The organism is Streptomyces sp. NPDC005195 (assembly GCF_040608315.1).
In the GTDB taxonomy this organism is placed as follows: domain Bacteria; phylum Actinomycetota; class Actinomycetes; order Streptomycetales; family Streptomycetaceae; genus Streptomyces; species Streptomyces kaempferi.
In genome coordinates, this window is the sequence record NZ_JBEXHZ010000038.1 from 1 (window position 1) to 57,671 (window position 57,671).

At 71.0% G+C, this 57,671-nt stretch carries 46 protein-coding genes and 1 pseudogene (1 of these 47 running past the window's edge); 32 read left to right on the plus strand and 15 right to left on the minus strand.

What is annotated here, in order from left to right:
* Positions 1–125: 125 nt before the first annotated feature.
* The 4 genes from ABZV34_RS28100 to ABZV34_RS28115 form a co-directional block, all read right to left on the minus strand.
* Complete coding sequence (locus tag ABZV34_RS28100; RefSeq protein WP_356282366.1) at positions 126–2,516, minus strand: DUF3488 and transglutaminase-like domain-containing protein; 2,391 nt, start codon at positions 2,514–2,516, stop codon at positions 126–128.
* Complete coding sequence (locus ABZV34_RS28105; RefSeq protein WP_356282369.1) at positions 2,513–3,871, minus strand: DUF58 domain-containing protein; 1,359 nt, start codon at positions 3,869–3,871, stop codon at positions 2,513–2,515. The genes ABZV34_RS28100 and ABZV34_RS28105 overlap by 4 nt, the downstream gene beginning before the upstream one ends.
* Complete coding sequence (locus ABZV34_RS28110; RefSeq protein WP_356282372.1) at positions 3,871–4,914, minus strand: MoxR family ATPase; 1,044 nt, start codon at positions 4,912–4,914, stop codon at positions 3,871–3,873. The genes ABZV34_RS28105 and ABZV34_RS28110 overlap by 1 nt, the downstream gene beginning before the upstream one ends.
* Positions 4,915–5,177: 263 nt before the next feature.
* The gene (locus ABZV34_RS28115; RefSeq protein WP_356282375.1) at positions 5,178–5,741 is read right to left on the minus strand and encodes a carbonic anhydrase; all 564 of its coding nucleotides are present in this window, start codon (positions 5,739–5,741) and stop codon (positions 5,178–5,180) included.
* A 433-nt stretch (positions 5,742–6,174) separates the two neighbouring features.
* Here ABZV34_RS28115 and rsmH point away from each other — a divergent pair, with 433 nt between their 5' ends.
* From rsmH to ABZV34_RS28195, 16 genes are all read left to right on the plus strand, one after another.
* Positions 6,175–7,131, plus strand: coding sequence for a 16S rRNA (cytosine(1402)-N(4))-methyltransferase RsmH (gene rsmH, locus ABZV34_RS28120; RefSeq protein ID WP_356282378.1), 957 nt, complete (start codon positions 6,175–6,177; stop codon positions 7,129–7,131).
* A gap of 120 nt (positions 7,132–7,251) precedes the next feature.
* The gene (locus ABZV34_RS28125) at positions 7,252–7,905 is read left to right on the plus strand and encodes a hypothetical protein (RefSeq protein ID WP_356282379.1); all 654 of its coding nucleotides are present in this window, start codon (positions 7,252–7,254) and stop codon (positions 7,903–7,905) included.
* Positions 7,906–7,910: 5 nt separating this feature from the next.
* Entirely contained in the window at positions 7,911–9,863 is a 1,953-nt protein-coding gene (locus ABZV34_RS28130) for a penicillin-binding protein 2 (RefSeq protein ID WP_356282382.1), read from the plus strand.
* Between the two features lie 205 nt (positions 9,864–10,068).
* Positions 10,069–11,589, plus strand: coding sequence for a UDP-N-acetylmuramoyl-L-alanyl-D-glutamate--2,6-diaminopimelate ligase (locus ABZV34_RS28135; RefSeq protein ID WP_356282485.1), 1,521 nt, complete (start codon positions 10,069–10,071; stop codon positions 11,587–11,589).
* A 4-nt stretch (positions 11,590–11,593) separates the two neighbouring features.
* Positions 11,594–13,000, plus strand: coding sequence for a UDP-N-acetylmuramoyl-tripeptide--D-alanyl-D-alanine ligase (gene murF, locus ABZV34_RS28140; RefSeq protein WP_356282385.1), 1,407 nt, complete (start codon positions 11,594–11,596; stop codon positions 12,998–13,000).
* Entirely contained in the window at positions 12,997–14,070 is a 1,074-nt protein-coding gene (gene mraY, locus ABZV34_RS28145) for a phospho-N-acetylmuramoyl-pentapeptide-transferase (RefSeq protein WP_153291070.1), read from the plus strand. The genes murF and mraY overlap by 4 nt, the downstream gene beginning before the upstream one ends.
* Entirely contained in the window at positions 14,052–15,494 is a 1,443-nt protein-coding gene (gene murD, locus ABZV34_RS28150; protein ID WP_356282388.1) for a UDP-N-acetylmuramoyl-L-alanine--D-glutamate ligase, read from the plus strand. The genes mraY and murD overlap by 19 nt, the downstream gene beginning before the upstream one ends.
* 185 nt (positions 15,495–15,679) lie before the next feature.
* Complete coding sequence (ftsW, locus tag ABZV34_RS28155; RefSeq protein ID WP_356282390.1) at positions 15,680–17,041, plus strand: putative lipid II flippase FtsW; 1,362 nt, start codon at positions 15,680–15,682, stop codon at positions 17,039–17,041.
* Positions 17,042–17,047: 6 nt separating this feature from the next.
* Positions 17,048–18,139 carry an undecaprenyldiphospho-muramoylpentapeptide beta-N-acetylglucosaminyltransferase gene (gene murG / locus ABZV34_RS28160; RefSeq protein ID WP_168527698.1) on the plus strand — a complete coding sequence of 364 codons (1,092 nt, stop codon included), beginning with the start codon at positions 17,048–17,050 and terminating at the stop codon, positions 18,137–18,139.
* 25 nt (positions 18,140–18,164) lie between these two features.
* Complete coding sequence (locus ABZV34_RS28165; RefSeq protein WP_356282393.1) at positions 18,165–18,959, plus strand: FtsQ-type POTRA domain-containing protein; 795 nt, start codon at positions 18,165–18,167, stop codon at positions 18,957–18,959.
* 275 nt (positions 18,960–19,234) lie between these two features.
* Positions 19,235–20,428, plus strand: coding sequence for a cell division protein FtsZ (gene ftsZ / locus ABZV34_RS28170; protein WP_356282396.1), 1,194 nt, complete (start codon positions 19,235–19,237; stop codon positions 20,426–20,428).
* Entirely contained in the window at positions 20,425–21,162 is a 738-nt protein-coding gene (gene pgeF / locus ABZV34_RS28175) for a peptidoglycan editing factor PgeF (protein ID WP_356282399.1), read from the plus strand. The genes ftsZ and pgeF overlap by 4 nt, the downstream gene beginning before the upstream one ends.
* 6 nt (positions 21,163–21,168) lie before the next feature.
* Positions 21,169–21,888: a YggS family pyridoxal phosphate-dependent enzyme gene (locus tag ABZV34_RS28180; RefSeq protein ID WP_356282402.1), complete on the plus strand. Its 720-nt coding sequence runs from the start codon at positions 21,169–21,171 to the stop codon at positions 21,886–21,888.
* A 129-nt stretch (positions 21,889–22,017) separates the two neighbouring features.
* Positions 22,018–22,659, plus strand: coding sequence for a cell division protein SepF (gene sepF / locus ABZV34_RS28185; RefSeq protein ID WP_356282404.1), 642 nt, complete (start codon positions 22,018–22,020; stop codon positions 22,657–22,659).
* Between the two features lie 50 nt (positions 22,660–22,709).
* A complete protein-coding gene (locus ABZV34_RS28190) occupies positions 22,710–22,994 on the plus strand; it encodes a YggT family protein (RefSeq protein WP_028803186.1) in 285 nt (94 codons plus the stop codon).
* 46 nt (positions 22,995–23,040) lie between these two features.
* Positions 23,041–24,396: a DivIVA domain-containing protein gene (locus tag ABZV34_RS28195; RefSeq protein WP_356282406.1), complete on the plus strand. Its 1,356-nt coding sequence runs from the start codon at positions 23,041–23,043 to the stop codon at positions 24,394–24,396.
* 312 nt (positions 24,397–24,708) lie between these two features.
* Here the strand turns inward: ABZV34_RS28195 and ileS are convergent, their stop codons facing one another.
* The gene (gene ileS, locus ABZV34_RS28200) at positions 24,709–27,846 is read right to left on the minus strand and encodes an isoleucine--tRNA ligase (protein WP_356282409.1); all 3,138 of its coding nucleotides are present in this window, start codon (positions 27,844–27,846) and stop codon (positions 24,709–24,711) included.
* 630 nt (positions 27,847–28,476) lie between these two features.
* Between ileS and ABZV34_RS28205 the strand changes: the two genes are divergently transcribed.
* From ABZV34_RS28205 to ABZV34_RS28225, 5 genes are all read left to right on the plus strand, one after another.
* On the plus strand, positions 28,477–29,397 hold the full coding sequence (locus tag ABZV34_RS28205) for a TraR/DksA C4-type zinc finger protein (RefSeq protein ID WP_356282411.1): 921 nt from the start codon (positions 28,477–28,479) through the stop codon (positions 29,395–29,397).
* Between the two features lie 92 nt (positions 29,398–29,489).
* On the plus strand, positions 29,490–30,152 hold the full coding sequence (gene lspA, locus ABZV34_RS28210; protein WP_356282414.1) for a signal peptidase II: 663 nt from the start codon (positions 29,490–29,492) through the stop codon (positions 30,150–30,152).
* Positions 30,153–30,298: 146 nt separating this feature from the next.
* Complete coding sequence (locus ABZV34_RS28215; RefSeq protein WP_356282417.1) at positions 30,299–31,243, plus strand: RluA family pseudouridine synthase; 945 nt, start codon at positions 30,299–30,301, stop codon at positions 31,241–31,243.
* Positions 31,240–31,707: a GNAT family N-acetyltransferase gene (locus ABZV34_RS28220; RefSeq protein WP_356282420.1), complete on the plus strand. Its 468-nt coding sequence runs from the start codon at positions 31,240–31,242 to the stop codon at positions 31,705–31,707. The genes ABZV34_RS28215 and ABZV34_RS28220 overlap by 4 nt, the downstream gene beginning before the upstream one ends.
* A 103-nt stretch (positions 31,708–31,810) precedes the next feature.
* Complete coding sequence (locus tag ABZV34_RS28225; protein ID WP_356282423.1) at positions 31,811–33,397, plus strand: Na+/H+ antiporter; 1,587 nt, start codon at positions 31,811–31,813, stop codon at positions 33,395–33,397.
* Positions 33,398–33,484: 87 nt separating this feature from the next.
* Here ABZV34_RS28225 and ABZV34_RS28230 read toward each other — a convergent pair whose 3' ends face one another.
* Positions 33,485–34,627 (minus strand): mechanosensitive ion channel domain-containing protein, encoded by a 1,143-nt coding sequence (locus ABZV34_RS28230; RefSeq protein WP_356282426.1) that lies wholly within the window; start codon positions 34,625–34,627, stop codon positions 33,485–33,487.
* Positions 34,628–34,735: 108 nt separating this feature from the next.
* On the opposite strand from ABZV34_RS28230, the gene ABZV34_RS28235 reads away from it, so the two are divergent.
* A complete protein-coding gene (locus tag ABZV34_RS28235) occupies positions 34,736–35,311 on the plus strand; it encodes a dienelactone hydrolase family protein (protein ID WP_356282429.1) in 576 nt (191 codons plus the stop codon).
* A 52-nt stretch (positions 35,312–35,363) separates the two neighbouring features.
* Here ABZV34_RS28235 and ABZV34_RS28240 read toward each other — a convergent pair whose 3' ends face one another.
* A complete protein-coding gene (locus tag ABZV34_RS28240) occupies positions 35,364–37,031 on the minus strand; it encodes an alkaline phosphatase D family protein (RefSeq protein WP_356282432.1) in 1,668 nt (555 codons plus the stop codon).
* Between the two features lie 364 nt (positions 37,032–37,395).
* On the opposite strand from ABZV34_RS28240, the pseudogene ABZV34_RS28245 reads away from it, so the two are divergent.
* Positions 37,396–38,594 (plus strand): annotated as a pseudogene (locus ABZV34_RS28245) (IS110 family transposase).
* Positions 38,595–38,602: 8 nt separating this feature from the next.
* Here the strand turns inward: ABZV34_RS28245 and ABZV34_RS28250 are convergent.
* From ABZV34_RS28250 to ABZV34_RS28260, 3 genes are all read right to left on the minus strand, one after another.
* Complete coding sequence (locus ABZV34_RS28250; RefSeq protein WP_356282435.1) at positions 38,603–39,415, minus strand: DsbA family protein; 813 nt, start codon at positions 39,413–39,415, stop codon at positions 38,603–38,605.
* Positions 39,416–39,494: 79 nt separating this feature from the next.
* Complete coding sequence (locus ABZV34_RS28255; protein WP_356282438.1) at positions 39,495–40,172, minus strand: hypothetical protein; 678 nt, start codon at positions 40,170–40,172, stop codon at positions 39,495–39,497.
* Positions 40,173–40,257: 85 nt separating this feature from the next.
* Positions 40,258–41,586: a DUF2252 domain-containing protein gene (locus ABZV34_RS28260; RefSeq protein WP_356282441.1), complete on the minus strand. Its 1,329-nt coding sequence runs from the start codon at positions 41,584–41,586 to the stop codon at positions 40,258–40,260.
* A 280-nt stretch (positions 41,587–41,866) separates the two neighbouring features.
* Between ABZV34_RS28260 and dnaE the strand changes: the two genes are divergently transcribed.
* The gene (dnaE, locus tag ABZV34_RS28265; RefSeq protein WP_356282443.1) at positions 41,867–45,406 is read left to right on the plus strand and encodes a DNA polymerase III subunit alpha; all 3,540 of its coding nucleotides are present in this window, start codon (positions 41,867–41,869) and stop codon (positions 45,404–45,406) included.
* A gap of 93 nt (positions 45,407–45,499) precedes the next feature.
* Here the strand turns inward: dnaE and ABZV34_RS28270 are convergent, their stop codons facing one another.
* Positions 45,500–45,676 carry a hypothetical protein gene (locus tag ABZV34_RS28270; RefSeq protein WP_351718453.1) on the minus strand — a complete coding sequence of 59 codons (177 nt, stop codon included), beginning with the start codon at positions 45,674–45,676 and terminating at the stop codon, positions 45,500–45,502.
* 229 nt (positions 45,677–45,905) lie between these two features.
* Here ABZV34_RS28270 and ABZV34_RS28275 point away from each other — a divergent pair, with 229 nt between their 5' ends.
* The 4 genes from ABZV34_RS28275 (at position 45,906) to ABZV34_RS28290 (ending at position 50,045) form a co-directional block, all read left to right on the plus strand.
* The gene (locus ABZV34_RS28275) at positions 45,906–47,123 is read left to right on the plus strand and encodes an NYN domain-containing protein (RefSeq protein ID WP_356282446.1); all 1,218 of its coding nucleotides are present in this window, start codon (positions 45,906–45,908) and stop codon (positions 47,121–47,123) included.
* Positions 47,124–47,430: 307 nt separating this feature from the next.
* A complete protein-coding gene (locus ABZV34_RS28280; RefSeq protein WP_356282488.1) occupies positions 47,431–48,402 on the plus strand; it encodes an ABC transporter ATP-binding protein in 972 nt (323 codons plus the stop codon).
* A 109-nt stretch (positions 48,403–48,511) separates the two neighbouring features.
* Positions 48,512–49,348 carry an ABC transporter permease gene (locus tag ABZV34_RS28285; protein ID WP_356282449.1) on the plus strand — a complete coding sequence of 279 codons (837 nt, stop codon included), beginning with the start codon at positions 48,512–48,514 and terminating at the stop codon, positions 49,346–49,348.
* Positions 49,349–49,382: 34 nt separating this feature from the next.
* Positions 49,383–50,045: an AAA family ATPase gene (locus ABZV34_RS28290; RefSeq protein ID WP_356282452.1), complete on the plus strand. Its 663-nt coding sequence runs from the start codon at positions 49,383–49,385 to the stop codon at positions 50,043–50,045.
* 241 nt (positions 50,046–50,286) lie between these two features.
* On the opposite strand, the gene ybaK is transcribed toward ABZV34_RS28290, so the two are convergent.
* From ybaK to ABZV34_RS28310, 4 genes are all read right to left on the minus strand, one after another.
* A complete protein-coding gene (ybaK, locus tag ABZV34_RS28295) occupies positions 50,287–50,790 on the minus strand; it encodes a Cys-tRNA(Pro) deacylase (RefSeq protein WP_356282455.1) in 504 nt (167 codons plus the stop codon).
* A 26-nt stretch (positions 50,791–50,816) separates the two neighbouring features.
* Positions 50,817–51,557: an LON peptidase substrate-binding domain-containing protein gene (locus ABZV34_RS28300; protein ID WP_329526142.1), complete on the minus strand. Its 741-nt coding sequence runs from the start codon at positions 51,555–51,557 to the stop codon at positions 50,817–50,819.
* An 11-nt stretch (positions 51,558–51,568) separates the two neighbouring features.
* The gene (locus ABZV34_RS28305; RefSeq protein ID WP_356282458.1) at positions 51,569–52,588 is read right to left on the minus strand and encodes a hypothetical protein; all 1,020 of its coding nucleotides are present in this window, start codon (positions 52,586–52,588) and stop codon (positions 51,569–51,571) included.
* Between the two features lie 181 nt (positions 52,589–52,769).
* A complete protein-coding gene (locus ABZV34_RS28310; RefSeq protein WP_356282461.1) occupies positions 52,770–54,350 on the minus strand; it encodes an oxidoreductase in 1,581 nt (526 codons plus the stop codon).
* Between the two features lie 173 nt (positions 54,351–54,523).
* Between ABZV34_RS28310 and hisD the strand changes: the two genes are divergently transcribed.
* From hisD to ABZV34_RS28330, 4 genes are all read left to right on the plus strand, one after another.
* Positions 54,524–55,849, plus strand: coding sequence for a histidinol dehydrogenase (gene hisD / locus ABZV34_RS28315; protein ID WP_356282464.1), 1,326 nt, complete (start codon positions 54,524–54,526; stop codon positions 55,847–55,849).
* On the plus strand, positions 55,846–56,952 hold the full coding sequence (locus ABZV34_RS28320) for a histidinol-phosphate transaminase (protein ID WP_356282467.1): 1,107 nt from the start codon (positions 55,846–55,848) through the stop codon (positions 56,950–56,952). Before hisD ends, ABZV34_RS28320 begins: the two co-directional genes overlap by 4 nt.
* A complete protein-coding gene (hisB, locus tag ABZV34_RS28325; protein WP_266698512.1) occupies positions 56,949–57,542 on the plus strand; it encodes an imidazoleglycerol-phosphate dehydratase HisB in 594 nt (197 codons plus the stop codon). Before ABZV34_RS28320 ends, hisB begins: the two co-directional genes overlap by 4 nt.
* 88 nt (positions 57,543–57,630) lie before the next feature.
* Positions 57,631–57,671: the start of a hypothetical protein gene (locus tag ABZV34_RS28330; RefSeq protein WP_356282470.1), read on the plus strand. The gene runs 124 nt beyond the window's last position; only the first 41 of its 165 coding nucleotides appear in the window; it begins with the start codon at positions 57,631–57,633; the stop codon falls past the right edge of the window.

The window sequence follows — 57,671 nt, forward strand, 5'->3', positions numbered from 1 at the left end:
GTACCCCCCGGTTGTTGGGGGGTGGGGTTGGTCTCGTGGTGGCCCGGGGGGGTCACCCCGGTGGCCCCCGCCCCCCCCGGCCGGGAGGTGCGGGCCACACGGGGTGTCCGGCGCGGTGACCGGCGTCAGCCGTTCTGCCCTGAGGGGCGTCGCGACAGGGTCTTCCTGCGGGCCGCCATCCGAGCCGTGACGGTCGCCCGGCGGGCCGACGCCGCCCACGCCACCCGGATGGCTGAGCGGGGTGCGACAAGCGCCCGCAGCCGGGCGCTCCGGCCGGCCGGAGCGCGCAGGGCATCCGCGACCCGGCGGGCATCCTCGGCGAGCCCCGCGGTCGGCCGGGGACGCGGAGCGTAGAGAACCTGCTCCACCGCCGCCGCCACCCGGTGCACCGCCTCCGAGGCCTCACCGTCGAGAAGCCCCAGCCGCACGATCCGCGCCGCCGCGTTGCGCGGCGTCTGGGACTCGTCCGGCACGATCCCGAAGTCCCACGCCGTGTCGGTCACCTCCAGCCAGGCCGCCAGCGTGTACGCCGCCGCGTCCTCCTCACCACGGCCGTGCGCGCCGAGCCGCAGGGACCGGACCCGCAGCCGCCACAGCATCGGCAGCAACGGCAACGCCAGCACCAGGAGCCCCAACAGGGTCAGCCCCAGGATCTGGAACCACGGTGTGCCGGCGTCGTTGGAGCCCACCGCGGCCGGCGCGGACTGGCTCGCGCACGGCTCCCGCCTCTCCATCCGGGGAGAGCAATTGGTGCCGGCCGACGGCCTGGTGGACGGCGCCGCGGACGTCGAGGTAGTCGGCTTCGGCAGTGCCGGCGTGTCCAGGCCAGGGGTGGCCGTCTGGGTGTAGTCCGGCACAGAGCCCCGGCTCGGGGTCGGCTCGAAGCGGGTCCAGCCCACCCCCTCGAAGTACAGCTCGGGCCAGGCGTGCGCGTCCCGCAGTCCCACTGACATCGAACCGTCGGCCTGCGGGGTGCCGGGCGTGAAACCGACCGCGACCCGGGCCGGTATCCCCAGCGTGCGGGCCATCGAGGCCATCGCGAAGGAGAAGTGGACGCAGAAACCCTGCTTGTCCCTCAGGAAGCGCGCGATCGCGGCCGAACCACTGCCGACCTGCACCTGGGTGTCGTAGGTGAATCCGCCGTTCACCGCGAAGTAGTCCTGGAGCTTGACCGCCTGCTCGTAGTGGTTCGCCGAGCCCGCGGTGACCTCGCGCGCGGTCCGGGCCACCATCGCGGGCAGCGACTCGGGCACCTTGGTGAACTCGCGCTTCAGGGCCGCCGACGGCTCCGGCGCGTCCGCGAGCTGCGCCGCCGTCGGCTGGACGACCAGGCTGGTGACGTCGTACTGCACACCGCGCGTGTTCTGGCCGTGGTCGCCGACGAGCGTGCGGCCCACCGGTTCGTAGCGCCAACTGCCCTTGATGCTCACCCGGCTCGCGGGGTACGGCAGCGGGAGCCAGTCCTGCGCGTACCAGTCTGCCGCCGCGATGCGGGTGCGGATCTCGCTGCGCCGGACGTCCGCCCCGAGGCCGATCGGTGTCGGGAACGTGTCGGGCACGTCCTGGATGTGCCGCTGGGCCGGCTTCCACGCCGTGCCGTCGAAGTCGTCCAGGGACACGATCCGCAGATACATGTCCTGGGTGTCTTCGCTGTTGGTGCGGTAGGACATGACCTGACGGTCCTCGTCCACGTTCAGGCTGTCGCGGAGCGAAACCAGCGGGTTCACCGCGGAGATCGTGCCGCCGCCGCCGGAGCCCGGGCCGACGCCCGCACCGGCGGCGTCCAGCAGACCGCCGTCGAGTGCGGGCAGGCCGAGCGGCACCACCAGGGCGACACCCAGCGCGACCGCGCCGATGCGCCGCCCCGTGCGGACCGGTGCGGTCGCGCCCGACGAGACGTCCGGCCCCTGCGTGCGGGGAGCGCCGCCGAAGACACGCCCCCACTGCGAGAGCCGGTCACGGCCCTCCGCCAGAAGCAGCATCAGATAGCCCCCGGCCGCGAGCAGGAACCACAGCCAGGTGGCCCCGCCGCCCGACAGCCCCGCGGCGACCGAGTACAGCGCGAGCAGCGGGAGTCCGGCGGGGGCCGCGCTGCGGAACGTCACCGCGAGCGCGTCCACCGCGAGTCCGATCACCAGGACACCGCCGACCAGCATCAGCCGGATACCGTCGGACAGCGGTGCGGGTATCGCGTACCGCCCGACGTCGTCCGTGCCCGTCTGGAGCAGATCGCCGAGGTGCTGGAACGCCTCCGGTCCGGGAACGAACCCGAGGAGCGCCTGCTGCCGGGCGAAGACCAGGGTCAGCAGCATCAGCGTCACCAGCGCCTGGGCCGCCACGGTCAGCGGCCGGGCCAGCGGCGCCCGCCGGGTCAGCGCTCCCACCCCGGTCTGCAGCGCCAGCAGGAACGCCGCCTGGAAGAGCCAGGTCACCGGATCGATCAGCGGCAGCAGGGCGCACGCCGCCATCAGCGTGGCCGCCGCGGAACACAGCGTCAGTCGTGCCCGCCCGCTCATCGGACTCCGCCCCCCGCCGTACTCCCCGTGGACGCGGCGTTCGTGCGCTGTCGGTCCGCCAGCCGCCACAGGCCCGCGAGATCCGCGCCACGCGGAACCGTCACGGCGGTCCAGCCCGCCTCGCGCAGCATGCGCAGCCGATCCTCGCTTCCGCCCAACGGGCCGGGGACGTCGGCGGGTTCCCGCACCCAGGCCTCGCTGTCCAGCAGGAAGGCGACGGCCCCACCGCTGCGCTGGCGCATCTTGGCGAGCACCGTCGCCTGCTCCTCGTCCAGGTCGCCCAGAAAGGCGATCAGCAGCCCTTCGTTCCCGCTGCGCAGCACGTCGTAGGCGCGGGACAGCCCCGTGCCGTCCGAGTGGTCGATCACCGCGAGCGTGTCCATCATCAGCCCGGCGGCGTCCGCCGACTGCTGGCTCGCGCCCGCGAACCCGTCGGAGCCCTCACCGGGGACCGAACTGCCGTCGTCCGTCAGCAGCCTGACCGAGAAGCCCCGCTCCAGCATGTGCACCAGCGACGACGCCGTGCCCGAAACCGCCCACTCGAAGGCCGAGTCGGGGCCCGCACCCTGGTAGGCGATGCCCCGGGTGTCGAGCAGCACCGTGCACCGGGAGCGCTGCGGCTGTTCCTCGCGACGGACCATCAGTTCGCCGTAGCGCGCGGTCAGGCGCCAGTGCACCCGGCGCAGGTCGTCGCCGTAGCGGTAGCCGCGCGGGATGATGTCGTCCTCGCCGGCCAGTGCCAGCGAGCGCTGCCGTCCCTCGCCGTACCCCTTGGCCTCGCCGGTCAGCCGCACCGGCGGCAGCGGCTCCACGCGCGGGATGACGGTCAGGGTGTCGTACGTGGAGAAGGAGCGCGTCAGCTCGCACATGCCGAAGGGGTCCGTGAGCCGCAGTTGCAGCGGTCCCAGCGGATAGCGGCCACGCAGGTCGGAGCGCACCCGGTAGGACACCTCGCGGCGACCGCCCGCCTCCACCCGGTCCAGGACGAATCGGGGCCGCGGCCCGAGGACGTACGGCACCCGGTCCTGGAGCATCAGCAGTCCGGTGGGCAGCCGGGAGACGTTGTCCATCCGCAGATGGACCCGGGCCTCGGAGCCGGCGGGTACGCGCCCGGGGGAGAGTCTGCGGCTGCCCGCGACGCGGTACCGGGTGCGGTACAGCACGGTCGCGCAAGCCAGGGGAAGCGCGGCGAGCAGCAGGCCGACCCGGAGCAGATCGCTCTGTCCCAGGACGTACGCGCAGATCACGGCGGCGACTCCGGCGGCCAGGAAGGAGCGTCCGCGTGTGGTGAGGCCGGCGAGCGCGGTGCGCAGTCCGCCCTTCTCGTCCTCGGCGTCGCCCGGCCCCCCGGACATCACAGCCTCCGGGGCGGCTGCTGGCCGAACGCGGGCGCGCCGCGGCCCATGGTGAAGCCCGAGCCGGCCTGCTGCTGGGGTGCTGCCGGAACGGGGGTGTGCTGCAGGATCTCCTGGACGACCTGCTCGGCCGTACGACGGTTCAGCTGCGCCTGGGCGGTGGGGAGCAGACGGTGTGCCAGGACCGCCACGGCGAGTGCCTGGATGTCGTCCGGAAGCGCGTACTCCCGGCCGCTCAGGGCGGCGGACGCCTTCGCCGCGCGCAGCAGGTGCAGCGTGGCACGCGGCGAGGCGCCGAGTCTCAGATCGGGGTGGGCGCGCGTGGCGGCGACCAGATCGACCGCGTACCGCCGGACGCTGTCCGCGACGTGGACCGTGCGGACGGCGTCGATGAGCTTGACGATCTCGTGCGCGTGCGCCACCGGCTGGAGGTCGTCCAGCGGGTTCACACCGCCGTGGATGTCCAGCATCTGCAGTTCGGCCTCCGCGCTGGGGTAGCCGATGGAGACACGGGCCATGAAACGGTCGCGCTGGGCCTCCGGCAGCGGGTAGGTGCCCTCCATCTCGACGGGGTTCTGCGTGGCGACCACCATGAAGGGGCTGGGCAGTTCGTAGGTCGTCCCGTCGATGGTGACCTGGCGCTCCTCCATCGACTCCAGGAGCGCGGACTGCGTCTTGGGCGAGGCGCGGTTGATCTCGTCGCCGATCACGATCTGCGCGAAGATCGCGCCCGGCTTGAACTCGAAGTCCCGGCGCTGCTGGTCCCAGATGGACACACCGGTGATGTCCGAGGGCAGCAGGTCGGGCGTGAACTGGATACGCCGCACCGAGCAGTCGATGGACCGGGCCAGCGCCTTGGCGAGCATGGTCTTGCCGACGCCCGGGACATCCTCGATCAGAAGATGCCCCTCGGCGAGCAGCACGGTCAGCGAAAGCCGTACGACCTCTGGCTTGCCCTCGATCACTCCTTCCACCGAACTGCGGACTCGCTCCGCAGTGGCGGTCAGATCCGTGAGGCTCGCTCGATCGTCATAGGTCGTCACCCGGCCCTCCTCGGCCCTTTCTCGGGCCGACGCCCTGTGCGGACCGGCCCACCCCGAAAAACGGACACCACGCGCGAAGTTCCGCGTGACGCCACACCCGCATTCTTGTTGCCGTTACCGGTTCGTGTCACTCGCCTGTGGATAACTGGCTGCGATATGTCGGGTCTTACGGGCTTTTGGGCGCCGGAAGGTCGGGGTTATTTCGTGAAGCGAGGGTCCCACGAAGGCCCCCCGCGGTTGTACGAGGGGGCCGGTGGGAGCGTTCAGGCGGGATCGATCTCGCGCAGCAGACCCGTCGTCACGTCGAAGACGAAGCCGCGCACGTCATCCGTGTGGAGCAGGAACGGGGAGGTGCGCACTCGTTGCATCGACTGCCGTACGTCCTGGTCGACGTCCCTGAAGGCCTCGACCGCCCAGGCGGGACGCTGGCCGACCTCCATCTCCAGGTCGTGCCGGAACTCCTCGGTGAGGGACTCCAGGCCGCAGCCGGTGTGGTGGATGAGCACGACGCTACGGGTGCCGAGCGCCCGCTGGCTGATCGTGAGGGAGCGGATCGCGTCGTCGGTGACCACGCCGCCCGCGTTGCGGATGGTGTGGCAGTCGCCGAGCTCCAGCCCGAGCGCCGCGTGCAGGTCGAGCCGGGCGTCCATGCAGGCGACCACGGCCACGCGCAGCACGGGCCGGGCATCCATCCCCGGGTCGGTGAACGCGGCGGCGTACAGCCGGTTCGCATCGACGAGACGATCGGTCACGGTGCCGTCGGGGGAGGCGTCGCGAGCCGATATGGCGTCTTCGGGCTCTGTGGGTACGGATGCAGAAGTCGTCATAGGTATGACGTTACTGGTCACGTATGAAGTAGTCCTGCTGTGAGGGTGGACAAAGAACGTCATCGTCTCTTGTTGTGAGGTAACCCACATGGGCTCCCGGTATCGTCTGTATGGGTGATCTTTGCCGATTCATGGCTTCGCCCGGGGCCTGATCGAGGAGCGGTCCGCGACGCGCAGGCCGGTTGATTGACCGTGAGACGGCGTGGACTAAAGTGACGCGAAGCGGGAGCCGAGACTCCCTGCTGGACTGTTTCCCCCCGGAGACCCGGCGATTTTCCGGCGTCTTCCCCGCGTGCGCGGCGCGTACGTACGGCTCGGCCTCCTCCCGCTCCCGGTCGGCTGACGCCACTCACCCGGCGGCAGCGGGCCTCCCCTTCCCGAGCGGGCGGGGACCCGGCGGTGCGTGCGACCGTGCCGGATCTGAGAGGGCCCCTTGAGCCAGAGTCGACACGTCCCGGTGATGCTCCAGCGGTGCCTGGACATGCTGGCCCCGGCCCTCGCCGAGCCGGGAGCCGTCGTCGTCGACTGCACGCTCGGACTCGGCGGCCACAGCGAGGCGCTGCTCACCCGTTTTCCCGAGGCCCGTCTGGTGGCCCTCGACCGTGACAAGGAAGCGTTGCGCCTCTCCGCGGAGCGGCTCGCGCCCTTCGGCGAACGCGCCGCCCTCGTGCACGCCGTCTACGACGAACTGCCGGACGTACTCGCCCGCCTGGACATCCCACGCGTCCAGGGAGTCCTGTTCGACCTCGGCGTCTCCTCCATGCAACTCGACGAGGCCGACCGCGGGTTCGCGTACGCCCAGGACGCCCCGCTCGACATGCGCATGGACCAGACGACCGGTATCAGCGCGGCAGAGGTGCTCAACACCTACGCGCCGGGCGAACTGGTACGGATCCTGCGCGCCTACGGCGAGGAGAAGCAGGCCAAGCGGATCGTCTCCGCCGTGGTGCGCGAACGCGAGAAGGAGCCGTTCGGCAACAGCGCGCGGCTCGTCGAGCTGATCCGCGACTCCCTGCCGCAGGCCGCCAAGCGCACCGGCGGCAACCCGGCCAAGCGGACCTTCCAGGCACTGCGCATCGAGGTCAACGGCGAGCTGAGCGTCCTGGAGAGTGCGGTCCCCGCCGCCGTGAAGACGCTCGCCGTCGGCGGCCGGATCGCCGTGCTGTCGTACCACTCGCTGGAGGACCGGCTGGTCAAGCAGGTCTTCGCGGCGGGCGCTGCCACCACAGCGCCGCCCGGCCTGCCCGTGGTGCCCGAGCGCTATCAGCCCCGGCTCAAGCTGCTCACCCGTGGTGCCGAACTTCCCACCGAGGAAGAGGTCGCCGAGAACCGGCGAGCGGCTCCCGCGCGGCTGCGCGGGGCGCAGCGCATCCGTGAGGACGCCGAGTGAGGCGCCAGGAGGGGGAGAGCGAGTGAGTGGGAAACCCGAACGCACGGCGCGGCCGAGGGCCGGCGGCGCACCCCCGCGACGCGACCGCGGGTCGGGAAAGCGAACCCGCCGGGAGGGCCTGTGAGCAGGAGACCCGAACTCAAGGGCCGGGCCGCCCGGCTCGCCCGGCTTCTTCCCGCCGGCGCGGCCCACGCCGCCCGCACCCCCTTCGTCCTGCTCGTCGTGCTCCTGCTCGGCGGCGGACTGATCGGCCTGCTCGTGCTGAACTCCGCGCTGAGCGAGGGTTCCTTCCACCTCGACGACCTCCAGAAGGGCACCAAGACCCTCACCGACCAGGAGCAGGCGCTGCAGCGGGACGTGGACGCCTACTCGGCGCCCGACGCCCTCCAGCGCCGCGCCCGGGAGCTGGGCATGGTCCCGGGCGGCGACCCCGCCTTCCTCGACCCGGACGGCACCGTCAAGGGCGTCCCCGAAGCGGCCTCCCGGGATTCCTCCCTGCAGAACCCGGCGACGCGCCCGCCCGAGGTCCTCGCCTCCTCGCCGGCCGCGAGCCAGACCCCGCGCACCGGCAGCCCGGCCACCGGCACCCCCGCCACCACGCCCGTCACCCCGGCCGTCACCACTCCGGCCGCCACCCCCCGGGCCGCCGGTGTCCCCAGCACCCCCGCCAGCCCCGTCACTTCCCGCGCACGGTCCCTCGCCTCCGTTCCCACCCTCACCCCCACCCCCACGCTCACCCCGTCCACGCAGCGCTCCTCGACCCCCGGCAGGTGACGGAAGTGTCCGACAGGGAACCGCCGCGCCGCCGTGTGCCCGGCCCCGCCCGGCCCGCACGCCCCGGCGGCGGGCGCCGCCCGAACCCCGGCGCCCGCCCCGCACGCCGCCCCGGCGCACCCAGGCCCGGCGGCTCGAGCCCCCTGCGGCTCGGCAGTCCCCGGCCGCGGCTGCGCATGGTCAGCCTCGCCCTGACGCTGGTGATGGCGGCCTTCGTCGTCCGGCTCCTCCAGGTGCAGGCCGTGGACGCGAGCGCGTACGCCGCGAAGGCCGAACAGAACCGCTACGTCGGCCGCACGCTGGCCGCCACCCGGGGCGGGATCACGGACCGCAACGGCGTCGAGCTGGCCACGAGCGTGGACGCGTACGACATCACGGCCGATCCCACGATGTTCACGCGGGGGGCGACGAAGGTGTCGGACGCGCCCGAGCAGGCCGCCGCGCTGCTCGGGCCGATCCTCGACCAGAGCCCGGACACGGTGGCCAAGAAGCTGCGGACGAAGAACACCCGCTACACGCTGCTCGCGCACCGCAGGACCCCGCAGGTCTGGAAGCAGATCAAGGACCTGAAGACCACCCTCGCGGCCAAGGCGGAGACCGACAAGAGCGCGGTCAACTTCCTCGCCGGCGTCCTCGCGGTCCCGGCGAGCAAGCGCGTGTACCCGAACGGCGATCTCGCCGCCGGGATACTGGGCTGGGTCAACGCCGACGGCAAGGGCGGCGGCGGTGTCGAGCAGCAGCTGAACAAGGACCTCTCCGGCAAGGACGGCAAGCTCCGCTACGCGCAGTCCGGCGGCCGTCAGGTGCCGACCGTGGGCTCCACCGAGACGCCCGCCGTGGCCGGCTCCGACGTCGAACTGACCATCGACCGTGACATCCAGTGGGCCGCGCAGAACGCCATCGCCGAGCAGGTGAGGAAGTCCAAGGCGGACCGCGGGTACGTGATCGTGCAGGACACCCGCACCGGCGAGGTGCTGGCGATGGCCGACTCGCCCGGCTTCGACCCGAACGACCTCTCCCAGGCCAGTGCGGCGGCCCTGGGCAACGCGGCCCTCCAGGACGCGTACGAGCCCGGCTCCACCGCCAAGGTCATGTCGATGGCCGCCGTGCTGGAGGAGAACGTCGCCACGCCCGGGACGCACGTGGTCGTGCCGAACCGGCTGCACCGCGGCGACCGGCTCTTCCAGGACGACATCGACCACGCGACCTGGAACCTGACGCTCAACGGCGTGCTCGCCAAGTCCAGCAACATCGGCACCATCCTGGCCGCCGGCCAGCTCGGCAAGACGCAGAAGGAGGCCAACAAGGTCCTCTACTCGTATCTGCGCAAGTTCGGCATCGGCGGCTACACCGGGCTCGACTTCCCCGGCGAGACGCGGGGCATCCTCGCGCCCGCGGACAAGTGGTCGACGTCGCAGCAGTACACGATTCCTTTCGGCCAGGGTGTCTCCATCAACGCGATGCAGGCGGCGTCCGTCTACTCGACGATCGCCAACGGCGGTGTGCGCGTGGAGCCGACGCTGGTGCGCGGCACGAAGGGACCCGACGGCCGCTTCGCCCCCGTCGTCCAGCCGAAGAGGACCAGGGTCGTGAGCGCCAAGACGGCGAAGACCCTCGCCCAGATGCTGGAATCCGTAGTGGACGACGAGGAGGGCACCGGCGCCAAGGCGCGCATCCCCGGCTACCGGGTCGCGGGCAAGACGGGTACGGCCAACCGCGTGGATCCGGCCACCGGCAAGTACCACGGCTACACCTCGTCGTTCGCCGGATTCGCCCCCGCCGACAAGCCCAGGATCACCGTCTACTGCGCGATCCAGAACGCCACCACGGGCAGTTACTTCGGCGGCCAGATCTGCGGCCCCATCTACAAGCAGGTCATGGAGTTCGCGCTGAAGACCCTCCAGATCCCGCCCACCGGAGCCGGGGCCGCCAACCTCCCCGTCTCCTTCACCCCGTGATCCGCCCCGAGCCCGCCCCCGACCCCACACCCTGATCAGCCCGTACGTACAACGGACCAGGAACCACCTCGTGACAACGATCACCCCGGATCCCCGCAACCAGGGCTCCGCGCGCCCCTCGCTTCGCTCCGGCGGGGGTGAGCCCGGTACGCTCACCGCCGTGCCAGACGCTGATCAGTCCCAAACCACCCAGAAGGGCGTTCCTGTGACATATCCGGGGCCGCCGCGACCGGTCCAGAACTCCGCAACACCCCTCGCGGAGCTCGCCGATCAGCTGGGTGCCAACGCCCCGGCGTCGACCGCGGAGGTCACGGGAATCACCCACGACTCCCGCGCCGTGCGCCCCGGCGACCTCTACGCCGCGCTGCCCGGCGCCCGTCTGCACGGCGCCGACTACGTGACCCAGGCGGCCGGTCTCGGGGCGGTCGCCGTGCTGACCGACCCGACCGGTGCCGAGCGGGCCGCGGCCACCGGCCTGCCGGTCCTCGTGGTCGACGACCCGCGCGGAATCATGGGCGAGCTCGCGGCCACGATCTACGGCCATCCCGGGCGCGACCTGCTCCAGATCGGCATCACCGGAACCTCCGGCAAGACCACCACGGCGTACCTCGTCGAGGGCGGTCTGAAGACGGTCCGCAGCACCGGCCTGATCGGCACGGTGGAGACCCGCATCGGCGACGAGCGCATCAAGTCGGAGCGCACCACCCCCGAAGCGACCGATCTCCAGGCGCTGTTCGCGGTCATGCGCGAACGCGGAGTCGACGCGGTCGCGATGGAGGTTTCCAGCCACGCGCTGGTGCTCGGCCGGGTCGACGGCTGCGTCTTCGACATCGCCGTCTTCAGCAACCTCAGCCCGGAACACATGGAGTTCCACTCCGACATGGAGGACTACTTCCGGGCCAAGGCGCAGCTGTTCACTCCGGAACGCAGCAAACTCGGCGTGATCAACCTCGACGACGCCTACGGGCGCCGGCTGGCGGAGGAGACCACCGTCCCCGTCGTCACCTTCTCCGCGGAGGGCCACCCGGACGCCGACTGGCGGGCCGAGGAGGTCGAGGTCGGTCCGATGGACTCGGTCTTCGTCGCGGTCGGCCCGAAGGGCGAGCGGATCACCGCCAGGTCGCCGCTCGCGGGCCCCTTCAACGTGGCGAACACCCTCGCCGCGATCGTCGCCCTCGCCGCCGCCGGACTCGACCCGCAGACCGCGGCCGACGGCATCGCCGCCGTCCCGGGGGTCCCGGGCCGGCTGGAGCGCGTGGACGCGGGCCAGCCCTACCTCGCGGTGGTCGACTACGCCCACAAGACGGACGCCGTCGAGTCGGTGCTGCGCGCGCTGCGCAAGGTCACCGAGGGCCGGCTGCACGTCGTGCTCGGCTGCGGCGGCGACCGTGACACGACCAAGCGGATGCCGATGGGCGCCGCCGTGGCGCGGCTCGCCGACACCGCCGTACTGACATCGGACAACCCCCGCTCCGAGGACCCCCTCGCGATCCTCGCCACGATGCTCGCGGGCGCCGCCGAGGTACCGGCCCACGAGCGCGGCGAGGTCCAGGTCTTCGAGGACCGGGCCGCCGCCGTCGCCGCCGCCGTCGCCCGGGCCCGGCCCGGCGACACCGTGCTGGTCGCGGGCAAGGGCCACGAGCAGGGCCAGGACATCGCCGGGGTGGTGCGTCCCTTCGACGACCGCCAGGTGCTTCGCGAAGCTATCCAGAAGACCCAGGGATGAACTTGTGATCGCCCTCTCCCTCGCCGAGATCGCAGCAGTCGTCGGCGGGCAGACGCACGACATACCGGATCCGGCGCTACAGGTCACCGGACCGGTCGTCAGAGACTCCCGTGAAGTGGAGCCAGGCAGCCTCTTCGTCGCCTTCGCCGGCGAGCGCGTGGACGGCCACGACTTCGCCCGGGCGGTCGTCGACGCGGGCGCGGTCGCCGTACTGGCCTCCCGGCCCGTCGGCGTGCCCGCGATCGTCGTCGAGGACGTGCAGAGGGCCCTCGGCGCCCTCGCCCGCCATGTCGTCGAACGGCTCGGCACGACGCTCGTGGCCCTCACCGGCTCCGCGGGCAAGACCAGCACCAAGGACCTGATCGCCCAGGTACTGCGGAGCAAGGCGCCGACCGTCTTCACGCCCGGTTCGCTCAACAACGAGATCGGACTGCCGCTGACCGCCCTGACCGCCACCGAGGAGACGAAGTACCTCGTGCTGGAGATGGGCGCCCGCGGCATCGGCCACATCCGTTACCTCGCGGATCTCACCCCGCCGAAAATCGGTCTCGTCCTCAACGTCGGCACCGCCCACATCGGCGAGTTCGGCGGCCGCGAACAGATTGCACAGGCGAAGGGCGAGCTCGTCGAGGGCCTCCCCGAGGACGGCGCCGCGGTCCTCAACGCCGACGACCCCCTCGTTCGCGCCATGGCATCCCGGACGAAGGCGCGGGTGGTGCTTTTCGGCGAGTCCGGCGAAGCGGACGTACGCGCCGAGAACGTCCGTCTCACGGACCTTGGACAGCCGGCGTTCAGGCTTCACACACCCTCCGGGTGCAGCGATGTGACCATGCGCCTGTACGGTGAGCACCACGTGTCGAACGCGCTCGCCGCGGCCGCCGTCGCCCATGAGCTGGGCATGTCCGCAGACGAGATCGCACGTGCGCTCTCCGAGGCGGGCTCCCTCTCCCGCTGGCGGATGGAGGTCACCGAGCGCCCGGACGGCGTGACGGTCGTCAACGACGCCTACAACGCGAATCCCGAGTCCATGCGAGCCGCCCTGCGCGCGCTCGTGGCGATGGGACGGGGACGTCGTACGTGGGCGGTGCTCGGTCAGATGGCCGAGCTCGGGGACGAGGCTCTCGCCGAGCACGACGCGATCGGGCGGCTCGCCGTCCGACTCAACGTCAGCAAGCTCGTCGCGGTCGGGGGCAGGGAAGCGTCCTGGCTCCAACTGGGCGCATATAACGAGGGTTCGTGGGGTGAGGAGTCGGTGCACGTGTCCGACGCACAGGCGGCTGTCGACCTGCTGCGCAGCGAGTTGCGCCCGGGGGACGTCGTGCTCGTGAAGGCGTCCCGGTCGGTCGGTCTCGAACGGGTGGCGCAGGCGCTGCTCGCAGGCGGTGCCGAGGGTGAGGTTGCTGCCCGATGATGAAGCAGATCCTGTTCGCAGGAGTCATTGGTCTGTTCCTCACCCTGGTCGGCACGCCGTTGCTGATCAAACTGCTGGCCCGCAAGGGCTACGGGCAGTACATCCGTGACGACGGGCCGAAGGAGCACCACAGCAAGCGCGGTACGCCGACCATGGGTGGTATCGCCTTCATCCTGGCGACGATCGCCGCGTACTTCCTGTCCAAGATCATCACGGGTTACCCGCCCACCTTCTCGGGTCTGCTGGTGCTCGGCCTGATGGCGGGCATGGGCCTGGTCGGCTTCCTGGACGACTACATCAAGATCGTCAAGCGGCGTTCGCTCGGTCTGCGGGCCAAGGCGAAGATGGCCGGACAGCTGATCGTCGGCATCTCCTTCGCGGTGCTCGCGCTCCAGTTCTCCGACAACCGCGGCAACACCCCGGCCTCCACCAAGCTCTCCTTCGTCCAGGACTTCGGCTGGACCATCGGCCCGGTGCTGTTCGTGGTCTGGGCGCTGTTCATGATCCTGGCGATGTCGAACGGCGTGAACCTGACGGACGGTCTGGACGGCCTCGCCACCGGCGCCTCCGTCCTGGTCTTCGGCGCCTACACGTTCATCGGTGTCTGGCAGTTCCAGGAGTCGTGCGCCAACACGCAGACCCTGACCAACCCGGCCGCCTGTTACGAGGTACGAGATCCACTGGACCTCGCGATCGTCGCCTCCGCGCTGATGGGCGCCTGTCTCGGCTTCCTGTGGTGGAACACCTCGCCCGCCAAGATCTTCATGGGTGACACCGGTTCGCTGGCCCTGGGCGGCGCGCTGGCCGGTCTGGCGATCTGCTCCCGCACCGAGCTGCTGCTCGCCCTGCTCGGCGGCCTCTTCGTCCTGATCACCATGTCCGTGGTCATCCAGGTCGGCTCGTTCCGGCTCACCGGCAAACGTGTCTTCCGCATGGCACCGCTCCAGCACCACTTCGAACTCAAGGGCTGGTCGGAAGTCCTGGTCGTGGTCCGGTTCTGGATCATCCAGGGCATCTGCGTGATCGTCGGTCTCGGCATCTTCTACGCGGGATGGGCGGCCGAGAAGTGACCTCCCCGGAGTTCCAGGGCAAGCGCGTCACCGTCGCCGGGCTCGGGGTCTCCGGCATTCCGGCAGCGCGGGTCCTGCACGGACTCGGCGCGGTCGTCACGGTCGTCAACGACGGCGACGACGAGCGCTCCCGCGCGCAGGCCGCGGAGCTGGAGGCGCTCGGTGTCACCGTGCGCCTCGGCGACGGCGACACCCTGCCCGGGGGCACCGAGCTCATCGTCACGGCGCCCGGCTGGAAGCCGGACAAGCCGCTGTTCGCCGCGGCCGCCGAGGCGGGCGTCCCGGTCTGGGGCGACGTCGAGCTGGCCTGGCGCCTGCGGGAGCTGGACGGCAGGAAGGCCGCCCCCTGGCTCGCCGTCACGGGCACCAACGGCAAGACCACGACCGTGCAGATGCTCGCCTCGATCCTGAAGGCGGCGGGACTGCGTACGGCCGCCGTCGGCAACATCGGGGTCTCGCTGCTGGACGCGGTCCTGGGCGAGGAGACGTACGACGTCCTGGCGGTGGAGCTGTCCAGCTACCAACTGCACTGGGCGCCTTCGTTGCGCGCCGACTCCGCCGTCGTACTGAACCTGGCACCCGACCATCTCGACTGGCACGGCTCCATGGAGGCGTACGCCGCCGACAAGGGCCGTGTCTACGAGGGCAATCGGGTCGCCTGCGTCTACAACGTCGCCGACAAGGCCACCGAGGACCTGGTGCGCGAGGCGGACGTCGAGGAGGGCTGCCGTGCCGTCGGCTTCACCCTCGGCACCCCCGGGCCGTCCCAACTCGGCGTGGTGGACGGCATCCTGGTCGACCGCGCCTTCGTCGAGAACCGGCAGAAGAACGCCCAGGAGCTCGCCGAGGTCTCCGACGTGCGCCCGTCGGCCCCGCACAACATCGCCAACGCCCTTGCGGCGGCGGCCCTCGCGCGCGCCTTCGGCGTCCCCGCCGGCGCCGTACGGGACGGCCTTCGGGCCTTCACCCCGGACGCCCACCGCATCGCGCACGTCGCCGATGTGGACGGGGTCGCGTACATCGACGACTCCAAGGCGACCAACACCCACGCGGCGGAAGCCTCCTTGGCGGCCTACGAGTCGATCGTGTGGATCGCCGGCGGTCTCGCCAAGGGCGCGGCCTTCGACGAGCTGGTCGCCAAGTCGGCCCAGCGGCTTCGGGGGGTCGTGCTGATCGGCGCCGATCGCGCGCTGATCCGTGAAGCCCTCACGCGACACGCCCCGGAAGTACCCGTCGTCGACCTCGCCCGCACCGACACTGGGGCGATGCTCGCGGCGGTCCAGGAGGCCGCACGGCTCTCCGGACCAGGAGACACTGTCCTGCTGGCGCCGGCCTGTGCGTCCATGGACATGTTCGCCAACTACAACAAGCGCGGTGACGCTTTCGCGGAGGCGGTTCGCGAACTCGGCACCGCGAGCGCCTGACGGCGGGACCCAGGCGCCCCGGGATCCTTGGGAGGGACGCGTGACGCCAGTGCGGTCGGGTCTTCGCAGGCGGCTTTCGGCGGGCGGAACGGCGCTGTACCGGCCCGTCCCCGCCACCGGGCCCGCACAGGCCGGGAGAACCACCGCGGGGGCGTTCCTCCGTGCCCCGGCGGAGGGAGCCGGCGATGACCGGTAGCCGTACGGGCCGTCCCCCCGTCCAGCGCGCCCCCCGGCGCCCCGCCTCCGCACGGCCCGCGCGCGACAACCCCGTGGGCCGCCTCGTCACGCGCGCGCGCAAGGCCTGGGACCGGCCGCTGACCGCCTACTACCTGATCCTCGGCAGCAGCCTGCTGATCACCGTGCTGGGCCTCGTGATGGTCTACTCGGCGTCGATGATCACGGCGCTGCAGCTGTCGCTGCCCGGATCGTTCTTCTTCCGCAAACAGTTCCTCGCCGCCTCGATCGGTGCCGTGCTGCTCCTGGTGGCCATGCGGGTACCGGTCAAACTGCACCGGGCGCTGGCCTACCCGATCCTGGCCGGCTCGGTCTTCCTGATGGTTCTCGTGCAGGTGCCGGGGATAGGGATGTCGGTCAACGGCAACCAGAACTGGATCTCCCTGGGCGGCTCGTTCCAGATCCAGCCCAGCGAGTTCGGCAAGCTCGCCCTCGTGCTGTGGGGCGCCGACCTGCTCGCCCGCAAACAGGACAAGGCGATGCTGGCGCAGTGGAAGCACATGCTGGTGCCGCTCGTCCCGGTCGCCTTCATGCTGCTCGGGCTGATCATGCTCGGCGGCGACATGGGCACGGCGATCATCCTCACCGCCATCCTCTTCGGGCTGCTGTGGCTGGCCGGAGCGCCCACCCGGCTGTTCGCGGGCGTCCTGGCCGTCGCGCTGACGATCGGCTTCGTCCTCATCAAGACCAGCCCCAACCGCATGTCCAGGCTCGCCTGCATCGGCGCCACCGAGCCCGGCCCGAACGACACCTGCTGGCAGGCCGTGCACGGCATCTACGCCCTCGCCTCCGGCGGCCTGTTCGGATCCGGCCTCGGCGCAAGCGTGGAAAAATGGGGCCAACTGCCCGAAGCGCACACGGACTTCATCTTCGCCATCACCGGGGAGGAACTCGGCCTCGCGGGGACACTGTCGGTACTCGCCCTCTTCGCGGCTCTAGGCTATGCGGGTATCCGCGTGGCCGGACGCACGGAGGACCCCTTCGTGAGGTATGCCGCGGGAGGCGTGACCACCTGGATCACGGCCCAGGCCGTGATCAACATCGGTGCGGTGCTCGGTCTGCTGCCGATCGCCGGAGTCCCGCTCCCGCTGTTCTCCTACGGGGGTTCCGCCCTGCTGCCGACCATGTTCGCCGTCGGACTGCTGATCGCCTTCGCACGCGACGAGCCCGCCGCGCGGGCGGCGCTGGCGATGCGGCAACCCCGCTTTGGCAGAAAGCGTGCTGCGGTGAGAGGCTCCGCGGGGGCCGCGGGGCCTCGGAGATGGAACACGATGCGACGGCGCGCCGCGGCGCGTTCGTCCGGAGAGCGGTGAATTTCGGTGCATGTCGTACTCGCCGGCGGGGGGACCGCCGGCCACATCGAGCCCGCGCTCGCCCTCGCGGACGCCCTGCGGAGGCAGGACCCGACCGTGGGGATCACGGCCCTGGGCACGGAACGCGGACTCGAGACCCGGCTCGTACCGGAGCGGGGATACGAACTCGCGCTGATCCCCGCCGTTCCGCTGCCGCGCAAGCCCACCCCCGAGCTGATCACCGTCCCCGGACGGCTGCGCGGCACGATCAAGGCCGCCGAGCAGATCCTGGAGCGCACCAAGGCGGACGCGGTCGTCGGGTTCGGCGGCTACGTGGCGCTGCCCGCCTATCTCGCGGCCAAGCGCCTCGGCGTGCCGATCGTCATCCACGAGGCGAACGCCCGGCCGGGCCTCGCCAACAAGATCGGCTCGCGGTACGCGGCACAGGTCGCCGTCTCTACCCCCGACAACAAGCTGCGAGGCGCCCGCTACATCGGCATCCCGCTGCGCCGCTCCATCGCCACCCTCGACCGGGCCGCCGTACGCCCCGAGGCCCGCGCCGCGTTCGGACTCGACCCCAACCTGCCGACGCTGCTGGTCTCCGGCGGCTCGCAGGGTGCCCGGCGCCTCAACGAGGTCGTGCAGCAGGCCGCCCCGTACCTCCAGCAGGCCGGTATCCAGATCCTGCACGCGGTCGGGCCGAAGAACGAACTGCCGCAGGTGCACCAGATGCCGGGGATGCCCCCGTACATCCCGGTACCGTACGTGGACCGGATGGACCTCGCGTACGCCGCGGCCGACATGATGCTCTGCCGCGCGGGCGCGATGACCGTCGCCGAACTCTCCGCCGTCGGGCTCCCGGCCGCCTATGTCCCGTTGCCCATCGGCAACGGCGAACAGCGGCTCAACGCCCAGCCGGTGGTCAAGGCCGGCGGCGGACTGCTCGTCGACGACGCGGAGCTGACACCTCAGTGGGTGCAGCAGAACGTGCTGCCCGTGCTCGCCGACCCGCACCGGCTGTACGAGATGTCCCGCGCCGCCAGCGAGTTCGGGCGCCGGGACGCCGACGACCTGCTCGTCGGCATGGTGTACGAGGCGATCGCCTCGCGTCACCGCTAGGACCGCATGAGGGAAGGCAGGGAGCGTGGCCGGACCGACGACCGCCGAGCGCGGTGAACGGCAGAAGCTGAAGTCCGGCCCGCCCCGGCCGCCCCGTCCGGTGCGGCTTCGCCGCCTTCGTGTCCTCATCGTCCTCCTGGTCACGACGGTGTTGGCCGGTGGCGGCGTGGTCTGGCTCCTGTACGGGTCGCAGTGGCTGCGGGTCGAGAGGCTGTCCGTCTCCGGGACCCGTGTGCTGACGGCGCGGCAGGTGCGCGAAGCGGCCCAGGTGCCGGACGGAACGCCGCTGATCTCCGTCGACACCGACGCCGTGGAAGCGCGGCTGCTGCGGAGACTGCCCCGGATCGACTCGGTCGACGTCGTGCGTTCCTGGCCGCACGGAATCGGGCTGAAAGTGACCGAACGCACCCCTGTCCTGGTGGTGAAGCAACCGGGAAAGGGGGGCGAGTACGTCGAAGTGGATGCCAAGGGCGTACGTTTCGCGACGGTTTCGCGGGCTCCGAAGAACGTGGCGCTGCTCGAATTGACGCCGTCCCGCTCGGCCGTCCTGCGCCGCTTCCCCGCCGACCGGCTGGTGCGCGAGGCGGTTCGGGTCGCCGGGGACATTCCGGCCTCCGTGGCCCGTGACACCCGGACCGTCAAGGTCCGCTCGTACGACTCCATCTCGCTGGAACTGAGCGACGGCCGTGACGTCGAGTGGGGGAGCGGGGAGAAGGGCCGCGCGAAGGCGCGGACACTCACCGCACTCATGAAAGCAGCTCCGAAGGCCCGGCACTTCGACGTGAGCGTCCCCACCGCCCCCTCGTCAGCCGGTAGTTGACGCACATCCGCGCAGGCCAGCACCCTGGTTGGGCAGCGCTACGGCTGATCACATAGGGTGAAAAGAAAAACGGGAGGTTCGGCGTGTTCGTTGAACGTGCGCCACTTGTCGACTTAGTGTCCTGTTCGGAAGAGTCCAAGGAACAGACACACTGGTAACCCTAAACTTCAGCGTTAGGGTTCGGGTCGGCGTTCGGACCGTCCCATTCGGCATCAGTCGTCGGATCGCGAGCGTGCGAGGCGACGACACGTAACTCGAGGCGAGAGGCCTTCGACGTGGCAGCACCGCAGAACTACCTCGCAGTCATCAAAGTCATCGGTGTCGGCGGCGGTGGTGTCAATGCCATCAACCGGATGATCGAGGTCGGTCTCAAGGGCGTCGAGTTCATCGCCATCAACACGGACGCGCAAGCTCTGTTGATGAGCGACGCCGACGTCAAACTCGACGTCGGCCGCGAACTCACCCGCGGACTCGGCGCCGGAGCCAACCCGGCCGTCGGCCGGAAGGCGGCCGAGGATCACCGCGAGGAGATCGAGGAGGTCCTCAAGGGGGCCGACATGGTCTTCGTGACGGCCGGCGAAGGTGGCGGCACCGGCACCGGCGGCGCCCCCGTCGTGGCCAACATCGCCCGCTCGCTGGGCGCCCTGACCATCGGCGTGGTCACCCGCCCGTTCACCTTCGAGGGACGGCGCCGGGCCAACCAGGCGGAGGACGGCATCGCCGAACTCCGCGAAGAGGTCGACACCCTCATCGTCATCCCGAACGACCGGCTGCTGTCCATCTCGGACCGCCAGGTCTCGGTCCTCGACGCGTTCAAGTCGGCGGACCAGGTCCTGCTCTCCGGTGTCCAGGGCATCACCGATCTCATCACCACACCCGGTCTGATCAACCTCGACTTCGCCGACGTCAAGTCCGTGATGTCCGAGGCGGGTTCCGCGCTCATGGGCATCGGCTCGGCCCGCGGCGACGACCGCGCGGTGGCGGCCGCGGAGATGGCGATCTCCTCGCCGCTCCTGGAGGCCTCCATCGACGGCGCCCGCGGCGTCCTGCTCTCCATCTCCGGCGGCTCCGACCTCGGCCTGTTCGAGATCAACGAAGCCGCCCAGCTGGTCAGCGAGGCCGCGCACCCCGAGGCCAACATCATCTTCGGCGCGGTCATCGACGACGCGCTCGGCGACGAGGTGCGGGTCACCGTCATCGCCGCCGGCTTCGACGGCGGCCAGCCGCCGGCCAAGCGGGACAACGTCCTCGGCTCCACCGCGGCCAAGCAGCGCGAGGAGCCCGCGCCGGTGCGGGCCTCCGAGAGCCGTCCGTCCTTCGGCTCGCTCGGCAGCGTCACGCCGAGGGAGGCACCGGAGCCCGCCCCGGAGCCGGTCAGCGAGATCCAGGTGGCCCCGCCGGTCCCGCCGTCCCGTACCTACTCGGACAGCGCGGCCGAAGAGCTGGACGTGCCGGACTTCCTCAAGTGATAGGACAGCGCTCCGAGACGAGCACCGTGAGCGGCGCGCACTTCGCCTTCACCGACCGGTGGGGCGGGGTGAGCGCCGTTCCGTACGAGGAGCTCAACCTCGGCGGAGCGGTCGGCGACGACCCCGACGCCGTACGCACCAATCGTGAACTGGCCGCCGGGTCCCTCGGGCTGGACCCGGCCCGGGTCGTCTGGATGAACCAGGTGCACGGGCCGGACGTGGCGGTCGTCGACGCACCGTGGGGCTCCTCGCGGATCCCGTCCGTCGACGCGATCGTCACCGCGCGGCGTGGGCTCGCCCTCGCCGTCCTCACCGCGGACTGCACACCGGTCCTGCTCGCTGATCCCGTCGCCGGGATCGCGGCGGCCGCCCACGCGGGGCGGCCCGGCATGATCGCGGGGGTCGTCCCCGCCGCCGTACGGGCCATGGTGGAACTCGGCGCCGAGCCCGCGAGGATCGTCGCCCGCACCGGACCCGCGGTCTGCGGACGGTGCTACGAAGTGCCGGACGGGATGCGCGCCGAAGTCGCCGCCGTCGAGCCGGCGGCGTACGCCGAGACCAGCTGGGGCACTCCCGCGGTCGACGTGACCGCCGGGGTGCACGCGCAACTGGAACGGCTCGGGGTGCGCGACCGGCAGCAGTCGCCGGCATGCACGCTGGAGTCGAAGGACCACTTCTCGTACCGACGGGACCGCACCACCGGGCGGCTCGCGGGCTATGTCTGGCTGGACTGATGGGGCATGACGGACCGTAAGGATCAACTCGCCGCAAACCTGGCGAAAGTGGAAGAGCGCATCGCGGCGGCGTGCACGGCCGCCGGGCGGGGGCGCGAAGAGGTGACCCTGATCGTGGTCACCAAGACCTACCCCGCGAGCGATGTGCGGATCCTGTCTGAGCTCGGGGTGCGCCATGTCGCCGAGAACCGGGACCAGGACGCGGCCCCCAAGGCCGCCGCCTGCTCCGATCTGCCCCTCTCCTGGCACTTCGTCGGTCAGTTGCAGACCAACAAGGTGCGCTCGGTGGTCGGTTACGCCGACGTGGTGCAGTCCGTCGACCGTTCCCGGCTCGTCACGGCGCTGTCGACGGAGGCGGTGCGGGTGGAGCGCGAGGTCGGGTGTCTCATCCAGGTCGCACTGGACGCGGAGGAGAGCGGCCGGGGCGAGCGGGGCGGCGTGGGGGCGGGCGGGGTCGAGGAGTTGGCCGGCCTCGTCGAGCGGGCTCCGGGGCTCCGGCTCGACGGTCTGATGACCGTCGCGCCGCTCACCGGGCCGTACGCGGGGCGACCGGGGGACGCGTTCGCGCGACTGATGGATTTGTCGACTGCTATGCGCCGCACGCATCCGGCTGCGAACATGGTGTCCGCAGGGATGAGTGCGGACCTCGAGCAAGCCGTGACGGCCGGAGCGACACATGTGCGCGTCGGTACGGCGGTACTCGGAGTCCGACCCGGGCTCGGGTAACGTCGCCAAGAAATCGGACCACAGCAGAAAATATGGTCATTACCGCCACAGGCGGGCATAACGACCTCGTGGATCGCGGGCACTTGGCTATTCGTCAGCCGATCCACCACAGAGCGGAGGACTCAGAGCATGGCCGGCGCGATGCGCAAGATGGCGGTCTACCTCGGCCTCGTGGAGGACGATGGGTACGACGGCAGGGGATTCGACCCCGACGACGAGTTCGAGCCCGAGCTCGATCCGGAGCCCGAGCGGGACCGCCGGCGGCATGAGCCGCCGCACCAGTCACATCAGGCGCACCAGTCCCAACGGGACGAATCGGTACGAGTGGTGCAGCCTCCCGCGCAGCGCGACCCGTTGCCGCATTCCGCTTCGCTCTCTGCGGAATCAGGCCGTCCGGCGCGCATCGCGCCCGTGGCATCCATCACACAAGAACGCGCGAGCCTGGAGAAGAACGCACCGGTGATCATGCCCAAGGTCGTGTCGGAACGAGAGCCGTACCGGATCACCACCCTCCACCCGCGGACGTACAACGAGGCCCGTACCATCGGGGAACACTTCCGTGAAGGCACCCCGGTGATCATGAATCTGACCGAGATGGATGACACGGACGCGAAGCGACTTGTCGACTTTGCGGCCGGTTTGGTGTTCGGTCTCCACGGCAGCATCGAGCGGGTGACGCAGAAGGTGTTCCTGTTGTCGCCTGCTAACGTCGATGTCACGGCGGAGGACAAGGCCCGCATCGCAGAGGGCGGGTTCTTCAACCAGAGCTGAGACGCTGGGCCGGACAACGCAGGGAAACAGGGGAGAGGGAAGCACGGATCATGAGCGTGGTTGGGCAGGTTCTCTACATCGCGCTGATGTGTTTCCTCATCGTGCTGATCTTCCGGTTGGTCATGGACTACGTCTTCCAGTTCGCCCGCTCATGGCAGCCCGGCAAGGCGATGGTGGTCGTTCTCGAGGCCACTTACACTGTCACCGATCCACCGCTCAAGCTTCTGCGGCGGTTCATTCCGCCGCTGCGTCTCGGGGGCGTGGCGCTTGACCTGTCCTTCTTCGTACTGATGATCATCGTCTACATCCTGATCTCCGTCGTGAGCCGGCTGTGAACGATACGGTCTTGCCGAATGCCGACGACTACGTTGAGGTGAAGAGATGCCGTTGACCCCCGAGGACGTGCGGAACAAGCAGTTCACGACCGTCCGCCTCCGAGAAGGCTATGACGAGGACGAGGTCGATGCCTTCCTCGACGAGGTCGAAGCCGAACTGACGCGACTGCTCCGCGAGAACGAGGACTTGCGCGCCAAGCTGGCCGCTGCCACGCGCGCGGCCGCGCAGAACCAGCAGCAGCAGGGCATGCGCAAGCCGCCCGAGCAGCAGGACCAGCAGCAGGGGCCGCCGCAGGGCATGCGTGGTCCGGGTGGTCCCGTACCCGCCGGCATATCGGGTCCGCCGCAGCAGCAGATGGGTGGCCCCATGGGCGGTCCCATGGGCGGTCCGCCCCAGCTGCCGAGCGGTGCGCCGCAGCTGCCCGCGGGCCCCAGCGCCCAGGGCGGCCAGCAGGGCCAGGGCCCCATGGGTCAGGGTCCGATGGGTCAGGGCCAGATGGGCCAGGGTCCGATGGGTCAGGGCCAGATGGGCCAGGGTCAGATGGGCCAGGGCCCCATGGGTCAGGGTCCGATGGGTCAGGGCCAGATGGGCCAGGGTCCGATGGGTCAGGGCCAGATGGGCCAGGGCCAGATGGGCCAGGGCCCCATGGGTCAGGGTCCGATGGGTCAGGGCCCCGGTCAGCAGATGCAGCAGCAGATGCCCGGCCAGATGCAGCAGCAGATGGGCGGCCCGATGGGCGGACCCATGGGTGGCCCCATGGGCGGTCACGGCCCGCAGATGGGACAGCCCGGTCAGGGTCCCGGTGGCGACAGCGCCGCCCGGGTGCTCTCGCTGGCCCAGCAGACCGCCGACCAGGCGATCGCCGAGGCCCGTTCCGAGGCCAACAAGATCGTCGGCGAGGCCCGCAGCCGCGCCGAGGGTCTGGAGCGCGACGCCCGTGCCAAGGCCGACGCGCTGGAGCGGGACGCGCAGGAGAAGCACCGCGTCGCGATGGGCTCCCTGGAGTCCGCCCGCGCCACGCTGGAGCGCAAGGTCGAGGACCTGCGCGGCTTCGAGCGCGAGTACCGCACGCGTCTGAAGTCCTACCTGGAGTCGCAGCTGCGCCAGCTGGAGACGCAGGCGGACGACTCGCTCGCCCCGCCGCGTTCCCCGGCCGCTCCCTCCCTGCCTTCGCCCTCGGCGCCCTCGATGGCTCCGGCCGGCGCGAGCGCGCCGTCGTACGGTGGCGGCCAGGGCATGGGCGGTGCTCCGGCACCGGTGGCGCCCTCCTACGGCGGGCAGCAGCAGATGTCCCCGGCGATGACCCAGCCGATGGCTCCGGTGCGGCCTCAGGGCCCGTCGCCGATGCAGCAGGCGCCCTCGCCGATGCGCGGGTTCCTGATCGACGAGGACGACAACTGACGGCCTCCTGTACGCCTTAGGCGTCGGCCGGCGTTCAGGGCGGGGCCCCCGGATCTTCCGGGGGCCCCGCCCTTTTGCCGTGCTGTTTCGGGAGGGCGTGCGGTTTCCCCGGAGCATCTGTACGGAGTACGCAACGCCGAAAGCCGGTGCCCGCCAAGATCTTTGGCGGGCACCGGCCGGGTCGTTCTCGGTTGCGGGGTGGCGGGTCCGGTCGCGCGGTTCCGCGCGCACCTGGGGGCGCTGTGCTCGTCCTGCGGCCCGTCAGGCGTTCGGGGGCGGGGCCGTTCAGGTCGACGGCCCCGCCGCCCGGTGTTACGCCTTGTGCAGGCGGAAGGTCAGCGACAGGGACTCGTCGGTGAACGGGGCGCCGTAGGTGTCCTCGGCCTGGCCCTGGGCGAAGTCCGTGGCGAGGACCTCGTCGGCGATGAGGTCGGAGTGCTCGGACAGGGCCGCGATGACGGCCGGGTCGGTGGACGTCCAGCGCAGCGCGATCCGGTCGGCCACATCGAGGCCGCTGTTCTTGCGGGCCTCCTGGATGAGGCGGATCGCGTCACGGGCGAGGCCCGCCTGGCGCAGTTCCTCGGTGATCTCCAGGTCGAGGGCGACCGTGGCGCCGGAGTCGGACGCCACCGACCAGCCCTCGCGCGGGGTTTCCGTGATGATCACCTCGTCCGGAGCCAGGGTGACCGTCTCGCTGTCGACCAGCACCGCGGCCGTGCCCTCGCGCAGGGCGAGGGAGAGGGCCGCCGCGTCCGTCTCGGCGATCGCCTTCGCGACGGCCTGGACGCCCTTGCCGAAGCGCTTGCCGAGCGCGCGGAAGTTGGCCTTGGCCGTGGTGTCGACCAGCGAGCCGCCCACCTCGGAGAGCGAGGCGAGACCGCTGACGTTCAGTTCCTCCGTGATCTGCGCGTGCAGTTCGGGGTCGAGCGAGTCGAAGCCGGTCGCCGCGATCAGCGCGCGGGACAGCGGCTGGCGGGTCTTGACGCCCGACTCCGCGCGGGTGGCACGGCCGAGCTCGACGAGACGGCGGACCAGCACCATCTGCCGCGACAGCGCGGGATCGATGGCGGACAGGTCCGGCTCCGGCCACGACGACAGGTGCACGGACTCGGGGGCGTCCGGCGTGACCGGCGCGATCAGGTCCTGCCAGACCCGCTCGGTGATGAACGGGGTCAGTGGGGCCATCAGGCGCGTCACGGTCTCGACGACCTCGTGCAGGGTGCGCAGCGCGGCCTTGTCGCCCTGCCAGAAGCGGCGGCGCGAGCGGCGCACGTACCAGTTGGAGAGGTCGTCGACGAACGCCGAGAGGAGCTTTCCGGCGCGCTGGGTGTCGTAGGTCTCCAGTGCCTGGGTCACCTGGTCGGTGAGGGCGTGCAGCTCGGAGAGGAGCCAGCGGTCGAGGACCGGGCGGTCGGCCGGCGCCGGGTCCGCCTCGCTGGGCGCCCAGCCGGAGGTGCGGGCGTACAGGGCCTGGAAGGCGACCGTGTTCCAGTAGGTCAGGAGGGTCTTGCGGACGACCTCCTGGATGGTGCCGTGGCCGACGCGGCGGGCTGCCCAGGGGGAGCCGCCGGCGGCCATGAACCAGCGCACCGCGTCCGCGCCGTGCTGGTCCATGAGCGGGATCGGCTGCAGGATGTTGCCCAGGTGCTTGGACATCTTGCGGCCGTCCTCGGCGAGGATGTGGCCCAGGCACACCACGTTCTCGTAGGACGACTGGTCGAAGACGAGGGTGCCGACCGCCATCATCGTGTAGAACCAGCCGCGCGTCTGGTCGATGGCCTCCGAGATGAACTGCGCCGGGTAGCGGCTCTCGAAGATCTCCTTGTTCTTGTACGGATAGCCCCACTGCGCGAACGGCATCGAGCCCGAGTCGTACCAGGCGTCGATGACCTCGGGGACGCGGGTCGCCGTCGCCTCGCACTGCGGGCAGGCGAAGGTGACGGCGTCGATGTACGGGCGGTGCGGGTCCAGGTCCGACTGGTCGGTGCCGGTCAGCCCGGTCAGCTCCGCGCGGGAGCCGACGCAGGTGAGGTGGTCGTTCTCGCAGCGCCACAGCGGGAGCGGGGTGCCCCAGTAGCGGCTGCGGGACAGCGCCCAGTCGATGTTGTTGTTCAGCCAGTCGCCGAAGCGGCCGTGCTTGACCGACTCCGGGAACCAGTTGGTCTTCTCGTTCTCCTCGAGGAGACGGTCCTTCACGGCGGTGGTGCGGATGTACCAGGACGGCTGCGCGTAGTAGAGGAGCGCGGTGTGGCAGCGCCAGCAGTGCGGGTAGCTGTGCTCGTACGGGACGTGCTTGAAGAGCAGCCCGCGGGCCTGGAGGTCCTCCGTGAGCTTTTCGTCCGCCTTCTTGAAGAAGACGCCGCCGACGAGCGGGACGTCCTCCTCGAAGGTGCCGTTCGGGCGGACGGGGTTCACCACCGGCAGTCCGTACGCGCGGCAGACCTTGAGGTCGTCCTCGCCGAAGGCGGGGGACTGGTGGACCAGGCCCGTACCGTCCTCGGTCGTCACGTACTCCGCGTTCACCATGTAGTGGGCGGGCTCGGTGAACTCCACCAGCTCGAACGGCCGCTGATACGTCCAGCGTTCCATCTCGGCACCGGTGAAGGTCTCGCCGGTGGTCTCCCAGCCCTCACCGAGCGCCTTCCCGACGAGCGGCTCGGCGACGACGAGTTTCTCCTCGCCGTTCGTGGCGACCACGTAGGTGACGGTGGGGTGCGCGGCGACCGCGGTGTTGGAGACCAGCGTCCACGGGGTCGTCGTCCACACCAGGAGCGCGGCCTCGCCGGCCAGCGGACCGGAGGTGAGCGGGAAACGGACGTACACGGACGGGTCGACGATCGTCTCGTAGCCCTGCGCCAGCTCGTGGTCCGACAGGCCGGTCTCGTCGCGGGGGCACCACGGGGCGACGCGGTAGTCCTGGACCAGCAGGCCCTTGTTGAAGATCTCCTTCAGCGACCACCACACGGACTCCACGTACTCGGGGTCCATCGTGCGGTACGCGTCGTCCAGGTCGACCCAGTAGCCCATGCGGTTCGTGAGCTCGGTGAAGGCGTCGGTGTGACGGGTCACGGACTCGCGGCACCTGGCGTTGAACTCGGCGATGCCGTACGCCTCGATGTCCTGCTTGCCCGTGAAACCGAGCTCCTTCTCCACGGCGAGCTCCACCGGCAGGCCGTGGCAGTCCCAGCCGGCCTTGCGGGCCACGTGGTACCCGCGCATGGTGCGGAAGCGCGGGAAGACGTCCTTGAAGACGCGCGCCTCGATGTGGTGCGCTCCCGGCATGCCGTTCGCGGTGGGCGGGCCTTCGTAGAACACCCATTCAGGGCGTCCCTCGGACCGCTCGAGGCTCTTGGCGAAGATCTTCTGCTCGCGCCAGAAATCGAGCACGGCGTGCTCGAGGGCGGGCAGGTCGACCTGGGCGGGCACCTGGCGGTACGTCGGCGTTGTCATCAGCGAGCTTCCTCCGGCGGACTTTCTGCCTTCCGTCCGGAGGGACGAGAGCCCGTGCCGCTGCCCAGTAGCTGCTGCGGACGCCGTGTGCGGCGTGCTCCCGCGGTACCACCCTCCTTGGCTCCCCGGCACGTGCTGTGCGCCGGTGAACCCCCTCATTGGGGTCGCGATGCCGGGTCTACCGACCGCCGCCTGTCGGCTGCGGCTTTCTTCCGGCGGCTCCGGGGTGATCTTCGCGTCGCGCTCGCCCCCGGGCTTCCACCGTCCCCGGGTCGCTCCTGGCCGCGTACGCCGCTACTCGTCCCCATCCACGCTTCTCGCTGCGCCCAGTGTACGGCGCCGCGCGCACGGTGGCCGACCGGTTTTCCCGACGCCTCGGCCGGTGCGGGCCGGGGTGCCCCGGCGGCGGGCGGGCTGACCCGAATGGGCAGGCGCCGTGGTCCGTGTTCCGGGACGCGGGGCCTGGCGGATTACCGGGCGGGGAGCTGGGCACAACGCATGCAGGCTCGTCAGGCGGGACCTGCGGGGCGGCCGGAAGGTGGGCGTGCCCCGTTGCCGCGGGCCGGAAGTCGATTTATCGTCCCAGAGCGATTTGCGCGCGAGATCACCATATGTGAAGGGGCCGCGGCCATGGTGGCGAAAAAGACCGCCGTACAGCAGTCGGCGTCCGGAAGATCCACGGGTCCGGCGGCCAAGGACGTGGGTGGCAAGAAGAGCGCACAGGGGTCCCCGGCGGAGCCCGGGAGCGGTACCGCGCCGGTGGGCACGGCCGCCGGAAAAACGGGTACCAAGAAGACCGTCGCCGAGAAGACGGCCACCAAGAGGGCGGTGGCCGAGAAGTCCGTTCCGGAGGAACCGGGACCGGCGGGCGCCACCGCCAAGGGCGGCGCCGCGAAGCGGACCGCCCGGAGCGCGGCCGGGAAGAGCACCGGGACGGCCAAGAAGGCCACCGGCACGGCGAAGAAGAGCACCGGCACGGCGAGGAAGAACGCGAGCAGGACGAAGAAGACGGCCGCTTCCGCGGCCGGGGACGCGGCCCGGGCCGCGAAGACGACGGGAGCTCCGACGGTGGTTGCGAAGAAGACCCCTGGCACGGCCACGGCGGCCGGGAAGTCCACCGCGCTCCCCAAGGCGCGGATCTCCGCGGTGGAGCCCGGCGAGCTCGCGGTGCGCCCGGGTGAGGACCCCTGGACCCCCGCGGAGGTCGCGGACGCGCGCGCGGAGCTGCAGTCCGAGGCGCTGCGGCTGAGCACGGAGATCACGACGTCGGAGGAGTCGCTCGCGGGCCTGATGCGCGACTCCGGGGACGGCGCGGGTGACGACCAGGCGGACACCGGCACGAAGAACATCACCCGCGAGTCGGAGATGGCCCTGGCCGCCAACGCGCGCGAGATGCTCGTCCAGACCGAGCGCGCTCTGGAGAAACTCGACGCAGGCACGTACGGGCTCTGCGAGAACTGCGGGGACCCCATCGGCAAGGCCCGGATGCAGGCCTTCCCGCGCGCCACTCTGTGCGTCGAATGCAAGCAGAAGCAGGAACGCCGGTACTGAACGGCGTGGGAGGGCTCCTGCGCACGTGAATGCCGGGGGGCGTGACGTACCCTCGTCCTCAGTCAGGCACCTAGGTCGAGGGACTCACTCACGTGACAGAGGCGGAGCGCATCATCGGTACGCCGGATTCCGCAGGAACGGCGGGATCCGAGCCGGAGCAGTCCGACGGGAACACGACGCCGGGCGACCGCTCCGGCCCCGGCGAGTCGTCCCCGGCCGAGCGGTCCGGGACGGACGAGGGCGCGGCGGCCCCGGCCCAGCCGCCGAAGGGCAAGCGCAGGATCGCCGTCCTGTTCACGGTCGCCGTGCTGGCGTACGCCCTCGACCTCGGCAGCAAGCTGCTCGTGGTCGCCAGGCTGGAGCACCACGCGCCGATCGAGATCGTCGGGGACTGGCTGAAGTTCGAGGCCATCCGCAACGCGGGCGCCGCCTTCGGCTTCGGTGAGGCGTTCACGATCATCTTCACGATGATCGCCGCGGCGGTGATCATCGTGATCGCCCGGCTCGCGCGCAAGCTCTACAGCCTGCCCTGGGCGATCGCGCTCGGTCTGCTGCTGGGCGGCGCGCTGGGCAATCTCACCGACCGGATCTTCCGCTCGCCCGGCATCTTCGAGGGCGCGGTCGTCGACTTCATCGCGCCCAAGCACTTCGCCGTCTTCAACCTGGCCGACTCGGCGATCGTGTGCGGCGGCATCCTCATCGTGCTGCTGTCCTTCCGCGGGCTGGACCCCGACGGGACCGTGCACAAGGACTGACGCGTCCCTACGAGGACTGGCGAGGACCGACCAGGCCGGCGAGCACCGTGAGAACCGGGTGCGTACCGGCCGTCGGGACCCCCTCGGGGGCACTGGCGTTCGGCCTCTGGTCGGGGGGTGTCCGACCGGTCCGGCATACTCGACGGGTGAGCACCGTTCCCGAGATCCGTACCCTGCCCGTGCCCGACGGCCTGGAGGGCGAGCGCGTCGACGCCGTCATCTCCCGGATGTTCGGCTTCTCCCGCACGAAGGCCGCCGAGCTCGCCGCGGCGGGGAAGGTCACGGTCGACGGTTCGGTGGTCGGCAAGTCCGAGCGGCTGCACGGCGGCGCCTGGCTGGAAGTCGAGATGCCGCAGGCTCCCGCCCCCGTGCAGATCGTCGCCGAGCCCGTCGAGGGCATGGAGATCGTGCACGACGACGATGACGTGGTCGTGATCGTCAAGCCGGTCGGCGTCGCCGCGCACCCCAGCCCCGGCTGGTCGGGACCGACCGTGATCGGCGGTCTCGCGGCCGCCGGCTACCGCATCTCCACCTCGGGCGCCTCCGAGCGCCAGGGCATCGTGCACCGCCTCGACGTGGGCACGTCCGGCCTGATGGTCGTCGCCAAGTCCGAGTACGCGTACACGTCGCTCAAGCGCCAGTTCAAGGAGCGCACGGTCGACAAGCGCTACCACGCGCTCGTGCAGGGCCACCCGGACCCGACGAGCGGCACCATCGACGCCCCCATCGGCCGGCATCCGAACCACGACTACAAGTGGGCCGTCACGGCCGAGGGCAAGCCGTCGGTCACGCACTACGACCTGGTGGAGGCGTTCCGCGCGGCCTCCCTGCTCGACATCAAGCTGGAGACCGGGCGCACGCACCAGATCCGCGTCCACATGTCGGCCCACCGCCACCCCTGTGTCGGTGACCTGACCTACGGCGCCGACCCCACGCTCGCGAAGCGCCTCGGCCTCACCCGGCAGTGGCTGCAAGCGGTCCGGCTCGGTTTCGAGCACCCGGGGGACGGCCGGTGGGTCGAGTTCGCGTGCGACTACCCCGAGGACCTGCAGAAGGCCCTCGACAGGGTGCGCGAGGAGAGCAACGCATGACCGTCCCGTACACGCTGCGGGTGGCCGAGGACCCCGCCGACCGTGAGGCGTGCTTCGCGGTGCGCAAGGAGGTCTTCGTCGGCGAGCAGGGCGTCAGCGAGGACATCGAGTACGACGCCTACGACGCCGGGGCGCTGCACGTGCTGGCCGTCCGTGACGACGGGACGCCGCTGGGCACCGGGCGGCTCCTGTCCGGCGAGGACGCGGCCGCGAAGACCGGCGGCGACCCGCGCGTCGGTTCGCTGGGACGGCTCGCCGTGACCAGGGAGGCGCGCGGACTCGGCGTGGGGATCGCCCTCGTCGGCGCCATCGAGGACGCGGCACGCGCGCGCGGACTCACGTCGGTGGATCTGCACGCGCAGACGCATGCGCTGGGCTTCTACGAGCGGCTCGGCTACGTGGCGTACGGCGAGGAGTTCCTCGACGCGGGGATCGACCACCGGGCGATGCGCAAGGCCCTGTGAGAGGTGCGCGGGCGGGGCTGCCGGGAGGGCATTGTCGTAGCGGCGTGGCAGGCTTGGGGTCCGGCCCCTTCTTGATCGCCTAGACCTCGCGGGAGCGCTGACCGTGGATCAGTTGGCTCTGTTGTTCATGCTGTTGCTCGGGGCCGTGGTGAGCGTCCCGGTGGGGGACCGCCTCGGGCTGCCGGCGCCGGTGCTGATGACGCTCCTCGGGATCGCGCTGGCCGTGCTGGACTTTGTGCCCAACGTGGACATCCGGCCGGACCTGATCCTGCCCCTGCTGTTGCCGCCGCTGCTGTACGCCTCGGTGCGGCGGACCTCGTGGAGACAGTTCACCGCCAACAAACGGCCGATCTTCCTGCTGGCCGTGGCGCTGGTGTTCCTCACCACCGGGGCCGTGGCGGTCGTCGCCAACACGATCGTGCCGGGGCTGCCGCTCGCCGCCGCCGTGGCCCTGGGCGCGCTCGTGGCGCCGCCCGACCCGGTCGCCGCGACCGCCGTCGCGGGACAGCTCGGGCTGCCCCGCAGGCTGGTGTCGATCCTGGAGGGCGAGGGGCTCTTCAACGACGTGACGGCCATCGTGCTCTACCACGTCGCGATCGCGGCCGCCGTGAGCGGGTCCTTCTCGCCGTGGCGGGCCGGGTTCGACCTGGTGCTGTCCGCGGTCGTCGCGGTCGCCGCCGGGGTGGGCCTCGGGTGGGCGGCGAACAAGCTGATGGATCTGCTCGGCGACGCCACGCTGCAGGTCGGGCTGACGCTGCTGGTGCCCTACGCCGCGTACGTACTGGCGGAGGAACTGCACGGCTCCGGGGTGCTCGCCGTGCTCACCACCGCGCTGTTCCTGGCGGAGTACGCCACCGACGCCGACGACGTCCTGACACGGCTGGCCGGGCACACGTTCTGGGACGTGGTGGACACGCTCGTCACCGGCGTCGCCTTCGGACTGATCGGGCTCGAGCTGCACAACGCGATCCGGACGGCGGCCGGACGGTGGGGCGAGATGCTCGGGTGGGCGGCCGCGATCGTCGCCGTCGTCGTGCTCGTACGGCTGGCATGGCTGCTCCCGGCGACCTGGCTGACGAAACGGCTGCACGCGAAACGGGACTACGACGAGGAGATCCCCACGTCGTGGCGGGAGACCGTGGTGATGTGGTGGTCGGGGATGCGCGGGGTCGCCTCCGTGGCCCTCGCGCTGGCGATTCCGCTGAAGATGGACGACGGGTCGCCGTTCCCCGACCGGGACGAGATCGTGTTCATCGCCTTCGGTGTGATCATGGCGACGCTCGTGCTGCAGGGGCTCACGCTGCCGTGGCTCGTCAGACGGCTCGGGGTGCGGGCGGACGAGGATGTCGAGAAGGCCTTCGAGAAGGAACTGGCGGTCCGGGCGGCCAGGGCCGCGAAGCGGAGGCTGAAGGAGATCGAGGAGGTCGAGGAGCTGTCGGAGGAGGTGTCCGAGCAGTTGCTGCGGCGGGCCTTCGACATCGGGACGCGGATCAGCCCGGACCTGGGGGACGAGGAACGGCGCGAGGCGTACGAGCAGCGGGCGCGGCGGATCAAGCGGATCCGGCGCATCCAGGGGGAGATGATGAGCGCGGCCCGGCACGAGGTGCTGTCCGCGCGCAGTGAGCCGGGGGCGGATCCGGAGATCGTGGACCGGGTGCTGCGGCATCTGGACGTGCGCAGCCTGCGCTGACGGTGCGCCGGCCCGGGGGGTGTGTTCCCCCGCCGGCGCCCGCGGGATTCGTGGTGGGGGTGAGTGGTGGGGGTCGGTCGGTGGGGGTCAGCCGCGGCCCGGTCCCGTGCGGGGCGGGCCGGAGGCGTGGGCGTGGTTGTGGCGGGTGGTCGCCGCGCCGTCGGGCTCGGCGCGGGTCGGGCCGGGGAGCTGCCCCGGCGGCGGCACCGCCTCCGCCGTGTTGACGCGGGGGAGGGCGTGGGGATGCTTCTCGGTCAGCCAGCGGATCATCTGCTCGCGCACCGTGACCCGTACCGTCCAGATGTCGTCCGCGTCCTTGGCCGTGACCAGGGCGCGCACCTGGATGGTGTTGGGCGTCGAGTCGGTGACCGCCATACCGTAGTCACGGCCGTCCCAGGCCGGGCACTCGCGCAGGATGTCCCGCAGCTGCTCCCGCATGGCCTCCACCGGCGCGCTGTGGTCGAGGTGGAAGAAGACGATGCCGGTCATCTGCGGGGTGCCGCGCGACCAGTTCTCGAAGGGCTTCGAGGTGAAGTACGAGACCGGCATGGTGATCCGGCGCTCGTCCCAGGTGCGGACGGTCAGGAACGTCAGAGTGATCTCCTCGACCGTGCCCCACTCGCCGTCCACCACGACCGTGTCACCGAGACGCACCATGTCGCCGAAGGCGATCTGCAGTCCGGCGAAGAGGTTCGCCAGCGTGGACTGGGCGGCGACACCGGCGACGATGCCGAGGATGCCGGCCGAGGCGAGCAGCGAGGCGCCGGCCGCGCGCATCGCCGGGAAGGTGAGCAGCATCGCGGCGATCGCGACGACGCCGACGACCGCGGTGACCACCCGCTGGATCAGCGCGACCTGGGTGCGGACCCGGCGCACCCGCGCCGGATCGCGGTGCGCGTTCGCGTAACGGGAGTACGAGGTCTCGACGATCGCCGTCGCGATGCTCACCACCAGCCAGGCGGCGGCACCGATCAGGATCAGGGTCAGGGTCCTGCCGATACCGATCCGGTGATCCACCAGCAGCTTCGCCTCGTCGTACGAGCCTCTGAGCAGGGCCGCGAACAGGACCAGCTGGAAGGGGATGCGGCCCCGGCGGAGCAGGCCCCACAGGGAGGTCTCGCTGTGACGGTCGTCCACCCGGCGCAACACGCGGTCCACGGACCACCCGATGAGCAGCGCGAGCACGACCGAGCCGCCGACGACGATCATCGGGCGCAGTACGTTCTCCATGACTGAGAACGTAACCGGTCACGGGCGGTCATGAACATGTGTTCTCGCGAGGGAACGGGGTACGCCCTGCTCCCGTCGCTGTCGGTGCCGGCTGGCACCATGGGACGCATGAACATCATGCTCTTCCACTCGACGTACGGTCCCCGGCCCGCGGTGCGCGCGGCGGCCGACCGGCTGCGGGCCGCGGGACACGAGGTGTGGACGCCCGACCTCTTCGAGGGGCGCACCTTCGAGACCGTGGAGGAAGGCATGGCCTTCAAGGACGAGATCGGCAAGGTCGAGCTGCTGAAGCGCGCGGTCCTGGCCGCCGCGCCCTATTCGGACCGAGGTCTGGTCTACGCCGGGTTCTCCCTCGGCGCCTCCCTCGCGCAGACCCTGGCGCTCGGCGACGAGAAGGCCCGCGGACTGCTCCTGCTGCACGGCACGTCGGACATCGCGGAGAACGCGTCGGTGGACGAACTGCCGGTCCAGCTCCATGTCGCCGAGCCCGACCAGTTCGAGACGGACGACTGGCTGGGTGCCTGGTATCTGCAGATGCGGAGAGCGGGCGCCGAGGTGGAGATCTACCGGTACGCGGGCGCTGGCCACCTCTACACCGACCCGGAACTGCCCGACTACGACGCCGAGGCGGCCGAGGCCACCTGGAGGGTGGCGCTCGGCTTCCTCGACAGTCTCCAGCCGTAGCCGTAGCCGTAGCCGGTTGCGGTGGCCGTGGTCGGGTGCCCGCGATCCGTGGCTACACCGGGTCGTAGGTCCGTTCCACCTTCTGCGATCCGTTCGGCGTGCGGTACGAACGGGTCCAGGACGAGGTGGCGTTCGGGTTCGTGCGGTCGGAGATCACGTAGTAGTCCATCTGCGCCCGGGTGGCGGTGATGTCCAGGACGCCGTATCCGTGGCGGTCGGTGTCGACCCAGTGGACGTGCCGGTTCGCCGCTCGGATGACCGGGGAGGCGATCGCCGACACGACGCCCTCGGGGACCTTGACGATGTCGTCGAGGTTGTCGGAGGTCATCGAGGTGACCACGAACTCCGTGGCGGCGGACGGGGACAGCGGGTAGGTGCCGGCGTCCACCGGCACGTCGTTGGCCCACGCCATGTGGATGTCACCGGTCAGGAAGACCGTGTTGCGGATGGCGTTGGAGCGCAGGTGCGCGAGGAGTTCGCGGCGGTCGTCGGTGTAGCCGTCCCACTGGTCGGTGTTGAGGGCGATGCCCTCCCCGGGCAGGCCGAGCAGCTTGGCGAGCGGCTTGAGCAGGTCGGCGGAGAGGGACCCCACCGCGAACGGCGAGATCATCACCGAGTTGCCGACCAGCCGCCAGGTGGTGTCCGAGGCCTTGAGCCCGGACTTCAGCCAGTCGAGCTGGACGCGGCCGGTGATCGTACGGTCCGGGTCGTCGACCGAGCCGCTGGCCGTGGACGCCTGCTGGGACCGGAAGGAGCGCAGGTCGAGCAGGGAGAGGTCGGCGAGCTTGCCGAAGCGCAGCCGGCGGTAGGTGGTGCCCTCGATCGCCGGGCGGACCGGCATCCACTCGAAGTAGGCCTGCTTCGCGGCCGCCTGACGGGCGGTCCAGGTGCCCTCGGCGCCCTCGGTGTGGTTGACCGCGCCGCCCGACCAGGCGTTGTCGGCGAACTCGTGGTCGTCCCAGATCGCCACGACCGGCGCCTTGTGGTGCAGGGCCTGGAGGTCCGGGTCGGTCTTGTAACGGCCGTGCCGGGTGCGGTAGTCGGCGAGGGTGAGGATCTCGCCCGCGGGGGAGTGCGGCCGTACGACCGTGCCGCGGGTCCCGTACTCGCCGGACTTGTACTCGTAGATGTAGTCGCCGAGGTGCAGCCAGGCGTCCAGGTCGCCGCGGGCCGCGAGGTGGCGGTAGGCCGAGAAGTAGCCGGCCTCCCAGTTGGAGCAGGAGACCACGCCGAAGCGCAGGCCGGCCACGGAGGCGTCGGCGGCCGGCGTGGTGCGGGTGTGGGCGACGGGGGAGTCGGTGCCGCCCGCGGAGAAGCGGAACCAGTAGTCGGTGGCCGGTTCCAGGCCGCGGATGTCGGCCTTGACGGTGTGGTCGGAGGCGGCCGTCGCGGTGAGGGAGCCCTTGGCGACGATCGTGGTGAACGCCTTGTCCTTGGCGACGGTCCAGCTGACCTCGGTGTCCGGGCCGATGCCGGAGCCGGGTATCGCCGCGGAGGTGGGGGTCACCCGGGTCCACAGCAGGACGCCGTCCGGGAGCGGATCCCCGGAGGCGACGCCGTGCAGGAAGGCGGGAGCCTCGGCGGCGCGGGCCGGCAGGGCCGCAGCGAGCGGGGCGGCGAGTACGGCGCCGGCGGCCGCGGCCTTTACGACCGTGCGGCGGCGCGGGGCGCGGGAGTTGACGGCGCCCGAGGGGTCGGATGAGCTCATACGACTGGTCACGAGCGGTCAGGTTACCGACCGGTACGGACAAAGGGCGGGCGAACCGAGAAAGTTCGCCCGCTCTTCGGCTGTTGGACAATTTCGGCCCGGCGCCACCACCGCGGGCGGTGCTCCGGTACGGCCCGAGGGGTCAGGCGGCTCTACCGTCTTGACCGGGTTGATCGAGCCATTCGTAGGGTTGGGTCGCCCAGGGGTGCTGGGTGTGGCTATCAGGCGGCTGCCGTCTCGTGGCTTCGCTCGCTTCGCCACCCGGCACCCCACGACGACTCGGCCGCCGATTAGGAAGTGCGAACAAGTCGCTGCGTAGAGCAATGCCGGCGAGGTCGTCCGTGGCACGAACCGCACGAACACGAACGGCAGGAGCATGATGAGCCGGATATGGACGGGGATCGACAGCGGCAAGGGGCATCACCACGGCCTCGCACTGGACGCCGACGGCAAGACCCTGCTGTCGCGGCGGGTCGCCAACGACGAGCCCGAGCTGCTGAAGCTGATCGGTGACGTCCTGGACCTGGCCGACGGCCGTCAGGCACGTGGGCCATCGACATGACCGGCGGGGAGCCCGCGCTGCTGCTGGCCCTGCTGGTCAGCCACGGTCAGGAGGTCCTCTACATCCCCGGCCGCCTGGTGAACCGGGCATCCGACGGCTATCGCGGCGAGGGCAAGACCGACGCCCGCGACGCCTACGTGATCGCCGACCAGGCCAGGATGCGCCGCGACCTGCGGCCCATCCGCCCCGGAGACGAAGCCGCCATCGAACTGCGGCTGCTGACCGGTCGCCGCGGCGACCTCGTCGAGGACCGCACCCGCTCGGTGAACCGCCTGCGCGGCACACTGCTGGGTATGTTCCCTGCCCTGGAGCGGGCCCTGGACGTGACCAACACCGGCCCGCTCAAGCTGCTGACGGGCCACCAGACCCCGGCCGCGATCCGCCGCGCCGGGGTCACGCGGCTGACCAAGTGGCTGGCCAACCGCAAGGTCCGAGGCGCCAGAGCCCTCGCCGAAGCAGCCGTCGAGGCCGCTGAGCGCCAGCACACCTGCGTCCCCGGGGAGAAGACCATCGCGAAGCTGGTCCACACCCTGGCCGAGGAGGTGATGGCCCTCAACGAGCAGATCTCCGAGATGGACAAGCTCATCGAGGGCCGGTTTCGCGAGCACGAACTCGCTGACATAGTCCAGAGCGTCCCAGGCATCGGCACCGTCCTCGGTGCGGAGTTCCTTGCCGCTGTCGGCGGCAGTCTGGACGGCTTCGACTCCCCGGACGCCCTGGCGGCCTTCGCCGGCGTCGCTCCCGCACCCCGCGACTCGGGCAAGGTCAGCGGCAACCTCCACCGGCCCGTGGTCTATCACCGAAGACTTCAGCGCGTCTTCTACACCTCCGCGCTCGTCAGCGTCCGGTACGACCCGAACTCGCGGGCGTTTTACGACCGCAAACGTGCTGAGGGCAAGAAGCACGTCCAAGCCGTGCTCGCCCTCGCCCGCCGACGCGTCAACGTTCTGTGGGCCCTGATCCGTGACCGACGGTGCTACCAAGTCGCACCTCCAGTGACTACGGCTGCTTGACAACAGCATTAGGAAGCGAGGGCCTTGCCGATCGCCGTCGTGAAGTCGGCGACGGTCATCGGCGCGTTCTTGCCGTCGGAGCCCGTCAGCGTCTTGCCGTCCATCTTCAGGGTCGGAGTGCCCTGCACGCCGCTCTTGTTGAACTTCTCGGACATGTCGAGCGCCCACTTGTCGTAGGTGCCGTCCTTCACGGCCTTCTGGAAGGCCGTGTTGCCCTTGAGGGCGGAGACCGTGTCCGCGACCTTGATCAGGTAGTCGTCGCTCTTGAACTTGTCGTCCGTCTCCTCCGGGTGGTACTTCGCCGAGTACAGCGCGGTCTTGTACTCGAGGAAGGCCTCGGGGCTCACGTTCAGCGCGGCGCCCATGGCACTGAGGGCGTTCTTCGAGCCTTCGCCGGGGCTGCCGTTGTCGATGAACGTGGCGCCGACGTACTCGAGCCTGAACTTGCCGTCGTCGTAGTCCTTCTTGACGGTGCTGCCGACGGTCTGCTCGAACTGGGCGCAGATCGGGCAGCGCGGGTCCTCGTACATCACCAGGGTCTTCTTGGCGGTGCTCTTGCCGAGCACGACGGTGGTGCCGTCGGCGCCGGTGGTGTTGGCCGGCTTGACGAGCTTGTCGTCCTTGGCGGCCTCCCAGTACCCGGGCTTGTTGTTCTGTACGACCGCGTAGCCGACGCCGCCCGCTATCGCGAGGACGGCGACGATGCCGCCGGCCACGATGGCCTGGCGCTTGATCCTGTCGCGCCTGGCCTGGCGCTCGCGCTCGATGCGCAGTTTCTCGCGCGCCGCCGACTTGGCCGTCTGGCTGTTCCGCTTGCTCATGTTGGTGATCTCCATGGGGGCGCGTACTCGTCGTACGCGGGATACGTAAGGGGGACCGCTGGTGCTCAGGTGCTGTCGCTCAGGCGAGAGCGGCCGAGCGGGGCGGGCCACGCCGTCCCAGTGAGTGCACGAACAGGCGCGTACGGGCGGGGGTGCTCCGGCGCGCGGGGCGCGGGAGCCGGCGTACCGGGGTCAGTCGTACGGTCACCGCGGCGACCGCGACCAGCAGCGGCCGGAAGGTGGACGCGGCCACGGCGTGCAGCAGCTGGTCCAGGGCCCGCTCGCCGCGGCGCAGCCAGGCGGCGGCGAGGAGCCCGACGCCGACGTGCGCGGCGAGCAGCAGCCAGGCGGCGGCCGGGTCGGTGTGCACGAGCAGGCCGGCGGCGCGGTCGCCGCCGGCCACACGGGCCAGGGGGGCGCCCACGCTGCCGCCGCACAGTACGTCGAGGCCGATGGCGCGCAGCGGGCCCGCGACCGGGCCGCCGACCCTGCCGTAACAGACGTGCTGGCCCGTGGTGAACACCGTGTCGGCGGCCAGCTCCAGCGGGATGAGCAGGGCCGCGATCCGCCCGAAGCCGCGCTCGCGGCCCGCCAGCGCGTACGAGATGACGAAGACGGCGGCGGTGATCGCGGCCACGGTGCCCAACGGCAGCGCGACCCGGGACAGCAGCACGTGCGACGCGGCGGAGAGCGTCACGACGACAGCCGTGAACAGTGCCGCGCGCACGGCTCTGAGCTGGGTCCCGGATATGTCCATAGCGGAGCCGAGTCTCCCACGCGCTCCCGTAAGAGCCCCCTAAAGGGTCCCTATGTGTTACGGGAGCGTTGTGAGTCCGGCGTGCCTACAGGCCGGGGATCCGGCCGTTGCGGAACAGGTCCACGAAGGTCTGGTGGTCGCCGCGCGCGCGGGCGCCGTAGCTGTGCGCGAAGTCGACCAGGAGGGCGGCGAAGCCTTCCTCGTCGGCCGCGATCGCCGCGTCGATGGCTCGCTCCGTGGAGAACGGCACCAGCTCCGAGTGGCCGCTCTCGTCGTCGGCCGCCGCGTGCATCGCGGCCGTGGCCCGGCCGAGGTCCGCGACGACCGAGGCGATCTCCTCCGGGTCGTCGATGTCGCTCCAGTCCAGGTCCACGGCGTACGGCGAGACCTCGGCGACGAGCTGGCCCGCGCCGTCCAGCTCGGTCCAGCCCAGCCACGGGTCGGCGTGTGCCTGCAGCGCGCGCTGGGAGATCACCGTGCGGTGGCCCTCGTGCTGGAAGTAGTCGCGGATCGAGGAGTCCGTGATGTGCCGGGAGACGGCCGGGGTCTGGGCCTGCTTGATGTAGATCACGACGTCGTTCTCCAGCGCGTCGCTGTTGCCCTCCAGCAGGATGTTGTACGAGGGCAGACCGGCCGAGCCGATGCCGATGCCGCGGCGGCCGACGACGTCCTTCACGCGGTACGAGTCCGGACGGGCGAGCGAGGACTCGGGGAGCGTCTCCAGGTAGCCGTCGAACGCGGCGAGCACCTTGTAGCGGGTGGCCGCGTCCAGCTCGATGGAGCCGCCGCCGGGGGCGAAGCGGCGCTCGAAGTCACGGATCTCGGTCATCGAGTCGAGCAGTCCGAAGCGGGTCAGCGAGCGGGCGTCGCGCAGCGCGTCCAGCAGCGGGCCCTCGGCGGTGTCCAGCGTGAAGGGCGGCACCTCGTCGCTCTTGGCGCCGGTGGCGAGGGAGTGGATGCGCTCGCGGTAGGCGGTCGCGTACACCGTGACCAGCTCGGTGATCTGGTCGTCACTGAGCGCCTTGGCGTAGCCGATGAGGGCCACGGAGGCGGCGAAGCGCTTGAGGTCCCAGGTGAAGGGGCCGACGTACGCCTCGTCGAAGTCGTTCACGTTGAAGATCAGGCGGCCCTGGGCGTCCATGTACGTGCCGAAGTTCTCCGCGTGCAGGTCGCCGTGGATCCACACCCGGGAGGTCCGCTCGTCCAGGTACGGGCCGCCCCGCCGGTCGCCCTCGAGGTCGTGGTAGAAGAGCCCCGCCGTGCCCCGGTAGAACGCGAAGGCGGAGGCCGCCATCTTGCGGAACTTCACACGGAACGCGGCCGGGTCGGCGGCCAGGAGCTCGCCGAAGGCGGTGTCGAAGACGGCGAGGATCTGCTCGCCGCGTTGCTCGGCGCTGAGCTGCGGGACCGACATCGCTGGGTGCCTCCTGGTGCAGGTGGTGCGTGACATGAGGGAAGGACGACAGGGCCGTCCACCCGGGACGGACGTCTTCGTCCTCCCAACGGACGAAGGTACGCGGGAGTGCCCGCGTTCCCCGCACGAAGGTACGGGCGATCCGGCCGCGCGTCACCCGGCCGCCACCGCCTCGCGGTGCCTCGCGTGGCAGTGTTCATCCCGGCTGTCAGTCGCGCGTCATAGACTTCGACGCTGTCCCCCAGACTGTCGCCGATCGTTCTTCTTGGAGGCCGAAACCGTGTCGAAGCCGCCGTTCACGCACCTGCACGTCCACACCCAGTACTCGCTGCTGGACGGTGCCGCGCGGCTCAAGGACATGTTCGACGCCTGCAATGAGATGGGCATGTCACACATCGCGATGAGCGACCACGGCAACCTGCACGGGGCGTACGACTTCTTCCACACGGCCAAGAAGGCGGGCGTCACGCCGATCATCGGCATCGAGGCGTACGTCGCCCCGGAGTCCCGGCGCAACAAGCGGAAGATCCAGTGGGGCCAGCCGCACCAGAAGCGCGACGACGTGTCCGGTTCGGGCGGTTACACGCACAAGACGATCTGGGCGGCGAACCGGACGGGACTGCACAACCTCTTCAAGCTCTCCTCGGACGCGTACGCCGAGGGCTGGCTCACGAAGTGGCCCCGGATGGACAAGGAGACCATCTCCCAGTGGTCCGAGGGGCTCATCGCCTCCACCGGCTGCCCCTCCGGCGAGCTCCAGACCCGGCTGCGCCTCGGCCAGTTCGACGAGGCGCTGAAGGCGGCCGCCGAGTACCAGGACATCTTCGGCAAGGGCCGCTACTTCCTGGAGCTGATGGACCACGGCATCGAGATCGAGCGCCGGGTCCGCGACGGCCTCCTGGAGATCGGCAAGAAGCTCGGCATCCCGCCCCTGGTGACGAACGACTCGCACTACACGTACGCGCACGAGGCGACCGCGCACGACGCCCTGCTCTGCATCCAGACCGGCAAGAACCTCTCCGACCCGGACCGCTTCCGCTTCGACGGCACCGGTTACTACCTGAAGTCGACGGACGAGATGTACGCGGTCGACTCCTCGGACGCCTGGCAGGAGGGCTGCGCCAACACCCTTCTGGTCGCCGAGCAGATCGACACCACCGGCATGTTCGAGGCGAAGAACCTCATGCCGAAGTTCGACATCCCCGAGGGGTTCACCGAGGTCACCTGGTTCAAGGAGGAAGTCCGGCTCGGCATGGAGCGCCGCTTCCCCGGCGGCGTCCCCGACGACCGCCAGAAGCAGGTCGAGTACGAGATGGACGTCATCATCCAGATGGGGTTCCCGGGGTACTTCCTCGTCGTCGCCGACTTCATCATGTGGGCCAAGAACCAGGGCATCGCGGTCGGCCCCGGCCGTGGTTCCGCGGCCGGCTCGATCGTCGCGTACGCCATGGGCATCACCGACCTCGACCCGATCCCGCACGGTCTGATCTTCGAGCGGTTCCTCAACCCCGAGCGCGTCTCCATGCCCGACGTCGACATCGACTTCGACGAGCGCAGGCGCGTCGAGGTGATCAGGTACGTGACCGAGAAGTACGGCGCCGACAAGGTCGCCATGATCGGCACGTACGGCAAGATCAAGGCGAAGAACGCGATCAAGGACTCCGCGCGCGTGCTGGGCTACCCGTACGCGATGGGCGACCGCCTCACCAAGGCGATGCCGGCCGACGTCCTCGGCAAGGGCATCGACCTGAACGGCATCACCGACCCCTCGCACCCCCGCTACAGCGAGGCGGGCGAGATCCGGGCGATGTACGAGAACGAGCCGGACGTGAAGAAGGTCATCGACACCGCCAAGGGCGTCGAGGGCCTGGTCCGGCAGATGGGCGTGCACGCCGCCGGCGTCATCATGTCCAGCGAGCCCATCGTCGACCACGCCCCGGTCTGGGTACGGCACACGGACGGCGTGACCATCACGCAGTGGGACTACCCGCAGTGCGAGTCGCTCGGCCTGCTGAAGATGGACTTCCTCGGCCTGCGCAACCTGACGATCATGGACGACGCCGTCAAGATGGTGAAGTCCAACAAGGGCATCGACCTCGACCTGCTGGCCCTCCCGCTCGACGATCCGACGACCTTCGAACTCCTCCAGCGCGGCGACACCCTCGGCGTCTTCCAGTTCGACGGCGGCCCCATGCGCTCCCTGCTGCGCCTGATGAAGCCCGACAACTTCGAGGACATCTCCGCCGTCTCCGCGCTCTACCGCCCCGGCCCGATGGGCATGGACTCGCACACGAACTACGCGCTCCGCAAGAACAAGCTCCAGGAGATCACCCCGATCCACAAGGAGCTGGAGGAGCCCCTCCAGGAGGTTCTGGCGGTCACCTACGGCCTGATCGTGTACCAGGAGCAGGTGCAGAAGGCCGCCCAGATCATCGCCGGGTACTCGCTCGGCGAGGCCGACATCCTGCGCCGCGTGATGGGCAAGAAGAAGCCCGACGAACTGGCGAAGAACTTCGTCCTCTACCAGAAGGGCGCCCGGGACAAGGGCTACAGCGACGAGGCGATCCAGGCCCTGTGGGACGTGCTGGTCCCCTTCGCCGGCTACGCGTTCAACAAGGCGCACTCGGCCGCGTACGGCCTGGTCTCGTACTGGACCGCCTATCTGAAGGCGAACTTCCCGGCCGAGTACATGGCCGGTCTGCTCACCTCGGTCAAGGACGACAAGGACAAGTCCGCGATCTACCTCAACGAGTGCCGGCGCATGGGCATCAAGGTGCTGCCGCCCAACGTCAACGAGTCGGAGCAGAACTTCGCCGCCCAGGGCGACGACGTGATCCTCTTCGGCCTCTCCGCCGTCCGCAACGTCGGCACGAACGTCGTCGAGTCGATCATCAGGAGCCGCAAGGCCAAGGGGAAGTACGGCTCCTTCCCCGACTACCTCGACAAGGTCGAGGCCGTCGCCTGCAACAAGCGCACCACGGAATCGCTGATCAAGGCCGGCGCGTTCGACACCATGGGGCACACCCGCAAGGGCCTCACCGCACAGTTCGAGCCGATGATCGACAACGTGGTGCAGGTCAAGCGCAAGGAGGCCGAGGGCCAGTTCGACCTCTTCGGCGGCATGGGCGAGGAGGACACCAGCGAGCCCGGCTTCGGACTCGACGTCGAGTTCACGACCGACGAGTGGGACAAGGCCTATCTCCTCGCCCAGGAGCGGGAGATGCTCGGTCTGTACGTCTCCGACCACCCGCTGTTCGGCCTGGAACACGTGCTGTCCGACAAGGCCGACGCGGGCATCTCCCAGCTCACCGGCGGTGAGCACGCGGACGGTGCCGTCGTCACCATCGGCGGCATCATCTCCGGCCTGCAGCGCAAGATGACCAAGCAGGGCAACGCCTGGGCGATCGCCACCGTGGAGGACCTCGCGGGCTCCATCGAGTGCATGTTCTTCCCCGCGACGTACCAGCTGGTGTCCACCCAACTCGTCGAGGACGCGGTCGTCTTCGTCAAGGGACGCCTCGACAAGCGCGAGGACGTGCCGCGCCTCGTCGCGATGGAACTCCAGGTCCCGGACCTGTCCAACGCGGGCACCAACGCGCCCGTGATCCTCACCATCCCGGCGCTGAAGGTCACTCCGCCGATGGTCAGCAGGCTCGGTGAGATCCTCAGCCACCACAAGGGCGAGAGCGAGGTGCGCATCAGGCTCCAGGGCCCGCGCAAGACCACCGTCCTGCGGCTCGACCGGCACCGGGTGAAGGCCGATCCGGCCCTCTTCGGCGACCTGAAGGTCCTGTTGGGCCCGGCCTGCCTGGCGGGCTGACACCGGCGGGGACAGAGGTACGCGAGGGGCGCATCCAAGACCGGATGCGCCCCTCGGTGTGTGTCTGGGCTTCAACAGCCCTTACTCGTGGCCTCAGTTGTGGCCGAAGCGCTTCTGGTGCTTGCGGGCTACGTCCGCGGGGCTGCCCTGGGCCTGTGACATCGGCGTGTGCGCCTCCGTCGAGGACCGCTGCGCCTGCTCCTGCGCGCGTTCGGCCTGCGAGGAGCGGTCCTGCTGGCTGCCCTGCTTGCGGTTCTTGTTCTTGGCCATGGTGATTGCCTCCTGTGGGGCCCGAGGGGTCAGGGCCGGATCCAGATTCACATAGCCTGACAAGCAGTGCATTTCGGAGAATTACCGTGCGTAATAAGCCCTGTCGGAGCGTTATACCCGGATACGCCACGCCGAAGATCGAGTTCGGGCCGTTAACCTCCGCGCCGTCGGGCAGACTCGAAGGAAGCCCGAAGCAAACCTCCCGGAAACCGGAAAGAGGGTGGACCCCGTGGACCGCTGCATCGTCCTGGTGGACGCCGGGTATCTGCTCGGTGCTGCCGCCAGTCTCCTGGCCGGGGAGCCCTCGAGATCCCGGATCACCGTCGACCACGGTGCCCTCATCCAGGGGCTCCGCGACCGTGCCGAATCCGACACGGAGCGGCCCCTGCTGCGTATCTACTGGTTCGACGGCGCCCCCGACCGCGTACCGCAGCCGGAGCACCGCAGGCTCAGGGTGATGCCGCGGGTGACGGTCCGCCTCGGCGCGCTGACCCGCAGCGACGGGCGGTGGGCGCAGAAGGGCGTCGACGCCGCCATGCACGCCGAGCTCACCGAACTCGCCCGCAACCGCGCCTGCTCCGACGTGGTCCTGGTGACCGGCGACGGAGATCTGCTGCCGGGCATGATGGCCGCCAAGGAGCACGGTGTCGCCGTACACCTGTGGGCCGTGCAGGCCGCCGACGGGGACTACAACCAGTCCGAGGACCTGGTCGCCGAGGCCGACGAGCGGCGGGTGCTGGACCGGACCTGGATCACCAAGGCCGTACGGGCCAGGGAGACCGGCGGGATCTGCGCCCCACCGCCCGCGCCGCGTCCCGAGATCGCCGCGATCCTCTCCGCGCCGCTGCCCGACTCCTCACTCGCCGGCTCCGCCGAGCGCCCGGCCCAGGACGGGGAGCACGGCCAGGCCGCCGCATCGCGGAACGGCGCCGAGGAGCGTGTTCCCGCCCCCAAGGGCGTCCCCACACCGAAGGACCTCGCCGCACTGCGCGCACCCGGCGTCCAGGCCGTCCAGCCCCCTACCAGCGCCACCCTGCGCTGGTCCTCCGACAAGGGGTGGGTCGAGCGCCCGGGGGGCACCACGGAGTCCGCCGAGTCCGCCGCGCTGCCCACGCTCGCCCAGCTCACCTCCGCCGAGCAGCGCTGGGCCGACCGGGAGGAGGACATCACCACGGTCGGCGGCGACCCGTACGAGGTCGGACAGGTCTTCGCGCGCCGCTGGATGGGGCGGCTGACGGACCAGAGCCATCTGCAGAAGCTGTCCGCGATGTACCCGCGCGTCCCGCACCGCGTCGACGGCGAGCTGCTGCGCTACGCCGCGCGCTTCGGTCTGCTCGCGCACAAGGACGACCAGATCGACGAACACGACCGTTATGCGATCAGGGCCGGTTTCTGGCGCGAGATCGACGTGCGTACGGCCGCGGAGCACGCCCCTGCCGGGGAGTGAACCGGGGAGCCGTCGCACCCCCGCCGAAGCCGGTCGAGCCCGCGTCCGATTCTCTTCCGCCTCCTTCGCCGCGGGTGGGCGGGAACCGGTCACCGGGCCGTCCGAGCCCGTGCGGGAGCCCGCCCGGTCCGGGTCCGTGAAGGAGCCGGCCGGTCGCACGCCGGGCTCGAGACCCGGTCCAGCGCCGCTCGGAACCGGGCTGAGGCGAGGGCCCCGGACGCATAACGGGGCATCGGACCCCGTAGGCTCGTCCTTCGTGAGTACGCGCACGGCACAGGCAGTCCGGAACGGACACGGGGGCGGTCTCGTGTGCGCGGTGCGCGCGCTGACCAAGACCTATCCGGCCGTCCGCGGACGGCGGGGCGCCCCCGGCACGCCCGAGGTGCGGGCCACCGACGGGGTGCGGCTGGACATCCGGCGCGGCGAGATCTTCGGACTGCTCGGGCCGAACGGTGCCGGCAAGTCGACCCTCGTCCGCCAGCTCACCGGACTCATGCGACCCGACAGCGGCAGTGTCGAGATCCTCGGGCACGACATCGTGCGCCACCCCGAGCGGGCGGCGCGGATCCTCGCCTACCTCGGACAGGAGTCCACCGCCCTCGACGAGCTGACCGTGTCGCTGGCGGCGGAGACGACCGGGCGACTGCGCGGACTGGAGCTCCGCGAGGCGCGGGCCGAGCGGGACGCCGTACTCGACGAGCTGGGCCTCACCGCGCTGGCCTCCCGTCCCCTGAAGAAGCTCTCGGGCGGACAGCGGCGGCTCGCGTGCGTCGCCGCCGCACTCGTCGGGGAGCGGCCGCTGCTGGTGCTCGACGAGCCGACCACCGGAATGGACCCCGTCGCCCGGCGGGCCGTCTGGGCCGCTGTCGACCGGCGCCGCGCCGAGCGCGGTACGACCGTGCTGCTGGTCACCCACAACGTCATCGAGGCCGAGACCGTCCTCGACCGGGTCGCCGTCCTCGACCGCGGCCGCGTCATCGCCTGCGACACCCCGGCCGGTCTCAAGGAGCGGGTCGCGGGCGAGGTCCGGGTCGAACTCGTCTGGCGCGAGAACGCCCCGCTGGACGTGCCCGAGGTCGCCGCGCTGCGCTCCCGGGCCGTCGAGGCGGGCCGCCGCTGGACCCTCCGGCTCGCGCCCGAGGAGGCCCGGGCGGCGGTCGCCACGGTCACCGGCGGCGCCGCCTTCGCCGCGCTCGACGACTTCACCCTGGCCACGCCGAGCCTGGAGGACGTGTATCTGGCGCTCGGCGGCGACACGCAGGGGCTGGTGAAGGCGTGAGCGGGAGGGGCCTGGAATCCGTAGGGGAGTCTGTACGGACGGGGAGGGGTGTCATGGGCGTGCGCAACAGGGTCAGGACGGCTGCCGGAGCGAAGAGGAGCAGCTCGACGTGAGTGTCGTACCCGCCGGTGTCGTCACCGCAGAGGCGCTGCCGGGCAGCGTGCTGTCCGTGGCCGAGGAGATCGGCGACGCCGTGGAACTCGGGCCGAGGGCACGGCTGTGGCCCTCCCTCGCCGCCGTGTACCGGGCGCAGCTGTCCCGGGCGCGCGTGGCGCGGATCCCGCTGCTGTTCGTGGCCACCTTCCAGTCCGTCGGGATCATGATCCTGATGCGGGGTGTGGTGGACGGCGGGGGCGAGGCGCGGGCCGTGGTGGCCGGGGCGACGGTCCTGGTGGTCGCCTTCGTCGCGCTCAACCTCCTCGCGCAGTACTTCGGGCACCTGCGGTCCAGCGGCGGCCTCGACCACTACGCGACACTGCCGGTGCCGCCGGCCGCCGTCGTGCTCGGTGCCGCGGGCGCGTACGCGTCCTTCACGGTGCCCGGGACCGTCGCCACCGCCGTCTTCGGCTGTGTGCTCTTCGGGCTGCCGATGGCTCATCTGTGGGTGCTCGTGGCGGTGATCCCGCTCGCGGGCGCGGCGCTCGCCGGGCTGGGAGCGGCGCTCGGGCTGCTCGCGCCGCGGCCCGAGCTCGCGACGCTGCTGGGGCAGCTGGGCATGTCCGCGGCGCTGCTGCTGGGGGTGCTGCCGGCCGACCGGCTGCCGACGGTCGTGCAGTACGGGCGTGATCTGCTGCCGTCGACGTACGGCGTCGAGGCCTTCGCACGGTCTTTCGGGGCGCACCCGGACTGGACCTTCGTCCTCGGCGACCTCGCCGTCTGCGCGGGCGTCGGGGTCGCCTCGCTGGCCGTGGCGACCTGGGCGTACCGCCGGGCGGCCGTCCGGTGACGCGGCCGTCGGCCGGGCCTGGCACGATGTCAGGGTGACCGCACCGCTGACTCCGCCTCCGCCGCCGCATCATCAGCCCTCGGACAACGCCCACGGGTGGCAGGCTCCGCCCGCCGGTGGCGCCGCCGGGTACGCCGGGTACGAGAAGGATGGGCCCGGGATGAGGACGGAAGTGCGGGACGCCGCCGTCATCACGGTGGCGGTGGCGTTGGCGGGGGTGCTGCTCGGCGTGCTGTGGTGGTGGCTGGCGCCGCATGTGCCGCTGGTCGCGGACGACAGCGCCGTGTATCTGAAGGACACCGAGGGGGAGCAGGCCATCGGGGTGGACGGAACGTTCACGCTGCTCGCGCTCGGGTTCGGGGTGGTCAGCGCGGCCGTCGTGTTCCTGGTGCGGCGGCGCGGGGGTGTGCCGCTGGTCGTCGGGCTCGCCGTGGGCGCTCTGCTCGGGTCGCTGCTCGCGTGGCGGCTCGGCGTCTATCTGGGGCCCACGCAGAACGTGGTCGCCCATGCCAAGGCCGTGGGCAAGGGGGTGACCTTCTCCGCGCCGTTGAAGCTGGGGGCGAGGGGGGCGCTGCTGGCCTGGTCGCTCGGTGCGTTGGTGGTGCATCTGGGGTTGACCGCGTTGTTCGGGCCGCGGGATCCGGATCCCTACGAGAGTCCCTACTCGGCGTTTCCGCCGGGGCCTCCGGCGGGCTGAGGAGTCCATCGGCCTCGGGGTGTTTCGCCCCCGCCGCCTACCCGACCCATCCGTGTGTCCTGGGGGCTCCGCCCCCCAGGCCCCCGCCAAGGGGCTTGCGCCCCCTGGACCCCCGCCTTCGCCCGAAGGGCCCGTCCTCGAACGCCGGACGGGCTGGAGATGCGGGCCCGCGCTGGATGGTTGCGGGCGGTTGCGGGAAGCGGCAGCCCCCGGGTACGGGCGGGACCCCTGTTCCCCCGGTTCAGCCCCGTGCGACAGGCGCGCGTACGGCCTCAGTGAGGGCCGCGAGGTCGTCGGGGGCGAGTTCGACCTCCAGGCCGCGCCGCCCCGCCGAGACACAGATCGTCTCGTGCAGCCGGGCGGACGCGTCCAGCACCGTACGGAGTCTCCTGCGCTGGCCCAGGGGCGAGATGCCGCCGAGGACGTAGCCCGTCGTGCGTTCGGCGGCCGCCGGGTCCGCCATCGCCGCCCGTTTGCCGCCCACCGCCGTGGCCAGGGCCTTCAGGTCGAGGGAGCCCGCGACCGGGACCACGGCGACGACGAGGGCGCCGTCCACGTCCGCGACCAGGGTCTTGAAGACCCGGTCGGGGGAGACGCCCATCGCCTCGGCCGCCTCCTCGCCGTAGGAGGGGTGCGCGGGGTCGTGCTCGTAGGCGTGCACCGTGTACGCGACGCCTGCCGCCGTCAGGGCGACGGTCGCGGGGGTGCCCCCGGACTGCTGCTGCTTCTTCGGCTTCTTCGCCATCGGCCTTCCCGGATGCGCGAGGGGTGTCAGTTCAGGCTCGTCGGGCCGCGGGTCAGGTCCGACGCGGGCAACGACGGCAGATTACGGATGATCGCGGTCTCGGCGCGCAGGAGTTTCAGCTCCTCGCGGAGGCGGGAGGCCGTGTCGGAGGCTTGGAGCAGCTTCTGCTTCGCCGGGATGTCCAGCATCGCGGCGGCCGCCACCAGGTAGGAGACCACGGCCGGTTCGTCCGGGAGGTCGGCGCCGGTGGACAGGGAGCGCTCGCGGGCGCCGGCGAGCCGCTTCTGGTACTGGCGGAAGGCGCGCAGGACGCCTTCGGCGAGCGCGCCCGCCTCCTCGCCCGGCTCCTCCGGCAGTTCCTCCAGCTCGGCGGTGAGGAACGCGCCGGAGGCCTCCACGGACAGCAGTCGTACCCGCGTGGTTCCGGTGGCCAGTACCTCGAAGCTGCCGTCGGCACGTTCCCGGATGGTCGCCGCGTCCGCGATGCAGCCCACCTCGTGGAAGGCCAGGAAGGGGTTGTCGCCGAAGCCGGCGGCGGGCCCGCGGTCGGGCACCGCGGTCTGGTCAGGCATGCCGGGGCCGCTCGCCGCGACCTCGTGGCCGTCGCGGATCGCGACGACGGCGAATCGGCGCGGTTCGTCCTCGGGGGTCTTCAGCAGGTCGCGCATCATGGCGCGATAGCGCTCCTCGAAGATGTTCAGAGGCAGCACGAGCCCGGGGAACAGTACCGAGTTCAGCGGGAAGAGGGGGAGCCGGACGGTGGTCACGACGGGCAAGCCTAATGGTCGCCGGAGGGAGCGCGTCCGCCGTGCCCACTCCGTGGATGTACGGGCGTGCGGGAGGCGACCTCCAGACGCACCCCGTCGCGCAGTTCCAGGAACTGGCTCAGGGGGTCGTCGGAGACCCGGTCCCAGGGGAACGAGGTGGCGTAGGGACCGATCAGACGGAGCTGTTCCAGGGCGTCCGTCCAGCGCTCCAGCCTGACCAGGACGTAGGTGAGCAGGTTGCGGACCTCGGCGGGCCACGGATCGGCGGGCCCATAGGCCGCCGAGACCGCGATGGCGAGGTCGGCCGCCGCGTCGAGCCGCTCGCGCCGCACCACGGCCCCGCCGCCCCCGGTCAGGAACGCGAAGGCCGCGCGCACCGGCAGGGCCTGCACCAGGGAGCCGGGCAGCGCGTCCTGGGCGGCCCGCTCGGCGAAGTCGAAGCACTCACGGTGCGAGCCGTACCAGGCGGCCGAGAGGTACTTCAGGGCGGCCACGTGGCATCCGTAGTGGTGCGGGGACCGGCGTACGGCCTCGCCCCACAGCTTCTCGAACTCGGTGTGCCCGGCGTTGGTCCCCCTGGCGTGGTCGAGCGCGATCCGCCACGGCACCGGGTCGTGCGGGTCGCCCTCGGCCGCGGCCGTGATCAGCGGGCCGACCTGGCGCAGCAGTTCGGCGCGGGCGGGCGAGTCCCACCAGCGGCGTACCGCGAGTTCGGCCTTGACCAGCAGCGCGTCCGGGTCGTGCGGGGAGTCGTCCTGCCAGGTGTCGAGCCATTCGCCGCGGCAGCGCGCGAAGCCGGCGAGACGCATCGTGTAGCGGTCGCGGTTCTCCCACTCGGCGGCCTCGCGGGTGGTGGCGAGCAGCTTGGCGGTGATGCCGTACTCGCCGCGGCCCGCGCCGACCAGGGCCGGCGCGAGCCGGTCGTCGGGGGCGTCCAGCAGCACCTCGTCGTCGGCGGGCAGCCCGGCGGCGAGACGTGAGGAGTTACGGGCCATCCGGGCCGTGCGGATGAACGCGCGCAGCAGTGCCATGGTGTCGACCATTGAAAGCCGCAGGTCGGGGCTGTACCAGAGGGGGGCGGTGACGCTTTCGTAACCGTTGATTGGTTGTACGCTAAACAGTCAAGAAGGGGTAAAAAATGACCGTTTCCCAGCTATTGAACCCTGGTCAACAATAGCGGGGCGCCCCGGCCGTGCCCCGGCCTCGCCGCCGTCAGCTGCGCCGCAGCAGCCGTGTCGCTCCCGCCGCCACCGTCGTCGCCAGGATCCAGCCGAGCAGGATCACCACGGCGGCCAGCCACTGCCAGCCGCCGCGCAACTGCCAGACGCCCACCTGTCCGAGGTCGACCACGGGCAGCAGCAGGTCCAGGGCGAACAGCGCCGCGTTCCACGGCGGATGCCCACTGTCGTCGACCGGCGGATGGCTCGCGTGCGAGAAGGCGATCGACGTCGCCGCCCAGAGCACCGCCATCCACAGGGCCGCGCGGCCGGGCCGGTACCCGTAGGCGACCGTCCAGTCCTGCGCGTACCCCCACAGCTTGGCCGCGAGCGGCAGCGTCTCGCGGCGGCGGCGCTGCTTGGCGAGCAGCACCTCGCGCGCGTCCTCGTCCTCGCCGGAGTCGCGCAGCACGGTGGCCAGCCGCTCGTACGGCTCCGGGCTGTACTCGGCGGTCGCCGCGGCCACCCACTCCAGGCGCCGCGTCAGCGGGAACGCGCCCTGGGGCACCAGGTTCTCGTAGCTGAAGCCGCCCATGTGCAGATTGCCCGGCTGGGGCCAGCTGTCCGCGCGGTCGACCAGGTTGACGATCCGCGCTCCGGACAGCACGATCTTGCCCCGCTCGGGCCGCTCCCCGAGAAAGCGCAGCTCCGGCGTCTGCACCCGCAGCAGGGACAGCTCTTGGTCGTCGTCGAAGATGAAGCGGGCCCGCTCGAAATCGACGGCGTCCCCGAACCGCCCGTCGTCCAGCCGTATCCCGCCCCGGCACTCGAACCGCTGCACGAGCGTGCCGCGCGCCGGGGTGGTGCCGCTCATCAGCCAGGGCGCCCCGACGGCCGCGGGTGTCATGTACAGCGTGCGGTTGACGGTCAGCTGGGGGGCGTTCAGGGCGAGCCGGGTGTACGGATTGCTCAGGTTGCTGCCGCGCAGACTGAGCGAGACGCCGACGGTCGCGCCGCGCAGGCTCAGCTCACCGTGCGACTCCAGCATCTCCGCCTGCAGATCCTGGCCGACGAACATGCCGTCGCCGGTGATCGAGCGGCCGCGCCGGTCCCGGTAGACCACGGCCTGGTTGAGCATCAGGTCGGTGCCGATGTGCGCGTCGGTCAGCCGTACGCCGTTGTGGAAGCGGCAGCGCGGCAGATGCAGGTCGCCCTCCGTGTGCAACCGGGCCGCCTCCAGGCGCGGCACCGAGCAGTCGACGAGGCGTACGGTCGTGAAGCGGGCCTCCGGCAGCAGGATCTCCTTCTCGAACCGGCAGCCCTTCAGCTCGATGTACGGCACCACGGTGCCGCCCGCGAGGTCCAGGACGTCGGAGATCTGCACGCCGGTCAGCTTCAGGGAGGCGACCCGGCCTTGCAGGGCGGGCGGCCCGTCGAGCAGCAGCCATGCCACGATCCGCGCCCGCACGCTGCGCTCGGGTCCCCAGGGGTGCCCGCCGTGCGGATCGTCCACGGCGGTGTCCCCGTCGCGCAGGTCGTACACGCTGCCGTTGCGGAAGGCCTGCCACATCCCGGCCTCGGCGGCGGTCAGTTCGTCCGGCAGGTCCCCGGCGCGGGTGCCGGCACCCTCGGTCACGGTGCTTCCCTTCCTCCCCAGCTACTCGCGGGTTCGTACAATCGTTCATGCCCGCTGTGTGACAGGCCGAACGCTACTGGTGACGGGGATGTCCCGGGGGAGACGGGGGTGGCTTGTATCAGCCATTGATACGGGCGACCGGCGCCTTATCTCGGTCTGAGAGAATTGCCCACGTGATCTCCCGAATCGATCTGCGCGGCGACGCCCTCCCCGAAGGCACCGCCCTGCGCGACCTGCTGCCCCGAGCCGACTTCGACGTATCGGCCGCCCTGGAGAAGGTGCGTCCGATCTGCGAGGCCGTGCATCATCGGGGGGACGCGGCGCTGATCGACTACGCGGAGAAGTTCGACGGCGTTCGGCTGGAAGCCGTGCGCGTCCCGGTCCAGGCCCTCACGGACGCCCTGGAGCGGCTCGACCCGGCCGTACGCGCGGCCCTGGAGGAGTCCATCCGCCGGGCCCGCCTGGTCCACCGCGCGCAGCGCCGCACCGCGCACACCACCCAGGTCGTGCGGGGCGGCTCGGTCACCGAGAAGTGGGTGCCGGTCGACCGCGTCGGGCTGTACGCGCCCGGTGGCCGCTCCGTGTACCCGTCGTCCGTGGTCATGAACGTGGTCCCGGCGCAGGAAGCCGGCGTCGGGTCCATCGCGCTCGCCTCCCCGGCCCAGTCCGCGTTCGGCGGCCTGCCGCACCCGACGATTCTCGCGGCCTGCGCCCTCCTCGGTGTCGACGAGGTGTACGCGGCCGGCGGCGCCACGGCCGTCGCGATGTTCGCGTACGGCACCGAGTCCTGCCCGTCCGTCGACATGGTGACCGGTCCCGGCAACATCTGGGTCGCCGCCGCCAAGCGCTACTTCACCGGCCGGATCGGCATCGACGCGGAGGCCGGACCGACCGAGATCGCCGTCCTCGCCGACGAGACCGCAGACCCGGTGCACGTCGCCGCCGACCTGATCAGCCAGGCCGAGCACGACCCCCTGGCCGCGGCCGTCCTGGTCACCGACTCACCGGCCCTCGCGGACGCCGTGGAGAAGGAACTGGAACCGCAGCTCGCGGCCACCAAGCACGTCGACGACCGGATCGTCCCGGCCCTGAACGGCCGCCAGTCCGCGATCGTCCTGGTCGACGGCATCGAGGAGGGTCTGCGCGTCGTCGACGCGTACGGCGCCGAGCACCTGGAGATCCAGACGGCCGACGCGGCCGCGGTCGCCGACCGGGTCCGGAACGCCGGAGCGATCTTCGTCGGCCCCTGGGCCCCCGTCTCGCTCGGCGACTACGCGGCGGGCTCCAACCACGTCCTGCCCACCGGCGGCTGCGCCTGCCACTCCTCGGGCCTGTCCGTCCAGTCCTTCCTGCGTGGCATCCACATCGTCGACTACACGAAGGACGCCCTCGCCGACGTCGCCCACCACGTCGTGACGCTCGCGGAGGCGGAGGACCTGCCCGCCCACGGCGCGGCGATCAAGGCCAGGTTCGGATGGAAGGTACCTGAAGGCAAGTGACCGGCATCGACGATCTCCCCGTACGGGACGAGCTGCGCGGCAAGTCCCCCTACGGCGCGCCCCAGCTCGACGTCGCCGTGCGGCTGAACACCAACGAGAACCCCTACCCGCTGCCCGAACCCCTCGTCGAGCGGATCGCCGAGCGGGTGCGTGAGGCCGCCCGCGACCTCAACCGCTACCCCGACCGGGACGCCGTTCAGCTGCGCACCGAGCTGGCCAGGTACCTGACGAGGACCGGCAAGCACCGGGTCGGCGTCGAGAACGTCTGGGCGGCCAACGGCTCGAACGAGGTCATCCAGCAGCTGCTGCAGACCTTCGGCGGACCCGGCCGCACGGCGATCGGCTTCGAGCCCTCGTACTCGATGCACGCGCTGATCGCGCGCGGCACCGGCACCGGCTGGATCCCCGGCCCGCGCGACGAGGACTTCACCATCGACCCCGCCGCCGCCGAGCGGGCCGTCGCCGAGCACCGCCCCCACGTCGTCTTCCTCACCACCCCCAACAACCCCACCGGCAACGCGCTGCCACGCGAGACGGTCATCGCGCTGTACGAGGCCGCACAGGCGGCCAGGCCGTCGATGGTGATCGTGGACGAGGCCTACGTCGAGTTCAGCCACGGCGACTCGCTGCTGCCGCTGCTCGAAGGACGGCCGAATCTCGTCGTCTCGCGGACGATGTCGAAGGCGTTCGGCGCGGCCGGGCTGCGCCTGGGCTATCTCGCCGCGCACCCGGCGGTCGTCGACGCCGTGCAGCTCGTACGGCTGCCGTACCACCTGTCGGCCGTCACCCAGGCCACGGCCCTGGCCGCCCTGGAGCACACCGACACCCTGCTGGCCTACGTGGAGCGCCTGAAGGCCGAGCGGGACCGGCTGGTCACCGAACTGCGCGCGATCGGGTACGAGGTGACCGAGTCGGACGCCAACTTCGTGCAGTTCGGGCGATTCGCGGACTCCCACGAAGCGTGGCGGAAGATCCTCGACCGGGGCGTCCTGGTCCGGGACAACGGCGTACCGGGCCGGCTGCGGGTCTCCGCGGGCACCCCGGCCGAAAACGACGCGTTCCTGGACGCGGTCCGTGAGTTGAAGAAGGAGCAGAGCGCATGAGCCGCGTCGGAAGAGTGGAGCGGACGACCAAGGAGACGTCGGTCCTCGTCGAGATCGACCTCGACGGGACCGGCCGGGTCGAGGTGTCGACGGGCGTCGGCTTCTACGACCACATGCTCGACCAGCTCGGGCGGCACGGTCTGTTCGACCTGACCGTGAAGACCGAGGGTGACCTGCACATCGACTCCCACCACACCATCGAGGACACCGCCCTCGCGCTGGGCGCCGCCTTCAAGCAGGCGCTCGGCGACAAGGTGGGCATCTACCGCTTCGGCAACTGCACGGTCCCGCTGGACGAGTCGCTCGCCCAGGTGACCGTCGACCTCTCCGGCCGCCCCTACCTCGTGCACACCGAGCCCGAGAACATGGCGCCCATGATCGGCGAGTACGACACGACGATGACCCGGCACATCCTGGAGTCCTTCGTCGCCCAGGCCCAGATCGCGCTGCACGTGCACGTGCCCTACGGGCGCAACGCGCACCACATCGTGGAGTGCCAGTTCAAGGCTCTGGCCAGGGCGCTGCGCTACGCCTCCGAACGCGACCCGCGCGCCGCGGGAATCCTCCCCTCCACCAAGGGCGCGCTGTGAGCGCGGCCCGAGCGGCCACCGCGCCGCACCTGATGACGATGCCCGCCGCGCCCGGCGACGCGGGCACAGAAGCGAACGGAAAGACACTGTGACCGGCCTGTCGAGCATCCTGATCGTCGTCGGACTCTT

Coding starts and splice junctions, on each gene's coding strand:
- murD (WP_356282388.1), top strand. CDS start 14,052: ATGGGCGGCCGAGAAGTGACCTCCCCGGAGTTCCAGGGCAAGCGCGTC.
- ABZV34_RS28250 (WP_356282435.1), bottom strand. CDS start 39,415: ATGAGCAAGCGGAACAGCCAGACGGCCAAGTCGGCGGCGCGCGAGAAA.
- mraY (WP_153291070.1), top strand. CDS start 12,997: ATGATGAAGCAGATCCTGTTCGCAGGAGTCATTGGTCTGTTCCTCACC.
- ftsW (WP_356282390.1), top strand. CDS start 15,680: ATGACCGGTAGCCGTACGGGCCGTCCCCCCGTCCAGCGCGCCCCCCGG.
- ABZV34_RS28180 (WP_356282402.1), top strand. CDS start 21,169: ATGACGGACCGTAAGGATCAACTCGCCGCAAACCTGGCGAAAGTGGAA.
- hisB (WP_266698512.1), top strand. CDS start 56,949: ATGAGCCGCGTCGGAAGAGTGGAGCGGACGACCAAGGAGACGTCGGTC.
- ABZV34_RS28260 (WP_356282441.1), bottom strand. CDS start 41,586: ATGTCGGTCCCGCAGCTCAGCGCCGAGCAACGCGGCGAGCAGATCCTC.
- ABZV34_RS28230 (WP_356282426.1), bottom strand. CDS start 34,627: ATGGAGAACGTACTGCGCCCGATGATCGTCGTCGGCGGCTCGGTCGTG.
- ABZV34_RS28105 (WP_356282369.1), bottom strand. CDS start 3,871: ATGTCCGGGGGGCCGGGCGACGCCGAGGACGAGAAGGGCGGACTGCGC.
- ABZV34_RS28220 (WP_356282420.1), top strand. CDS start 31,240: ATGACCGTCCCGTACACGCTGCGGGTGGCCGAGGACCCCGCCGACCGT.
- ileS (WP_356282409.1), bottom strand. CDS start 27,846: ATGACAACGCCGACGTACCGCCAGGTGCCCGCCCAGGTCGACCTGCCC.
- ABZV34_RS28100 (WP_356282366.1), bottom strand. CDS start 2,516: ATGAGCGGGCGGGCACGACTGACGCTGTGTTCCGCGGCGGCCACGCTG.
- ABZV34_RS28195 (WP_356282406.1), top strand. CDS start 23,041: ATGCCGTTGACCCCCGAGGACGTGCGGAACAAGCAGTTCACGACCGTC.
- ybaK (WP_356282455.1), bottom strand. CDS start 50,790: ATGGCGAAGAAGCCGAAGAAGCAGCAGCAGTCCGGGGGCACCCCCGCG.
- ABZV34_RS28190 (WP_028803186.1), top strand. CDS start 22,710: ATGAGCGTGGTTGGGCAGGTTCTCTACATCGCGCTGATGTGTTTCCTC.
- ABZV34_RS28270 (WP_351718453.1), bottom strand. CDS start 45,676: ATGGCCAAGAACAAGAACCGCAAGCAGGGCAGCCAGCAGGACCGCTCC.
- ABZV34_RS28255 (WP_356282438.1), bottom strand. CDS start 40,172: ATGGACATATCCGGGACCCAGCTCAGAGCCGTGCGCGCGGCACTGTTC.
- ABZV34_RS28305 (WP_356282458.1), bottom strand. CDS start 52,588: ATGGCACTGCTGCGCGCGTTCATCCGCACGGCCCGGATGGCCCGTAAC.
- ABZV34_RS28115 (WP_356282375.1), bottom strand. CDS start 5,741: ATGACGACTTCTGCATCCGTACCCACAGAGCCCGAAGACGCCATATCG.
- sepF (WP_356282404.1), top strand. CDS start 22,018: ATGGCCGGCGCGATGCGCAAGATGGCGGTCTACCTCGGCCTCGTGGAG.
- ABZV34_RS28205 (WP_356282411.1), top strand. CDS start 28,477: ATGGTGGCGAAAAAGACCGCCGTACAGCAGTCGGCGTCCGGAAGATCC.
- ABZV34_RS28235 (WP_356282429.1), top strand. CDS start 34,736: ATGAACATCATGCTCTTCCACTCGACGTACGGTCCCCGGCCCGCGGTG.